This window comes from Cellulomonas sp. P2_B4 (assembly GCF_056404795.1).
On record NZ_JBFUDI010000001.1, the window covers coordinates 337,455 to 393,405 of the forward strand.

The 55,951-nt window shown below is 72.7% G+C and carries 51 protein-coding genes and 2 tRNA genes (2 of these 53 only partly in view); 33 read left to right on the forward strand and 20 right to left on the reverse strand.

The annotated features are described in order from the left end of the window. Positions 1–768 carry the 5' portion of an NmrA family NAD(P)-binding protein gene (locus AC1DZC_RS01650; protein WP_477042001.1) on the reverse strand. 87 nt of this gene lie to the left of the window's left edge, so only the first 768 of its 855 coding nucleotides appear in the window; the start codon lies at positions 766–768; its stop codon lies beyond the left edge, outside the window. Positions 769–856: 88 nt separating this feature from the next. Between AC1DZC_RS01650 and AC1DZC_RS01655 the strand changes: the two genes are divergently transcribed. Further along, complete coding sequence (locus AC1DZC_RS01655; RefSeq protein ID WP_477042002.1) at positions 857–1,588, forward strand: TetR/AcrR family transcriptional regulator; 732 nt, start codon at positions 857–859, stop codon at positions 1,586–1,588. A gap of 14 nt (positions 1,589–1,602) precedes the next feature. Here AC1DZC_RS01655 and AC1DZC_RS01660 read toward each other — a convergent pair whose 3' ends face one another. Next, positions 1,603–2,556, reverse strand: a complete 954-nt coding sequence (locus AC1DZC_RS01660; RefSeq protein WP_477042003.1) for a phosphotransferase — start codon at positions 2,554–2,556, stop codon at positions 1,603–1,605. Positions 2,557–2,683: 127 nt separating this feature from the next. Between AC1DZC_RS01660 and nudC the strand changes: the two genes are divergently transcribed. After that, complete coding sequence (nudC, locus tag AC1DZC_RS01665) at positions 2,684–3,646, forward strand: NAD(+) diphosphatase (protein ID WP_477042004.1); 963 nt, start codon at positions 2,684–2,686, stop codon at positions 3,644–3,646. On the opposite strand, the gene AC1DZC_RS01670 is transcribed toward nudC, so the two are convergent. Beyond that, on the reverse strand, positions 3,643–3,903 hold the full coding sequence (locus tag AC1DZC_RS01670) for a mycoredoxin (protein ID WP_477038172.1): 261 nt from the start codon (positions 3,901–3,903) through the stop codon (positions 3,643–3,645). The two genes, nudC and AC1DZC_RS01670, sit on opposite strands and share 4 nt — an antisense overlap. A 125-nt stretch (positions 3,904–4,028) precedes the next feature. Between AC1DZC_RS01670 and AC1DZC_RS01675 the strand changes: the two genes are divergently transcribed. Both AC1DZC_RS01675 and AC1DZC_RS01680 read left to right on the forward strand, forming a co-directional pair. Next, positions 4,029–5,996, forward strand: a complete 1,968-nt coding sequence (locus tag AC1DZC_RS01675; RefSeq protein ID WP_477038173.1) for an ATP-dependent helicase — start codon at positions 4,029–4,031, stop codon at positions 5,994–5,996. A gap of 480 nt (positions 5,997–6,476) precedes the next feature. Continuing rightward, a complete protein-coding gene (locus tag AC1DZC_RS01680; RefSeq protein ID WP_477042005.1) occupies positions 6,477–6,824 on the forward strand; it encodes a WhiB family transcriptional regulator in 348 nt (115 codons plus the stop codon). A gap of 3 nt (positions 6,825–6,827) precedes the next feature. On the opposite strand, the gene AC1DZC_RS01685 is transcribed toward AC1DZC_RS01680, so the two are convergent. Further along, the gene (locus tag AC1DZC_RS01685) at positions 6,828–7,757 is read right to left on the reverse strand and encodes a ThiF family adenylyltransferase (protein ID WP_477042006.1); all 930 of its coding nucleotides are present in this window, start codon (positions 7,755–7,757) and stop codon (positions 6,828–6,830) included. A gap of 114 nt (positions 7,758–7,871) precedes the next feature. Beyond that, positions 7,872–8,030, reverse strand: coding sequence for a DUF5679 domain-containing protein (locus tag AC1DZC_RS01690; RefSeq protein WP_175348182.1), 159 nt, complete (start codon positions 8,028–8,030; stop codon positions 7,872–7,874). A 193-nt stretch (positions 8,031–8,223) separates the two neighbouring features. Here AC1DZC_RS01690 and AC1DZC_RS01695 point away from each other — a divergent pair, with 193 nt between their 5' ends. Continuing rightward, complete coding sequence (locus AC1DZC_RS01695) at positions 8,224–8,844, forward strand: YgjP-like metallopeptidase domain-containing protein (protein WP_477038176.1); 621 nt, start codon at positions 8,224–8,226, stop codon at positions 8,842–8,844. A 6-nt stretch (positions 8,845–8,850) separates the two neighbouring features. On the opposite strand, the gene AC1DZC_RS01700 is transcribed toward AC1DZC_RS01695, so the two are convergent. After that, positions 8,851–10,233: a zinc-dependent metalloprotease gene (locus AC1DZC_RS01700; protein ID WP_477038177.1), complete on the reverse strand. Its 1,383-nt coding sequence runs from the start codon at positions 10,231–10,233 to the stop codon at positions 8,851–8,853. 83 nt (positions 10,234–10,316) lie between these two features. On the opposite strand from AC1DZC_RS01700, the gene AC1DZC_RS01705 reads away from it, so the two are divergent. Together AC1DZC_RS01705 and AC1DZC_RS01710 are read left to right on the forward strand one after the other, a co-directional pair. Next, entirely contained in the window at positions 10,317–11,396 is a 1,080-nt protein-coding gene (locus AC1DZC_RS01705; RefSeq protein ID WP_477042007.1) for an NAD-dependent epimerase/dehydratase family protein, read from the forward strand. Positions 11,397–11,425: 29 nt separating this feature from the next. After that, entirely contained in the window at positions 11,426–12,547 is a 1,122-nt protein-coding gene (locus tag AC1DZC_RS01710) for a YlbL family protein (RefSeq protein WP_477042008.1), read from the forward strand. 19 nt (positions 12,548–12,566) lie between these two features. Here the strand turns inward: AC1DZC_RS01710 and AC1DZC_RS01715 are convergent, their stop codons facing one another. Then, positions 12,567–13,118, reverse strand: a complete 552-nt coding sequence (locus AC1DZC_RS01715) for a PPA1309 family protein (RefSeq protein WP_477042009.1) — start codon at positions 13,116–13,118, stop codon at positions 12,567–12,569. 172 nt (positions 13,119–13,290) lie between these two features. On the opposite strand from AC1DZC_RS01715, the gene AC1DZC_RS01720 reads away from it, so the two are divergent. Both AC1DZC_RS01720 and AC1DZC_RS01725 read left to right on the forward strand, forming a co-directional pair. Beyond that, positions 13,291–16,269, forward strand: coding sequence for a UPF0182 family membrane protein (locus AC1DZC_RS01720; RefSeq protein ID WP_477042010.1), 2,979 nt, complete (start codon positions 13,291–13,293; stop codon positions 16,267–16,269). Positions 16,270–16,363: 94 nt separating this feature from the next. Further along, positions 16,364–16,437 (forward strand) — tRNA-Met (locus AC1DZC_RS01725). A gap of 61 nt (positions 16,438–16,498) precedes the next feature. On the opposite strand, the gene AC1DZC_RS01730 is transcribed toward AC1DZC_RS01725, so the two are convergent. Then, positions 16,499–19,753: an ATP-binding protein gene (locus AC1DZC_RS01730; RefSeq protein WP_477042011.1), complete on the reverse strand. Its 3,255-nt coding sequence runs from the start codon at positions 19,751–19,753 to the stop codon at positions 16,499–16,501. A 195-nt stretch (positions 19,754–19,948) separates the two neighbouring features. Between AC1DZC_RS01730 and AC1DZC_RS01735 the strand changes: the two genes are divergently transcribed. The 3 genes from AC1DZC_RS01735 (at position 19,949) to AC1DZC_RS01745 (ending at position 21,887) form a co-directional block, all read left to right on the forward strand. Continuing rightward, positions 19,949–20,518 carry a TetR/AcrR family transcriptional regulator gene (locus AC1DZC_RS01735; RefSeq protein WP_477038183.1) on the forward strand — a complete coding sequence of 190 codons (570 nt, stop codon included), beginning with the start codon at positions 19,949–19,951 and terminating at the stop codon, positions 20,516–20,518. A 151-nt stretch (positions 20,519–20,669) separates the two neighbouring features. Next, a complete protein-coding gene (locus AC1DZC_RS01740; RefSeq protein WP_477042012.1) occupies positions 20,670–21,389 on the forward strand; it encodes an alpha/beta fold hydrolase in 720 nt (239 codons plus the stop codon). Positions 21,390–21,813: 424 nt separating this feature from the next. Beyond that, a tRNA-Thr gene (locus AC1DZC_RS01745) sits at positions 21,814–21,887 on the forward strand. 59 nt (positions 21,888–21,946) lie between these two features. Here AC1DZC_RS01745 and ligD read toward each other — a convergent pair. Then, positions 21,947–22,912: a non-homologous end-joining DNA ligase gene (gene ligD / locus AC1DZC_RS01750; protein WP_477042013.1), complete on the reverse strand. Its 966-nt coding sequence runs from the start codon at positions 22,910–22,912 to the stop codon at positions 21,947–21,949. A gap of 367 nt (positions 22,913–23,279) precedes the next feature. On the opposite strand from ligD, the gene AC1DZC_RS01755 reads away from it, so the two are divergent. The 4 genes from AC1DZC_RS01755 (at position 23,280) to AC1DZC_RS01770 (ending at position 27,410) form a co-directional block, all read left to right on the forward strand. Next, on the forward strand, positions 23,280–24,635 hold the full coding sequence (locus AC1DZC_RS01755) for an ABC transporter substrate-binding protein (RefSeq protein ID WP_477042014.1): 1,356 nt from the start codon (positions 23,280–23,282) through the stop codon (positions 24,633–24,635). 84 nt (positions 24,636–24,719) lie between these two features. After that, entirely contained in the window at positions 24,720–26,636 is a 1,917-nt protein-coding gene (locus tag AC1DZC_RS01760) for an alpha-amylase family protein (protein ID WP_477042015.1), read from the forward strand. Positions 26,637–26,773: 137 nt separating this feature from the next. Next, on the forward strand, positions 26,774–26,971 hold the full coding sequence (locus tag AC1DZC_RS01765; protein WP_477038187.1) for a hypothetical protein: 198 nt from the start codon (positions 26,774–26,776) through the stop codon (positions 26,969–26,971). 127 nt (positions 26,972–27,098) lie between these two features. Continuing rightward, positions 27,099–27,410: a hypothetical protein gene (locus tag AC1DZC_RS01770; protein WP_477038188.1), complete on the forward strand. Its 312-nt coding sequence runs from the start codon at positions 27,099–27,101 to the stop codon at positions 27,408–27,410. A 4-nt stretch (positions 27,411–27,414) separates the two neighbouring features. Here the strand turns inward: AC1DZC_RS01770 and AC1DZC_RS01775 are convergent, their stop codons facing one another. After that, positions 27,415–28,032 (reverse strand): class I SAM-dependent methyltransferase, encoded by a 618-nt coding sequence (locus AC1DZC_RS01775; protein WP_477038189.1) that lies wholly within the window; start codon positions 28,030–28,032, stop codon positions 27,415–27,417. 59 nt (positions 28,033–28,091) lie between these two features. Between AC1DZC_RS01775 and AC1DZC_RS01780 the strand changes: the two genes are divergently transcribed. The 3 genes from AC1DZC_RS01780 to AC1DZC_RS01790 all read left to right on the forward strand — a co-directional run bounded on the left by AC1DZC_RS01780 (position 28,092) and on the right by AC1DZC_RS01790 (position 30,839). Then, positions 28,092–29,072, forward strand: coding sequence for a helix-turn-helix transcriptional regulator (locus AC1DZC_RS01780; RefSeq protein ID WP_477042016.1), 981 nt, complete (start codon positions 28,092–28,094; stop codon positions 29,070–29,072). 231 nt (positions 29,073–29,303) lie between these two features. Further along, positions 29,304–30,338 (forward strand): hypothetical protein, encoded by a 1,035-nt coding sequence (locus AC1DZC_RS01785; RefSeq protein WP_477042017.1) that lies wholly within the window; start codon positions 29,304–29,306, stop codon positions 30,336–30,338. Between the two features lie 18 nt (positions 30,339–30,356). Further along, complete coding sequence (locus AC1DZC_RS01790; RefSeq protein WP_477042018.1) at positions 30,357–30,839, forward strand: hypothetical protein; 483 nt, start codon at positions 30,357–30,359, stop codon at positions 30,837–30,839. Positions 30,840–30,920: 81 nt separating this feature from the next. On the opposite strand, the gene AC1DZC_RS01795 is transcribed toward AC1DZC_RS01790, so the two are convergent. Continuing rightward, the gene (locus tag AC1DZC_RS01795; protein ID WP_477042019.1) at positions 30,921–32,387 is read right to left on the reverse strand and encodes an MFS transporter; all 1,467 of its coding nucleotides are present in this window, start codon (positions 32,385–32,387) and stop codon (positions 30,921–30,923) included. A 122-nt stretch (positions 32,388–32,509) separates the two neighbouring features. Here AC1DZC_RS01795 and AC1DZC_RS01800 point away from each other — a divergent pair, with 122 nt between their 5' ends. Both AC1DZC_RS01800 and AC1DZC_RS01805 read left to right on the forward strand, forming a co-directional pair. Then, positions 32,510–33,127, forward strand: coding sequence for a TetR/AcrR family transcriptional regulator (locus AC1DZC_RS01800; protein WP_477042020.1), 618 nt, complete (start codon positions 32,510–32,512; stop codon positions 33,125–33,127). 150 nt (positions 33,128–33,277) lie between these two features. Further along, complete coding sequence (locus AC1DZC_RS01805) at positions 33,278–33,733, forward strand: DUF5658 family protein (protein ID WP_477042021.1); 456 nt, start codon at positions 33,278–33,280, stop codon at positions 33,731–33,733. A 6-nt stretch (positions 33,734–33,739) separates the two neighbouring features. On the opposite strand, the gene AC1DZC_RS01810 is transcribed toward AC1DZC_RS01805, so the two are convergent. Continuing rightward, the gene (locus AC1DZC_RS01810) at positions 33,740–35,257 is read right to left on the reverse strand and encodes a glycosyltransferase 87 family protein (protein WP_477042022.1); all 1,518 of its coding nucleotides are present in this window, start codon (positions 35,255–35,257) and stop codon (positions 33,740–33,742) included. Positions 35,258–35,383: 126 nt separating this feature from the next. On the opposite strand from AC1DZC_RS01810, the gene AC1DZC_RS01815 reads away from it, so the two are divergent. Further along, a complete protein-coding gene (locus AC1DZC_RS01815) occupies positions 35,384–37,522 on the forward strand; it encodes a glycoside hydrolase family 3 N-terminal domain-containing protein (protein ID WP_477042023.1) in 2,139 nt (712 codons plus the stop codon). A 4-nt stretch (positions 37,523–37,526) separates the two neighbouring features. Here the strand turns inward: AC1DZC_RS01815 and AC1DZC_RS01820 are convergent, their stop codons facing one another. Continuing rightward, positions 37,527–38,543, reverse strand: coding sequence for a hypothetical protein (locus tag AC1DZC_RS01820; RefSeq protein WP_477042024.1), 1,017 nt, complete (start codon positions 38,541–38,543; stop codon positions 37,527–37,529). Between the two features lie 179 nt (positions 38,544–38,722). Here AC1DZC_RS01820 and AC1DZC_RS01825 point away from each other — a divergent pair, with 179 nt between their 5' ends. Beyond that, the gene (locus AC1DZC_RS01825; RefSeq protein WP_477042025.1) at positions 38,723–40,093 is read left to right on the forward strand and encodes a pyridoxal phosphate-dependent decarboxylase family protein; all 1,371 of its coding nucleotides are present in this window, start codon (positions 38,723–38,725) and stop codon (positions 40,091–40,093) included. Between the two features lie 46 nt (positions 40,094–40,139). Here the strand turns inward: AC1DZC_RS01825 and AC1DZC_RS01830 are convergent, their stop codons facing one another. Together AC1DZC_RS01830 and AC1DZC_RS01835 are read right to left on the reverse strand one after the other, a co-directional pair. Beyond that, complete coding sequence (locus tag AC1DZC_RS01830; RefSeq protein ID WP_477038200.1) at positions 40,140–41,174, reverse strand: DUF4349 domain-containing protein; 1,035 nt, start codon at positions 41,172–41,174, stop codon at positions 40,140–40,142. A 153-nt stretch (positions 41,175–41,327) separates the two neighbouring features. Continuing rightward, positions 41,328–42,170 carry a DNA-3-methyladenine glycosylase family protein gene (locus AC1DZC_RS01835; protein WP_477038201.1) on the reverse strand — a complete coding sequence of 281 codons (843 nt, stop codon included), beginning with the start codon at positions 42,168–42,170 and terminating at the stop codon, positions 41,328–41,330. Positions 42,171–42,482: 312 nt separating this feature from the next. Between AC1DZC_RS01835 and AC1DZC_RS01840 the strand changes: the two genes are divergently transcribed. Together AC1DZC_RS01840 and AC1DZC_RS01845 are read left to right on the forward strand one after the other, a co-directional pair. Continuing rightward, positions 42,483–43,838: a mechanosensitive ion channel family protein gene (locus tag AC1DZC_RS01840; protein WP_477038202.1), complete on the forward strand. Its 1,356-nt coding sequence runs from the start codon at positions 42,483–42,485 to the stop codon at positions 43,836–43,838. Further along, entirely contained in the window at positions 43,835–44,464 is a 630-nt protein-coding gene (locus AC1DZC_RS01845; RefSeq protein ID WP_477038203.1) for a nucleoside/nucleotide kinase family protein, read from the forward strand. Before AC1DZC_RS01840 ends, AC1DZC_RS01845 begins: the two co-directional genes overlap by 4 nt. On the opposite strand, the gene AC1DZC_RS01850 is transcribed toward AC1DZC_RS01845, so the two are convergent. After that, positions 44,445–45,413 carry a helix-turn-helix transcriptional regulator gene (locus AC1DZC_RS01850; protein WP_477038204.1) on the reverse strand — a complete coding sequence of 323 codons (969 nt, stop codon included), beginning with the start codon at positions 45,411–45,413 and terminating at the stop codon, positions 44,445–44,447. The genes AC1DZC_RS01845 and AC1DZC_RS01850 overlap by 20 nt on opposite strands. An 87-nt stretch (positions 45,414–45,500) precedes the next feature. Here AC1DZC_RS01850 and AC1DZC_RS01855 point away from each other — a divergent pair, with 87 nt between their 5' ends. The 8 genes from AC1DZC_RS01855 to AC1DZC_RS01890 all read left to right on the forward strand — a co-directional run bounded on the left by AC1DZC_RS01855 (position 45,501) and on the right by AC1DZC_RS01890 (position 51,256). After that, complete coding sequence (locus AC1DZC_RS01855; protein WP_477038205.1) at positions 45,501–46,490, forward strand: ATP-binding cassette domain-containing protein; 990 nt, start codon at positions 45,501–45,503, stop codon at positions 46,488–46,490. Further along, on the forward strand, positions 46,487–47,296 hold the full coding sequence (locus tag AC1DZC_RS01860) for an ABC transporter permease (protein WP_477038206.1): 810 nt from the start codon (positions 46,487–46,489) through the stop codon (positions 47,294–47,296). Before AC1DZC_RS01855 ends, AC1DZC_RS01860 begins: the two co-directional genes overlap by 4 nt. A gap of 82 nt (positions 47,297–47,378) precedes the next feature. Then, on the forward strand, positions 47,379–47,912 hold the full coding sequence (locus AC1DZC_RS01865; RefSeq protein ID WP_477042026.1) for a methylated-DNA--[protein]-cysteine S-methyltransferase: 534 nt from the start codon (positions 47,379–47,381) through the stop codon (positions 47,910–47,912). Between the two features lie 48 nt (positions 47,913–47,960). After that, the gene (locus AC1DZC_RS01870; protein WP_477042027.1) at positions 47,961–48,962 is read left to right on the forward strand and encodes an NAD-dependent epimerase/dehydratase family protein; all 1,002 of its coding nucleotides are present in this window, start codon (positions 47,961–47,963) and stop codon (positions 48,960–48,962) included. Further along, positions 48,959–49,396, forward strand: a complete 438-nt coding sequence (locus AC1DZC_RS01875; protein ID WP_477042028.1) for a hypothetical protein — start codon at positions 48,959–48,961, stop codon at positions 49,394–49,396. The genes AC1DZC_RS01870 and AC1DZC_RS01875 overlap by 4 nt, the downstream gene beginning before the upstream one ends. A 54-nt stretch (positions 49,397–49,450) precedes the next feature. Further along, the gene (locus AC1DZC_RS01880; protein WP_477038210.1) at positions 49,451–49,957 is read left to right on the forward strand and encodes a DsbA family protein; all 507 of its coding nucleotides are present in this window, start codon (positions 49,451–49,453) and stop codon (positions 49,955–49,957) included. Further along, positions 49,954–50,751 carry an SDR family NAD(P)-dependent oxidoreductase gene (locus AC1DZC_RS01885; RefSeq protein ID WP_477038211.1) on the forward strand — a complete coding sequence of 266 codons (798 nt, stop codon included), beginning with the start codon at positions 49,954–49,956 and terminating at the stop codon, positions 50,749–50,751. Before AC1DZC_RS01880 ends, AC1DZC_RS01885 begins: the two co-directional genes overlap by 4 nt. A gap of 64 nt (positions 50,752–50,815) precedes the next feature. After that, the gene (locus AC1DZC_RS01890) at positions 50,816–51,256 is read left to right on the forward strand and encodes an SRPBCC domain-containing protein (protein WP_477042029.1); all 441 of its coding nucleotides are present in this window, start codon (positions 50,816–50,818) and stop codon (positions 51,254–51,256) included. 9 nt (positions 51,257–51,265) lie between these two features. Here AC1DZC_RS01890 and nhaA read toward each other — a convergent pair whose 3' ends face one another. The 4 genes from nhaA to AC1DZC_RS01910 all read right to left on the reverse strand — a co-directional run. Then, the gene (gene nhaA, locus AC1DZC_RS01895; RefSeq protein ID WP_477038213.1) at positions 51,266–52,645 is read right to left on the reverse strand and encodes a Na+/H+ antiporter NhaA; all 1,380 of its coding nucleotides are present in this window, start codon (positions 52,643–52,645) and stop codon (positions 51,266–51,268) included. Between the two features lie 54 nt (positions 52,646–52,699). Next, complete coding sequence (gene ppk2 / locus AC1DZC_RS01900; RefSeq protein ID WP_477038214.1) at positions 52,700–53,545, reverse strand: polyphosphate kinase 2; 846 nt, start codon at positions 53,543–53,545, stop codon at positions 52,700–52,702. Between the two features lie 111 nt (positions 53,546–53,656). Next, complete coding sequence (locus AC1DZC_RS01905) at positions 53,657–55,180, reverse strand: high affinity choline transporter 1 (RefSeq protein WP_477038215.1); 1,524 nt, start codon at positions 55,178–55,180, stop codon at positions 53,657–53,659. 224 nt (positions 55,181–55,404) lie between these two features. Beyond that, positions 55,405–55,951 carry the 3' portion of a TetR/AcrR family transcriptional regulator gene (locus tag AC1DZC_RS01910; protein ID WP_477038216.1) on the reverse strand. Its footprint extends 107 nt past the window's final position, so only the last 547 of its 654 coding nucleotides appear in the window; the start codon falls outside the window, past its right edge — the gene reads right to left on this strand; it ends in the stop codon at positions 55,405–55,407.

Consider the following 55,951-nt stretch of genomic DNA (forward strand, 5'->3'; position numbering starts at 1 on the left):
GTAGCCGGCCTCGGCGGCCTGGTACATGCCGAGGACGAAGCGCACGGCGACCTCGGGCCGGCCCGCGGCCACCTGCGTCGCGACCCAGTCGTCCTCGTCCATGACGACCCGCTCGATCGTGCGCCCGGTGAGCTCGGACGCCATGACGGCCAGGTCCTCGAACGTCGGAGCGGCGGTCGCGGTCAGGGTGGTCGGCCCGTTGAACGCGCCGTCCGAGGCGAGGATCAGTGCTGCGGCCTCGGCGGCGTCCTCGCGAGCCGTCCACGAGACCGGCCCGTCGGCGGGCACGGTCATCACACCGGTCTCGCGCCAGGCGCCGGTGAGCCAGCTCAGGCTGTGGGCGTAGAAGCCGTTGCGCAGCGACGTCCAGGCGATGCCCGAGTCGTCGAGCAGCTGCTCGGTCACGGCGTGGTCGTGCCCCGGGCCGAACGGGCTGCCGACCGCCGCTCCCTGGTGGCTGGTGTAGAGGATGCGACCGACCCCCGCGCTCACGGCCGCCTCGATCGCGTTCCGGTGGAGCGCGACGGCGTCGGCGGCCGGGTCGCTCGACGAGACGAGGAGCAGCTGGTCCGCGCCGCGGAACGCTGCGCGCAGCGTGCTCGGGTCGGCGTAGTCGCCGTGTCGGACCTCGACGCCGCGGTCGGCGAAGCGCTGGGCCTTGCCGGCGTCGCGGGCCACGACCGCGAGGTCGCTCGCGGGCATCCGCTCGAGCAGGTGGTCGACGGTGGCGCCGTTCAGGGCGCCGGTCGCGCCGGTGACGATGATCATGGTGGGACCCTTCGTGCTAACGATGATATCGACTGAACGATATCACGGGTAACGCATAGCGCTATCAGGTCTGCGTTATCGTTGCTACGTGATCGATGCCACGAGCAGCCGGGACGCCACGAGGGCGCGGATCGTCGACGTCGCGGCGCGTCTGCTGCGCGAGCAGGGCGCCCCGGCCGTGACCACGCGCGCGGTCGCCGAGGGCGCCGGGGTGCAGGCGCCGACGATCTACCGGCTCTTCGGCGACAAGGACGGCCTGCTCGAGGCGGTGGCCGAGCGCACCATGGCGACGTTCGTCTCGGCCAAGGCGGAGGTGGTCGAGGCCGCGTCGACGACCGGCGTCGACCCGCTGGCCGACCTGCGCGACGGCTGGCGGTCGCAGATCGACTTCGGCCTCGCCAACCCGGACCTGTTCCGCCTCCTGACCGACCCGACCCGCGCCGAGCGATCGGCGGCGACGGTCTCAGGTCTGCGCGTCCTGGAGTCCCGCGTCCGACGTGTGGCCGAGACCGGACGGCTGCGGGTGAGCGAGCGACGCGCGGTGAACCTCATCGCGGCCGCCGGGACGGGCGCGATCCTGACGCTCCTGACGGCACCGCCGGACGAGCGAGACGACGGCCTCGCGGACGACATCTACGAAGCCGTCCTGCGCCAGATCCTCACGGACGGGGACGATCGCCCCGCCGGCGGGGTCCTGGCGGCGACCGTCGCGATGCGGGCGATCGCCCCGCGGCTCGACATGCTGAGCGCTCCCGAGCGGGACCTGCTGACCGAGTGGCTCGGCCGTGCGGTCGACGCCCTCTCGGAGCAGCAGGCCTGACGACCCCGAGGGCGTCACGCCATCTGGCGCTCGGCCTCGGCCTCCGCGTCGTCGAGGACGCGCGTGTGGTCGTCGAGGTCCACGAGCATGGCGACCGCGTCGTCGATGATCTCGGCGTCGTCGGTCCGCACCCCGTAGAGCAGCCACCGTGCCAGCGCCAGCTCGCCGGCGAGCAGTGCCCGGTCCACCAGGTGCGGGTCGATGAGCTCGGTGCGGCGCAGCTGGTACGCCTCCATGATCGAGTCCCCGGCGTCCGACGGTGCGGCGACGAGCAGCCAGGCGAGGTCGTCGGCGGGGTCGGCCACGCAGGCGTCGCCCCAGTGCAGGATTCCCGTCACGGTCTCGCCGGCGACGAGCACGCGGTCGGCGCTCAGGTCGCCGTGCACGACGGTGGGCCGGAACCGCCAGAGGGCGACGTCCTCGAGACGGGCCTCCCAGCGGCGCAGGAGCGCGGGCGGGACCTTGCCGGTGCGCGCGGCCTCGTCGACCTCGGCCTGCCGACGCTGGCGGTACGCCGAGGCGTCATACACGGGCAGGCCGGCGTTCTCGACGATGCTCGTCGGGAGCTCGTGCAGCGCGGCGAGCGCTCGACCGAGCGACGCCGCGAGGCCGGGACCCGGCTGCAGGTGCTCGAGGTCGAGGGACTGACCGGGGATCTCCTGGTGCACGGTGGCGCGCCCGCCCTCGGGCAGGTGCGCGAATCCGGCGGGCACGGGGACGTCGAACGGCAGGCGACCGGCGGCGGCCTCGGGGCCCAGCAGCCCGAGCAGGACCACCTCGGCCTCGAGCGCGGCACCGGCCGCGGCGTGCTGCGGCGCGCGGACCACCCAACGCTGCCGGGTCGAGTCGATGACGACGGCCGTGTCGTAGTCGGTCCCCGGTCGGGGAGGACGACGGACGTCGAACGCGTCGAGGCCCGGCACGGCAACGGTTGCCAGTGCGGCCAGGGCGAGGGGTGAGCGGACCACGCGCTCAGGATAGGAGCGACCCACCGTCCATCCTGGGGAGCCGCCCGGCGTGTCCGCGCCCGAATCGTCCGGTTGGCACGGCCTTGTCCGAATCGTCGGACCGCGATCTCCGCGTAGCGTGGCGCGAGTGATCGTTTCCGAGGACCTGCCGTTGTCCCGTGCCGACATCGACCGAGCCGCGCACCGGCGGAGCGATCCGGACGTCGTCGCGACGGCGCTGGCGACTCCCTCGACGCGCATCCTGCTGGTCCGGGGCGGGTCGGTGAGCACCACCCCCGAGCGCTCGCTGGCGTTTCGGTCGGCGGCCGACGCGGCCGACCTCCCGCACGCGGACGGTGACGAGCCCGGCGCCGACTGGCTGCTGCTCGGCGAGGACCACGACGGGGTCACCTACCTCGCCCGCCGGGTGCCCGAGCCGGACCCGCTGCCGCTGGCCGGTGAGCCGTCGGACGTGCTCGTGCACCGCCGGGCCACCGTGGAGCCGACAGGCTGGACGTCGCTGCGCGAGCTGGGCGCGACGCTCGACGGAGCCGAGGCCGGGCTGGCGACCACGGCGGTCGCGCTGGACGCGTGGCACGACCGGCACGTCCGCTGCCCGCGCTGCGGCGCCGCGACGCGCGTCGAGCAGGCGGGCTGGATCCGCGTCTGCGTGGTCGACGGCTCGGAGCACTACCCACGCACCGACCCCGCGGTGATCATGGCGGTCGTCGACGACGCCGACCGGATCCTGCTGGGCCACGCCGCGCAGTGGGCGCCGGGACGCTGGTCGACGCTGGCCGGGTTCGTCGAGTCCGGGGAGTCGCTCGAGCACGCGGTCCGGCGCGAGGTGCTCGAGGAGACGGGGGTCGTCGTCGGCGACGTGTCCTACCGCGGCAGCCAGCCGTGGCCGTTCCCGGCCTCGCTCATGCTGGGCTTCCGGGCCGTGGCCCTGAGCACCGACGTCGTCGTCGACGGGGTCGAGCTCGCGGACGCGCGCTGGTTCACCCGCGACGAGCTCGCCGCCGCGGTGGCCAGCAAGGAGGTCGTCGCGCCGGGGCGGACCTCGATCGCGCGCGCCCTCGTCGAGGAGTGGTTCGGCGGACCCCTCTAGGAGAGGCGCGCCTTGACCTCGACCAGCGACGGGTTCGTCGCCGCGGTGCCGTCGGGGAAGATCACGGTCGGGACGGTCTGGTTCCCGCCGTTCAGCGACGCGACGAGCTCGGCGGCGTCCGGGACGTCCTCGATGTCGATCTCCGTGTACCCGATGCCCGCCGAGTCCAGCTGGGTCTTCAGTCGACGGCAGTAGCCGCACCAGGTCGTGGAGTACATCGTCACGGTGCCGGTCGCGGGCAGGGTCTGCGTGGTCATCGGTCCTCGGTCGTTCGTCGGGTGGTCGCCGAAGGCGTCAACATACTGGACGGCCGTTCGATTCCCGACGCCTGCCGTCCACAACCCGTTCGGCCCTGTCGGTGCGGGCTGCGAGACTGGGCGCGATGTCCTCCGAACCCCTCCTCGACGCGCTCGATCCCGAGCAGCGGACCGTCGCGACGACGCTGCGCGGGCCCGTCCGCGTGCTGGCGGGCGCCGGGACGGGCAAGACGCGGGCGATCACCCACCGGATCGCCTACGGGATCCAGGTCGGCGCGTACCGGCCGGGCAACGTCCTGGCCGTGACGTTCACGGCGCGCGCCGCCGGGGAGATGCGCACGCGCCTGCGCCTGCTGGGCGCCTCGGGCGTCCAGGCGCGCACGTTCCACGCGGCCGCACTGCGCCAGCTCGGCTTCTTCTGGCCCAAGGTGGTCGGCGGTGCGCCGCCGCGGATCCTCGAGAAGAAGCTGCAGGTCGTCGCCCACGCCGCGCAGCTCGTCGGGGTCGAGACCGACCGGGAGAGCGTGCGGGACCTGGCCTCGGAGATCGAGTGGGCCAAGGTCTCGCTCGTCACGGCGGACGACTACGAGAAGGCCGCCGCCGCGACGGACCGGCCCGCGCCGGGCGGCGTCGACCCACAGTCCGTCGCCCGCCTCATGACCGCGTACGAGACGGCCAAGGACCAGCAGGGCGTCATCGACTTCGAGGACGTGCTGCTGCTGCTGGCGGCGATGCTGGGTGAGCGCCGCGACGTCGCCGACTCGGTGCGCGAGCAGTACAAGTACTTCGTCGTCGACGAGTACCAGGACGTCAGCCCGCTGCAGCAGTACCTCCTGGACCAGTGGCTCGGGGGGCGCGACGAGCTGTGCGTGGTCGGCGACCCGAGCCAGACCATCTACTCGTTCGCGGGTGCCACGGCGCACCACCTCACGGCGTTCACGGCGTCGTTCCCCCGAGCGACCACCATCGAGCTGGTCCGCGACTACCGCTCGACGCCGCAGGTGGTGGGCCTCGCCAACCACCTGATGCGGCGGGCGGACGGTCCGGCCGCCCTCGCCCTGCGCGCCCAGCGCCCGGACGGCCCCGACGTCTCGTTCGTCACCTACGCCGACGACGACGCGGAGGCGGTCGGCGTGACCACCCAGATCGCGGGCCTGATCCGCAGCGGGGTGCCGGCCGCCGAGATCGCGGTCCTGTTCCGGACGAACGTGCAGTCGGAGGCGTTCGAGGCCGCGCTCGCGGACCGGGGGATCGGCTACCAGGTCCGGGGCAACGCCCGCTTCTTCGACCGCGCCGACGTGCGCAAGGCGCTGGTCCTGCTGCGCGGCGGCGCCCGCAGCGCGGACCCCGAGGTGCCGATGCCGGAGGCGGTGCGCGACATCCTGCGCTCGGCCGGCTGGACCGAGAAGGCACCCGAGGGTCGCGGTGCGAGCCGCGAGCGCTGGGACGCGCTCCAGGCGCTGGTCTCGCTCGCCGACACGCTGGCGGCCGCCCCGCCGACGGCAGCCGCGCCGACGGTCTCGGACCTCGTCGCGGAGCTGGACGAGCGCGCCGCGGCCCAGCACGCGCCGACCGTCGAGGGGGTCACGCTCGCGTCGCTGCACGCCGCCAAGGGCCTCGAGTGGGAGGCCGTGTTCCTCGTGGGCCTCTCGGACGGGCTCCTGCCCACCGTGCAGGCCCAGACCGATGCGGCCGTCGCCGAGGAGCGCCGGCTGCTCTACGTCGGGATCACGCGTGCGCGCGAGCATCTCGAGCTGTCGTACTCCCGGGCGCGGCACCCGCGGGCGCGGGCGTCGCGCAACGTGTCGCGGTTCCTCACCGACCTGTGGCCGGGCGAGCGTCGCTCCGTCAAGGTGTCGACCGCCGAGCCCGACGAGCAGCTCGTCGGGTCGCTCACGCGGTGGCGTGACGCCCGGGCGGCGGAGCTGAACCGGCAGCCGGGCTCGGTGCTGACCACGGCGACGATCCGCGCGATCGCGGAGCGCCGACCGGCCACCCTGGAGGAGCTCGGTCAGGTGCGCGGCGTCGGGCCGAGGATGCTCGCGGACGTCGGGGAACAGGTCCTCGAGGCGCTCCGGAGCCCGGTTCGTTGAGCCGAACGGGCGATGGCAAAAACTCGTCGAAGATTTGTCGCTAATTAGGTTGTCGACCCTCGGAACCCCGCCCTAGGGTGACGATGTCCCTGTTGATGGGCCGCGCGGAAGACGCGAGGGCCCGAGTGCGAAGGAGGTGGGTGCCCCGATGAACATCACGATGATCGAGACGACGAACGCCGTTTGCGCGTTCCTTCCGCGATCTCTCGCACCCGTCGCCTTCGGCTACCAGGGGAGCGCTCTGCCTATCGGCGGTGCCGCTCTCGAGCCGATCGGTCGTGCCGTGTCGAAGCGCACGTGGACCGATCGTCACCCCCGTATCTGGACTCCCATGATCTAGGCCCTCCACGAGGGCACAGGCCGCGGAGTCCGAACTCGGACCCGCGGCCTTTCTGTTTCTCCCGATGACTCGGGTGGGCGAAGGCGGACGGTCCGGCACCGACGCAAGACGCTCACCAGCAAGGACATCAGGAGGACATCGTGCGGCTCACGACGCTGCTCGACACGGTGAACCAGGGCGGATCCGGCCCCTGGCCCCTTACCGACAGCACGACCGACGACCGTCAGCAGTTCGACCAGATGGTCGCCGACTTCATCCCTTGCCGGTCCAACGACCCCGAGCTCTGGTTCGCGGAGCGCACCGCCCAGGTGGAGCAGGCCAAGGCCCTCTGCCGGGAGTGCCCGCTGATCGAGGGCTGCCTGGCCGGCGCCCTCGAGCGTGCCGAGCCGTGGGGCGTCTGGGGTGGCGAGGTGTTCATCGGCGGTGTGGTGGTCGCGACCAAGCGTGGTCGTGGACGTCCCCGCAAGGACGCGGCTCCCGCGGCATGACCGCTACGGGACGGCCGGGAGGGCGGTGCACCCGCAGTCAGGGTGCACCGCCCAGGCGCGTTCCCGGGGGACCGCGTCCGGAGCGCTGACCTCGAAGACCGTGCCCGGTGGACGACCACCGGCACCGTCGAGGTGGGCGAGCACCGCGGCCGTTCCGAGTCCCGAGGCGACGACAGCGGTCGCGGCGGCCTCGACGGCCGGGTCGGAGCGACCGAGCTGGTCGAGCAGGCTCGGCCAGGCCGGGTCGGCATCCGTGCGGCGCAGGTCGAGGCACCGCAGGCACGGGCCGCGCCCGGGCACCACCAGGGGGCCGACGACGACGTCCGCCTCCCGGACCACGACCGACAGGTGCACGGTCCCCGCGGCGACGAGGGCGGGTCCGCGGAGCGGGTCGGCGACGTCGGTCTCGACGAGCACGACGACGTCCGGTGAGCGCACCGGTTCCGTCGACACCCGCGGCGCGACGTCCCGCAGCCGGCGCGCGGCGACCGAGGTGCGCGAGGCCCCGACGTCCGTCCAGGAGTATCCCGTCGGCCCGACGTCGACCGGGCGGACCGCCGCTTCGTCGTCCAGGAGGACCGTGCCGACGCCGGCCGCGGCGAGACCGACGGCGATGCCCAGGCCGGTCGGACCGAGCCCGAGGACCGCGACCACCCGCTCCTCGCGCGCTGCCACCACCGACGGACCGTCCGCGGCAGGGCGCAGCAGCGACCAGACCTGCGCATCCACCGCCGACGGCCCTCGCAGCACAGGCTCGTCGTCGTCCTGGGTCAGGTGGGCCTGGGACAGCAGGCCCGCGACCACGGGGTCGACCAGCAGTTCCGTGTCCGACGGGGGGAGGTCGGTGAGCCGGACCGCCCAGCGCGGATCTGTTCCGACCTGCACCTCGGTCGCGCTCCGGCGCAGCACACGAAGCCCTCCACGCAGTCGCATCCGTGGACTCTGGCACCTCGTCGGAGCGGGCGTCGGGGGTCGTCCACAGGCCCCGGACATGCCGAAGGGCACCGTCCGTCCGGACGATGCCCCGTGGCGCGGTGCTGGGTGTGGTCAGGCCTTGCCGAGGATCCGGTTCAGCTTGGTGCCGCAGACCGGACAGACGGCCTTGGCCATGCGCCGACCCGATTCCGAGATGACGACGTCGCCCTCGGCCTCGCGCTTCTCCTTGCACTTCACGCAGTAGAACTCGCCCGCATACGTCTCAGCCATGGTGGCCTCCCTCGGTGTCGTGCACCGGACCGGGGATCCGCCGGCCGGCGGCCGGGCGTGGTGAAGCACCGACGCCCGCGCGACGATCACAGTAGTGGGCTCGCGCGCCCAGATCGGCGAGATTCCGCGGGACGCGCCGTGCGCAGACGGGGGAATTCCCGTGGGTGTCGGACGGCCGCGCTAGCGTTCAGGGGTGCCGTCCACGCAGGACCTGTCACAGGTCGAGATCCGCCGGTCGCGCAAACGCGTGCGCACGGTCTCGGCCTGGCGCGAGGGTGAGCGCACGATCGTCGCCGTCCCCGCGCGGTTCACGCGCGCCCAGGAGAACGAGTGGGTCGAGCGGATGCTCGCCCGGCTGGACGCCCAGGAACGTCGTCGCAAGCCGTCGGACGTCGAGCTCGCGGCCCGGGCGCTGGACCTCTCCGCCCGGTACCTGGGCAGCCGCGCGATCCCCACGAGCGTGCGCTGGGCCACCAACCAGGGGCGCCGCTGGGGCTCCTGCACACCGTCGGACGGCACCATCCGGATCTCCGACCGCGTCCGCGGGATGCCGCGGTGGGTCCTCGACTACGTGCTGCTGCACGAGCTGGCGCACCTGCTGCACGCGGGCCACGGCCCGGACTTCTGGGCCGAGCTCGACTCCTACCCGCGCACCACCCGGGCGCGGGGCTTCCTCGAGGGCTACGCCTACGGGGCGGACCGTCCGGCCGGGGAACCAGCGGACGAGGAGGACGACGAGACGCCGGACGCCGTCGACCACGTGGACGACAGCCTGGACGACGACTTCAGCACCACGTTGTTCGACGAGGTCTAGGACCCCTCAGGCCTTGTCGTCCGGGTCCTCGCCGAGGATCTCGGCCAGCGCGCGGTCGATCTCGGCGGCGTCGTCGACCGCGGTCGCGCGGCGGGCCGCGTAGCCGGAGGGGTCGTCGAGGTCCTCGGTGCCGGGCAGCAGGTCGGGGTGGTCCCAGACGGCGTCGCGCGCGGCCGGGCCGTTGTCGCGGGCGATCTGGGCCCACAGCGCGGCGGCGTCGCGCAGCCGGCGGGGTCGCAGCTCGAGGCCGACGAGGTTGGCGAACGTCTGCTCGGCCGGACCGCCGGCGGCCCGGCGGCGGCGGATCATCTCGCGCAGCGCCATGGTGTGCGGCAGGTGGGGGAGCGCCGCGTTCGACGCGACCTCGTCCACCCAGCCCTCGACGAGCGCCAGGGCCGTCTCGAGCCGTTCGAGGGCCGCGACCTGGTCGGGCGTCGTGTGCGGGGCGAAGACGCCGCCCGACAGCGCCTGCTGCAGGGCAGCCGTGTCGGTGGGGTCGATGGACGAGACCGCGTCCTCGAGCTGGTCGACGTCGATCGTGATCCCGCGGGCGTAGGCCTCGACCGTCGCCAGCAGGTGCGAGCGCAGCCACGGCACGTGCGTGAAGAGCCGGGTTGCGGCTGCCTCCCTCAGCGCGAGGAAGAGGCGCACCTCGTCGGCCGGCGCGTCGAGGCCCTCGGCGAACTCGTCGACGTTCGCGGCCACGAGCGCGGGAGCCGGCCTGTCGAGCAGCGGCAGCCCGATGTCCGTCGTGCCGAACACGTCGCGCGCGAGGGTCCCGGCGGCCTGGCCGACCTGCATGCCGAACACCGCCGACCCCAGCTGGCGCAGCAGGTGGCTCGGGTCGAGGCCGGGCAGCTCGGGCGCGTCCAGGCCCCCCGGCAGCGAGCCGCCGAGCGCCTCGACCAGCGCCGAGGACAGGGAGGAGGCCACGGGCTCGGTCAGGGTCCGCCAGGTCGGCAGGGTCGCCTCGACCCACTCGGCGCGGCTCCATGCGTGTGGGGTGCCGGTCGAGGGCGGCAGGTCGGTGGCTGCGTCGAGCCAGAGCTCCGCGACGGCGAGCGCGTCGAGCACCTGCTTGGACTGGTGGGCCGTGAGCGACGGGTCGCCGCCGGCGGCGGCCTGCTGGCGGGCGAGGTCGTGCGCCATCTGCCAGTTGACGGGCTCGTCTCCCGACGCCGACAGGAGCGCCTGGACCTGGGCGACCACCTGCTGGAGCGCGGCGGGGTCGTCGGGGAGTCCCGAGGCAGCGGCCATCGCGGCGGGGTCGAAGCCGCGCGACTGGAGCTCGCGGATCGCCTCGTCGGCGCCCTCGCCGAGCATGGCGCGCATCATCTGCTCCCAGGCAGGGACGCTGTCGCCCGGCACGGCGGAGTTGTCGGGACTCACTGTGTCCTCCTCGAAGAACCACCTGAGACGATTGGGTCGGCTGCGTTTCCAAAGTAACCATGCAGCCCGGGGATCGGGGAACGGTGGGGGAGCAGGTTCGCTCAGGGCGCAGCCCGCGGCGGGGGGTCGCGACGACGGCCGACGACGACGCAGCCGTCGTCGTCGTGGTGGGGCGCGGCCCGGTCGCGCGCGGCCTCGCGACCGGGTGGCAGGGCCCCCGGAGCACCGTCCGAACAGTCGACGAGCTGCCGCCCCAGGGCGCGCGGGACCTGCTCGCCGGCGCGACTGTCGTGGTGCTCGTCGGGCACCCCGGCGACATGGTCGGCGCCGGCTCGCGTGGTGCCAGCGAACGGCAGAAGGCCGTGGTGGCGCACACCCAGCGCACCCTGGCCGCGGCGCGGGCCGTCGGTGCGCGGCACCTCGTCGCGATCTCGTCGGCGGCCGTGCACGGGGCGTGGCCCGACCGGCCCGAGATCCGGGACGCAGATGCCGCGGCCACGTTCGACGAGGCGTCCCGCGACGGGCTCGTCGGCGACCTGCTCGCCATGGAGGCGGTGCTGGAGCGCGGTGCGCGACGCGGGAGCCCGCTCATCACCGTCCTGCGGCCGGCCGCGCTCGCGGGTGCGGGCGTCGACACGTTCGTCACGCGGCACTTCGAGGCGCCCAGGTTGCTGACGGTGCGCGGCGCCAGGCGGCAGTGGCAGTTCGTGCACGTCGACGACGTGGCGTCGGCCGCGCGGTTCGCGGTGGAGCACGGGCTCGTCGGACCGCTGACGGTCGGGGCGACGGACGCGCTCGAGCCGGACCAGGTGCTGCGGGCCGCCGGCATGCGCGGGATCGAGCTCGCCGCGACCACCGCCTTCGGCACCGCCGAGCGCCTGCACAGGGTCGGGGTCCTGCCCTCGCCGGCCGGCGAGCTGGCGTTCGTCGTCTACCCGTGGACCGTGGCGTCGGACGGGCTGCGCGCCGCGGGCTGGGAGCCCGCGTGGTCGAGCGCGCAGTGCCTCGACGTGCTGCTCGAGGGGGTCCAGGGCCGGGTGGCCGTGGCCGGTCGGCGGCTGGGCACGCGGGACGCCGCGGCCATCGGTGCGGCCGGTGCGGCGGTGGCGTTCGTCGGGACCGCGGCCGTATGGCGGCAGGCCCGTGCGCGGCGAGGGCGCTGACGCACCCCTGCGTAGGGGATGATCGGCAGGTGCTCGAGCAGCCCCCGGTCGCGCCGGAACCGCAGACGCCGTACGACTTCGACGAGCCGGCGCCCCGCGCCACCCCGCGCTCGATCATGCTCTCGGTCGCGATGCTCGCGTCGGCCGTGCTCCTCGCGGTGCTGATCGTGCTGCCGACGCCGTACGCGGTGAACAGCCCCGGTCCCACGCGCAACGTGCTCGGCGAGCACGACGGCACCCCGCTCATCACGATCAGCGGCGCCGACACCTTCCCGACGACCGGCGAGCTGCGGCTCACGACGGTCTCCGGGACCGGCGGGCCGGGGTTCCCGTCGACCATCCGCGACGTCATCTCGGGCTGGGTGTCGCCGTCGTCGGTGGTGCTCCCCGTCGAGCTGCTCTACCCGCCGGACGCGTCGCAGGACGAGATCAACGAGTCCAACAACGCCGAGATGGTCTCGTCGCAGGAGAACGCGACCGTGGCCGCGCTGACGGAGCTGGGCTACGAGGTCCCCGCCACGCTCGTCGTCGCGGGAACGGTCGAGGACTCCGACGCCGACGGCAAGGTCGAGAAGGGCGACGTCATCGTCGCCATCGACGGCATCCCGGTGCCGGACTACACCACGCTGCTGGACCACCTGGGCGAGGTCGACCCGGGGTCGACGATCACCCTGACCGTCACGCGGCAGGGCCAGACGGTCGACGTGCCGGTCGTCACGGGCACCAAGGACGACGGCACCGCGCAGATCGGCATCTACATCGACCCGTCGTTCGACTTCCCGGTCGACGTGACGATCAGCATCGACGACATCGGCGGCCCGAGCGCCGGGACCAWGTTCGCGCTCGGGATCATCGACAAGATGACGGCGCAGGACGAGACCGGCGGCAAGGACATCGCCGGGACCGGGACGATCGACGTGAACGGCGACGTCGGCCCGATCGGGGGCATCCGCCAGAAGATGCCCGGAGCGCTGCGCGACGGAGCGTCGTGGTTCCTGGCGCCGTCGTCGAACTGCGACGAGGTGGTCGGGCACGTGCCCGACGGGCTCCGCGTGGTCAAGATCGCGACGCTGCACGAGGCCCGCCTCGCGGTCGAGGCGATCGGTGCGGGCAAGACGAGCGACCTGCCGACCTGCACGCCTGCTCCGTAGGCGGGCCCGGCTCGCTCGCTCAGTCGAAGGTCGAGCGCACCGCGGCGACGAGCCCGGGGACGAGGTCGGGTCCCTGACCGACCTGCTGGGGGTCGTCGTCCGCGCGCATCCGCACGGCGCACCACGACGGTCCGCCGCGCAGCGCCCCGACCGCCAGCCGCACGTCCTGCCGCTCGGGATGGGCCAGCAGGTACTCCAGGGCCGCACCGGCGTCGTCGGGCATGGCCTCCTCGGCCGCGGGCGGCAGCACGACGCGCTCGACCGTGACGGCCATCCCGTCGACGGTGGCCGGCCACGAGAGCCCGGCCAGGAGCGTCTCCAGGTCCGGCGCCGAGGGCAGCTCCTCCTGCTCGATCGAGGTGAGGTGCCAGGGCTGCGCGGTCGCGGCCGCCAGCACCGACGGATCGAGCTGTGCGGCGAGGCCCGGCTCGGTCAGCAGGGCCTCCTGCGTCCGGACCAGAGCGAACACGCGCACCGGTCCGTCCCAGCCCGCCTCGGCGACGTGCCGCTCGATCTCGAGGACGGATTCGGCGAGCGCGCTCAGCGCGGGGTCCGGAGCAGTTTCGGTCACCCCTCATGGTCGCATCCGGACGCCTCGGGACTCGAACTGGTAACGGTGGGAACTGGCGCCGTGAACGAGGCGTTCTGGGATCGAGCGGTTCGCCCGGTGCGGCCGTTCAGGCAGGTCCGGTACCGTGCCAGACCAGCCAGGACGCTTTGCCGACGACGAGGACCGCAGCACCGTGACATCTGCCAATCCGCCCCGCCCAGCCCCGGCACGCCAGCGCCGGCGGGGTGCGCTCGTACCGACGCTGATCACGCTCGGTGTGCTCGTGATCGTCGTGCTGATCCTCGCGCAGGTGTGGACCGAGGTGCTCTGGTACCGCCAGCTCGGCTTCGGCCAGGTCCTGGCCACCGAGTGGGGCACGCGCCTGATCCTGTTCGTGCTCGGGTTCGCCATCATGGCCGGCGCCGTCGGCTGGAGCCTCAGCTTCGGCTACCGCTCCCGGCCCGTGTACGCGCCCTCCACGCAGGAGCAGGCGAACCTCGACCAGTATCGCGAGGCGATCGAGCCGCTGCGTCGGCTCGTGATGATCGTCGGCCCCGCGGTGCTCGGCCTGTTCGCCGGCGCCGCCGCGTCCCAGCAGTGGGCGACCATCCAGCTCTGGATCCACGGCGGCACCGTCGGCCAGGTGGACCCGCAGTACCACATCGACCTCGGCTTCTACATGTTCACGCTGCCGGGCCTGCGGTTCGTCGCGTCGTTCCTCATGGCTGTCGCGGTGCTCGCGGGAATCGGCGCCGTCGCCACCCAGTACCTCTACGGCGGCCTGCGGATCGGTGGCCAGCGCGGCGGGGCGCCGCGCACCACCCGCGCGGCCCGCGTGCACCTGTCGGTCATCGCCGCGGTGATCATGCTGCTCATCGCCGCGAACTACTGGCTCGACCGGTACTCGATCCTCACCAAGAGCCAGAGCAACAAGTTCGCGGGCGCCTCGTTCACCGACGTGCACGCCGTCATCCCGTCCAAGCTGATCCTGGCCCTCATCGCGATCTTCGTGGCCGTGCTGTTCATCGTCACCGCGATCCGTGGCAACTGGCGCCTGCCGGCCATCGGCGTCGGGCTCATGATCGTGGCGGCGATCGCCGTCGGCGGCATCTACCCGGCCGTCGTGCAGAAGTTCCAGGTGCAGCCGAACCAGCAGGACGCCGAGTCGGAGTACATCTCCCGCAACATCGACGCGACGCTCGACGCCTACGGGCTCAAGGACGTCGAGACCACCGACTACACCGCCAAGGTCACGGCCGAGGCCGGCGCCCTGCGCCAGGACGCCGAGACGACGGCGTCGATCCGGCTCCTCGACCCGCAGGTGGTCAGCCCGTCGTTCAAGCAGCTCGAGCAGATCCGCGGCTTCTACGACTTCCCGGACTCGCTGGCGGTCGACCGCTACGAGGTCAACGGCGAGAGCCGCGACACCGTGATCGCGGTGCGCGAGCTCGACCTGGCCGGCCTGGACGCGCAGCAGCGCAACTGGACCAACGACGCGACCGTCTACACGCACGGCTTCGGCGTCGTCGCCGCGTTCGGCAACACGACCGCCGCGCGCGGTGCCCCCGACTTCTGGGAGGGCGGCATCCCGTCGACGGGCGACATGGGCCCCTACGAGCCGCGCATCTACTTCAGCCCGAAGTCGCCCGAGTACTCGATCGTCGGCGGCCCCGGGGGCACGACCGGCTGGGAGCTCGACTACCCGGACGACGCGTCCTCCGGCGCCGTCAACACACGCTTCCCGACGCAGACCGTCAGCGCCGGCCCGAGCATCGGCAGCCCGCTGAACAAGCTGCTCTACGCGCTGAAGTTCGGGCAGGGCAACATCCTGTTCTCCGACCGCGTCACGCCCGACTCGCAGATCCTGTACGACCGCGACCCGCGCGAGCGCGTCCAGAAGGTCGCCCCGTACCTCACGCTCGACGGCCGCGTGTACCCGGCGGTCGTCGACGGACGCGTCAAGTGGATCATCGACGGCTACACCACGACCGACCAGTACCCGTACTCCGCGTCCCGGTCGCTCGACGCCGCCACGACCGACTCCCTCACGGAGACGTCGGACACGATCCAGGCGCTCCAGCCGAAGAACGTGAACTACATCCGCAACTCGGTGAAGGCCACGGTCGACGCCTACGACGGCTCGGTCACGCTCTACGCCTGGGACGCCAAGGACCCGATCCTCAAGGCGTGGTCCAAGACGTTCCCGACGTCGCTCAAGCCGATCTCGGACATCGACGGCGCGACGATGAGCCACCTGCGCTACCCCGAGGACCTGTTCAAGGTGCAGCGCAACCTGCTCACCCAGTACCACGTGACCGACTCGGTGCAGTTCTTCTCGGGCAACGACTTCTGGAACAACCCGGACGACCCGACGAGCACCGTCAAGGTCCCGCAGCCGCCGTACTACCTGACGCTGAAGATGCCCGACCAGGACAAGGCGAAGTTCTCGCTGATGTCCACGTTCATCCCGCGGGGCGCCAACGCGCGCAACGTGATGACGGGCTACCTCGCCGTCGACGCGGACGCCGGCAGCGAGGCGGGCAAACCGTCGGCCGACTACGGCAAGATGCGGCTGCTCGAGCTGCCGCGCGACTCGACGGTGCCCGGACCCGGGCAGATGAACAACAACTTCACGTCCGACCCGACGGTCTCCAACGAGCTCAACATCCTGAGCCGCGGCGACTCCAAGGTCCGGCGCGGCAACCTGCTCACGCTGCCCGTCGGTGGGGGACTGCTGTACGTCCAGCCGGTCTACGTCCAGGCCGCCAGCGGCACCACGTACCCGACCCTGCAGCGCGTGCTCGTCGGCTTCGGCGACAACATCGGGTTCGCGGACACCCTCGACGGTGCCCTCGACCAGGTGTTCGGCGGCGACTCAGGTGCGGACGCCGGCGACGCCGGGACCGATCCGGCTGCCGGGGAACCGACGACGCCACCCGACGCAGGCACGGGCGACACCGGTGGCGACACCGGCACCGCTCCGCCCGACTCGGACACGCAGGCCCAGGTGCGAGCCGACCTGACCAAGGCTCTCCAGCAGGCGAACAAGGCGATCCAGGACGGCCAGGCCGCCCTCGCGATCGGCGACTTCGCGGCCTACGGCGAGGCGCAGAAGAGCCTCGACGCGGCCATCGACGCCGCGCTCGCGGCCGAGGAGAAGCTCAGCCCGTGACGGCGTCCGACCGGCGGTTGTGACGTACGCAACCGCCGGTCGGGGCCCTGCGATTTGGGTGCCCCTGCGGTCTGAGGTAGGTTGTACTCACCGACGCGGGGTGGAGCAGCTCGGTAGCTCGCTGGGCTCATAACCCAGAGGTCGCAGGTTCAAATCCTGCCCCCGCTACAAGAAGACGAAGGCCCGGACCTGATGGTCCGGGCCTTCGTCGTTCACGCGATCTCCCTGCTCAGCGATGCACCGCTGAGACCGCTCGGGGAACCGGCGAGACCTGGAGCGAGCTCAGCAGCAGCTCGGCCCGACTCGCGAACAGGTGCGCGCCCCGGCCGAGCGCGACCGCCCGGGCACGCTCGGCCAGGCGGACGGCGCCGAGATGGTCGCCGGCGGCCGCAGCCAGCTGCGCCCTCACCAGGACCACGAGCCCTTCTGCCGAGCGTTGGCCGTAGCGTTCCAGGCAGTCGTCGGCACGATCGAGGGCCGCGGACGCGGCGGACAGCGACCCCGCGGCGATGCGCATCTCGGCGAGCAGCGCGTACCAGGTCGAGACGCACGAGCGAACCGGGTTCGACAGGTTCACCAGGATCAGTCGTTCCGCCTCGTCCGACGCCGGACCCGGGTCGCGCCCGCTCATCGCCATCGCCCAGCACCGGGCCAGCCGTAGGTAGGTCCCGAGGAAGACGAAGGAGAAGTGCGGGTCGACCGCGATCCCACGCTCGCTGCGGCCGAGTGCCCACTCGGGATCACCGACGACCGCGGCGGTCCGTGCCGCCATGGTGGTGGCGACGGTGACCGCGTAGGGGTCGTCACCGGCCGCTGTCTCGAGCCGGTCGTGGAGCACTCGCGCCTGTGCGGCGTCCCCGTGGTACGCGGAGATCTCGGCGAACGTGCCGGCGGTGAGGAGCTGCAGACCGTCCCGGACCGGGTCGGGGTCTGCCGCGCGTTCCTCGGACCGGCCGTCGGAGTGCATCGCGCTGAGGGTACGGAACGACTCTCCGACGTTGCCCAGGTGCCACTGGTGGATCCCCCAGGCGGCCTGCCCGTAGATGCGGACGACCAGGTCGTCGGACGCCGTGCCCTGCGTGAGCAGCCGACGAGCGAGGGGGCCGCTGGTCTCCAGCTCGAGGCCCTGGCCGTGCGCGGTCCAGCGTGAGAAGAGGAACCCGGCGGCATCCCGCTCGCGATCGAGGCCCCGGGCCACCTGCTCCGCCCGCTCCAGCAGGCTCACCGACGTCCGGCCGTACATCGAGCGCATGCCGACGACGGCGATCAGCTGCGAGAGCGCCTCGAGCTCCAGCTCGAGCAGGGACGATCGGCGCGCGAGCTCCACGGCAGATCTGAGCTGACGCTCTGCCGCGCCCAGCGCGGTCTTCTCCTTGGCCCGGGCTCCGGCGCGGATCAGGGCGTCGACCGTCCGGGCCGCATCGCCCAGGGGACCTGCCGCCCACAGGTGGTGGGCGACCCTCTCGGCGACGGACTCCCCGCCGAGCCCGGCGCCCTCGAGGGCATCGGCGATCCGTCCGTGGAGCGCGGCGGCGCGGCCCGGTGGGATCGCCTCGGACACGGCCTGCCGCACGAGGTCGTGGACGAAGCGGTAGCTGTACGGATCTCCCGGGCTCGGGCCGATCAGTCCGAGGGCGCGCACGGGCTCGAGGCGTCCGAGGCTGGCTGACACGTCCAGAGATGCTGCCCGGGCGAGCACGGCGATCTCGACGTCCCGGCCGACCAGCGCTGCGACCTCCAGGAGCTCCTGCGCATCGTGGTCGAGTGCGCCGAGGCGGTCGCGGACGACGTCGCGGACCGTCAGGGGCACACCGGTGCTCAGCACCGCCGGCCTGGACGCCGCCTCGCCGGCCGTCCACAGCCGGCCCAGCTCCTGCACGAAGAAGGGGTTGCCCCCCGTGCGGCTGTGCACCAGCGTGGCGATCTCCGTGGTCGGGACGACGCCGGTCTCGAGCTGGACCAGCTCGGCGACCTCGGGCGGACTCAGAGGCCCCACCCTGACGCGGCGGTGTCCGGGCGCGCGGCTGGCTGCGGCGAGCATGTGGGACAGGTCGGGGCTGGGCGAGGGGCAGGAGTCGCGAGATGCACCGACGGCGGCGCTGCTGGAAGGAAGTCGGGCGATGACGTGCTCGAGCACCTGCAGAGAGCTGGGGTCGGCCCACTGGAGGTCGTCGATCACCATCACCACGGGTCGTTCCCGGGCCGACTCCGCGATGACGTCGACCAGCTGCTCCTGCAGGCGGAACCGTGCGCTGCTGTCAGGGATCGGGAGCGTCGGCCACGAGGCGGCGTCGGTGCCGACGAGGTGGCCGAGATCGCGCGAGAGCCATCGTTCGCGCCGGTCCGGCGCCATGGCGTCGACGAGGCCGGTCACCACCTCGATCCACGGCCACATCGTGGGGGTCCCCTCGCCCTCCAGACAGTGGCCCCGCACGACGAGAGCGCCACGTGCCCCAGCGTGGCAGGCGAGCTCCTCCAGGAGGCGGCTCTTCCCGGCCCCGGGCTCACCCTCGAGGAGCACGACTGCTGTTCTCGCGGCGAAGGTCGGTTCGAGCGCGTGGCGCAACGTGGCGATCTCGTCCGAGCGGCCGACAAGTCGTCCCGGGACGCCCGTGTCCCCAGCCGCAGTGCCCGAGGGCGGGGCAGGCTGCGTGGCGGAGGTCGACGATCGTGTCTGCGCGAGCACCCGGTGGTGCGCGGCCGCGAGCGAAGCTCCAGGATCGATGCCGAGGTCGTTCACGAGGCGGCTGCGCACCGTGTCGAACACGGTGAGCGCCTCGGCCTGGAGGCCCGCAGCGCCCAGCAGGTCCATCAGGCACGACTGCACCGGCTCGTGCAGAGGCGCCATCGTGGCGGCGAGGTGCAGTGCGGGCAGGACCCGTTCGGGGCAACCGTGGGACAGCGCGACCCCTGTGGCGTCGACACAGGCCCGGAAGAACTCGTCGTCGAGGCCGGCGAAGATCGACGCGGCCGCAGGCCCGTGCGCCCACCCGTCGCCCGCCGGGCCGCTCCACAGACCGAGCGCCTCGACGAACAGGTCGAGTGCCGTCGTCCCGTCGGCTGCGGCGAGGGCTGATCGTGCAGCGCCGGTGAGATGGCGGAACGCCGCGAGGTCGAGGACGTCCGCTCCTGCCGCGCACAGGTAGCCGGCGCCCCGGCGCACCAGGTAGGTGCCCGCGTCGCGGGACGGGAGGTCGGGTTCCAGGAGACGCCGCAGCGAACCGATGTGCTTGTGGATCACGTTCAACGCGCTCGCGGGCGCGCCCTCGCCCCAGATCAGGTCGATCAGCTCCGCGGCGCCGGTGGGGCGGCCGCCCCGAGCGAGGAGCAGCGCCAGCAGATAGCTCTGCTGGCGCGGTCCGGCGTCGAGCTCGGTGGTGCCTCGCCACAGCCGGAGCGGACCGAGCACCTGCAGGCGCAACGGCTGCGTGAGCGCCGGTGGCCCGACCCGGTCGGGGCCCTCGTGCACGAGCGTCACGCTCATGTCCGTCTCCTGTCCGCCGGCTCCGCCTCTGGTCGTCTGAGTGGCGTGGTGCGAGTTGGAGCGCTCGTGCGGTTGCTCGACAGATAATCTAGGCGCTGGAGTACCTCTCTAGCCAGATCTCACGACCGAGGGACGGGACCACCGACGGTGCCAGGCGAGTCACGACCACCCAGCCGGCGCGACGAGTACGCCGAGATGACCCGGCAGAGCGTCGTGGAGGCGGCCCGCAAGCTCTTCGCCGCGAACGGCTACGAGCAGACAACGGTCCCGTCGATCGCCCGCGAGGCGCGGGTCTCCGCCGCCACCGTGTACGCCCAGTGCGGCGGCAAGGAGGGTCTGCTCCGGACGCTGATGGACATGTGGACCCGGAGCGACCTGGTGACCCGCATCATCGCCGACTGCGCGGCGGCCACCACCGGACATGCCAAGCTGACGACGCTTGCCGACGGCTACGTCGAGCTCTACGCCGCGGACGACGACATCATCCGCATCGTCACCCGGGCGGCCGCGAGCGCTCCGCCGGCAGCGGACTTCGTCGGCATCGCCGATCAGCGTCATCACGAGGCGTTGGCCGTGATCGTCCAGGGGATCGAGGACGTCGGTGACCTGGCCGATGGTCTGTCGGTGGACGATGCGGCGCGCATCATCTTCTTCCACTTCCGGCACGCCCAGTTCGTCCTCGCCGTCGAGACCTTCGGGTGGGGAGTGGACCGCACGAGACGGTGGATCCTCGAACGGGTCGAGGCCGCGGTGCTGAAGGACTGACGTCCGCCGGTCCCGCGGACGGTGGTCCACTCGTTCGTCACTTCTTCTCCACACCGGCTCTCTAGCGTCGGCGGCACAGGGAGCGATCCGAACAGCCGTCTACCGCCGCGAGCAGACCCGTCCCGTCGGCGGTGCGATCCGAGGAGAAGCCATGTCAGTCACACCCACCGTGGTCCTGGTCCACGGAGCCTTCGCCGATGCCTCCAGCTACGCCCGCGTCGTCGCCGAGCTGCTCGACGACGGCACGAAGGTCGTGGTCCCGGCCGGTCCGAACCGCGGCCTGGTCGGTGACGCCGCGTACATCGCCTCCGTCGTGCGCCAGATCGACGGCCCCGTCGTCCTCGTCGGGCACTCCTACGGGGGCGCGGTGATCACGGTGGCCGGTGTCGAGGACAACGTCGTCGGACTGGTCTACCTCGCCGGCTACGCGCTGGACGAGGGGGAGAGCCTCGGTGAGCTGCAGGGACGCTTCCCGGAGTCACCGCTCGCGGGGGCCCTCGCCTACGCCACGTTCCCCGTCGACGGCTCCGACGAGCCCGGCACCGACGTCTTCGTCGACGTCGCCAGGTTCCCGGAGATCTTCGCGCCCGACGTCGACCCCGACCTCGCCCGCGTGCTGGCCGTCTCGCAGCGCCCGCTGGCTGCGGTCGCGTTCGCGCAGCCGGCCAGCGTCGCCGCCTGGAAGACCAAGCCCGCCTGGGGCGTGGTGGCCTCCTCGGACACCGTCATCAACCCCGAGGTCGAGCGGTTCGGCTACGAGCGTGCGGGGATGAAGGTCTCCGAGATCGACTCGTCCCACCTGCTGATGCTCTCCCACCCCAAGGAGGTCGTCGAGGTCATCCGCGAGGCTCTCGCCTCCGTGACCGCCTGACCTCCTCTCGGCAGCCGTCGCGGCGGGAGCGCGGACGCCCGCACGACCCGGACGACAGGGAGCCGACGTGAGAAGGCAGTACGGGTGCATCGCCTTCACTGATGACGTCCGCGAGGACCAGCAGCACTACGGCAGCGCCGAGTTCTACGACCGGGTGCGGCCAAGGGCGACGGGTGCCTGCGGGCGCCGACCCGTTGGGTCAACGAGAGGCTGCTCTCCTGGCCCGGATGGACGGCTTGTACCTCGCGACGGTCAGCCAGACCGGATGGCCCTACGTCCCATTCCGCGAGGGCCCGCCGGGCTTCGTCTCGGTGCGGGACGCGCACACGATCGGCTGGGCGGACTTCCGTGGCAACCTCCAGCACGGCTCCACCGGGAACCTGAGGGGGACCGGCGTGTGGCGATCATCGCGGTGGATTACCGACGCCGGGTGGAGCAGCTCGGTAGCTCGCTGGGCTCGTCACCCAGAGGTCGCAGGTTCACCCCCTGCCCCCGCTACACGATGACGAAGGCCCGGACCTGATGGTCCGGGCCATCGTCGTTCGACGGATTTCGGCTCACGCATCGTCTTCCGGAGGTTCCGGGACACCGTCGCGCTCGTCGCGCTCGGCCCACTGCAGCAGGGGCGCCAGGTCGAACACCGCATCGTCGATGCCGGCATGGAGGTCGCCGAGCTCGGCAAAACGTGCGGGGACCGTGCGCAGGGTGCAGTCGTGGGGATCGACGTCGTCGATCTCGTCCCAGCGCAGGGGCGTCGACACGGTGGCGTCGGGGGTGCCGCGCACCGAGTAGGCCGAGGCGATGGTGTGGTCGCGCGCGTTCTGGTTGTAGTCGACGAACACGAGCGACGGATCCCGGTCGCGCCGCCACCACGTGGTCGTGACGTCGTCCGGTGCACGGCGTTCGACCTCCCGCGCGAAGGCGAGCGCTGCTCGTCGTACGTCCGCGAACCCGTGCTCCGGCGCGATCCGGACGTAGACGTGCAGGCCGGAGCCCCCGGAGGTCTTCGGCCAGCCGACTGCGCCCAGCTCGTCCAGGACCTCGTGCGCCACGTGCGCCACCCGTCGTACCCGGTCGAAGGGGCAGTCCGGCATCGGGTCCAGGTCGATGCGCCACTCGTCGGGGCGTTCGGTGTCGGCCCGACGGCTGTTCCACGGGTGGAACTCGACGGTCGACATCTGCACCGCCCAGATCACGTGGGCCAGCTCGGTCACGCACAGCTCGTCGGCGGTGCGGCCGTAGCGCGGGAAGTAGACCTCCACCGTCTCCATCCACGGTGGAGCGCCTCGCGGCAGCCGCTTCTGGTGCACCTTCTCCCCGGCGACGCCCGTCGGGTAGCGATGCAGCATGCAGGGGCGATCCCGCAGCGCACGCACGATCCCGTCACCGACGGCGAGGTAGTAGTTCGCGAGGTCGAGCTTGGTGGCGCCGCTGGCGGGGAAGTAGACGCGATCGGGGTTGGAGAGCCGCACGGTGCGGGACCCGACCTCGAGCTCGACGGCGGGTGAGTGTTCCGGGGCCATGGCTCATTCAAGCGCGCCGCGTGCCTGCACGTCGGCAGCGCGAAGCACGAACAGAGGAGGGGCTGGCCGTCCGGTCGGTCCCGAGATCGGACCGGGTGGAAAATCCTGCCGGGCAAATCGGCACATCCCTCGCCAACACTCGCGTTTCGCCGTCGATTCGTGTCGGAACCTGACCTCTCCTGTTCCCCCGTGGTGATTCGCTTACTGCGCTGTAAGTGAATGTCTTGTGCTCACGATTCCGGCGTCCTAATCTCACCTCGTTCTCATTGCCGGACGACGAGGTCCGGTCGACCATCGACGGTCGACCGTCGCTGATCCGGAACCTGTCTCTCCGCGCGCGGGCGGAGCCCCCTCACAAGGAGTTCTGATGCGCGCGAGTCGACGGTGGAACGGGCATGTCCGTGGGCGGTCCCGGCAGCGGGCTGCGGGCGTCGCCGTCGCGTCGCTCGTCGCACTCTCGCTCGCCGGTTGCGGCGGTGCGGGCGGCGTCCCCGAGCGTGACCACGAGTTCCACATCGCGGTCCTGAACGACGGCTCGGTCGCGGCGGAGGAGGCGGCCGTCGCACGGTTCAACGAGACGTCCGACGTCAAGGCCGTCCTCGACAAGGTGGCCGACAACAGCTCGCAGTACCAGGCGTACGTCCGGTCGCGGCTGGGCAGCACGGCGGCGCCCGACGTCTTCATGAGCGGGGGTGCCCGCGACATCCAGGCGCTGGTCGAGCAGGGTCTGGTCCTGCCGCTGGACCAGCTCGTCACCGAGAACCCCGCGCTCAAGGACTCGTTCCTCGCGACGGTCTTCGAGAAGGAGGTCATCCTCGGCAGCGCCTACGGGATCCCCGTGCGGGGCGTGGAGCCAGCGTTCCTCTTCTACAACAAGGCGGTCCTGGCCGACGCCGGCGTCGAGCCCGCCACCACCTGGGAGGACCTCCTGGCGCAGGTCCAGCCGCTGACGGACTCGGGGCACCTGCCGATCGCGCTGGCGGGCCGCGACCTGTGGCCGACGCAGCTGTGGTTCCAGTACCTGTACGCCCGGCACGCCGGCAGCGCCGCCGTCGCGGCGGGGCTGAGCGGCGACGCGAGCGTCTGGAGCAGCGACGCCAGCCGCGCGGCACTGAGCGACCTCGCCGACCTGCGGGACTCGGGTGCATTCGGGCCGGTGTTCGACACGGAGGGCGCGGGTGCCGCCGGCACGGCCCGGCTGATGGTCCAGGGGACGTCCGCGTACGAGCTCATGGGCAGCCGGAACTACGAGTGGCTGAAGTCGGCGGACCCGGAGTTCGTCGCGACGAACCTGGGCTGGACCGCGTTCCCCGACCTCGCGGACGCCGGTGGGGAGCCCGGTGCGATCACGGGCGGCACCGGGGGCTTCTACAACGTGAGTGCGCAGACCACGTACTCGGCGGCGATCGCGCAGTTCCTGGCGCAGCTCTACAGCGACGAGTTCGTCACCGACCAGCTGGCGCTCGGCAACCTGCCCGCCACCACCAACGCGCTCGCCGTGATCCAGGCGGACCCGCAGATCGACGACGCCGAGAAGGGTTACCTGGGGTTCGTGGTCGACCTGATGAGCAAGGCACCGGTGTTCCAGAGCTCGTGGGACGGCGTCGTCTCGTCGGACCGCACGTCCCGTCTGCAGCGCCCGATGGAGGACTTCGTCGTCGACGAGACGGACGCCGACGGGTGGATCGCGTCGATGACCACGGTGACCGCGCCGGAGGACTGAGGCGTTCGCCGCGCTGAACGTCGTCGGGTCTGGTGACAATGGACCTGTCGCGGCCAGTCACCTCCTGGCCGGCAAGGAGCTGACATGGTTCCGCCCGCGGATGTCAGGGCCGCCGCCGCTGCTGCGCTCGCTGACCTCGATGCGGCCCGCGCGGAGCTGTTCGAGCTGCGGCTCGAACGCTGGTGGCCCGATCTGCGGGACGGCGTCGAGACGGTCTACCCGGGCGAGGCCGGCCGGGCGCTCCTGGTCGATCTCGTCGGGTCGGCGGCCCGCGCCTACGCCGAGCGCGACCCCGAGCTGCACCGCCTCGACCAGCAGCGCACCCTGGCGCCCGACTGGTTCCAGCAGCCGCAGATGCTGGGCTACGCCACCTACGCCGAGCGTTTCGCGGACGACCTGGACGGGGTGCGTGGCTCGGTGGACTACCTGCGCGAGCTCGGCGTGACGTACCTGCACCTCATGCCTCTGCTGCTGCCGCGCGACGGCGACAACGACGGCGGCTACGCGGTCGCCGACTACCGGACGGTGCGCCCGGACCTGGGCACGATGGACGACCTGCGGGCCCTGGCCACCGACCTGCGACGCGCCGGCATCAGCCTGGTGCTCGACCTCGTGCTCAACCACGTGGCGCGCGAGCACGAGTGGGCGCGCCGGGCACGAGCGGGGGAGCAGCGCTACCGCGAGTACTTCCACGTCTACCCCGATCGCGCCGTCCCGGACGCGTTCGAGCGGACCCTGCCGGAGGTGTTCCCGGACTTCGCACCGGGGAGCTTCACGTGGGACGACGACGTCGCGGGCTGGGTCTGGACCACCTTCAACGCGTGGCAGTGGGACCTCGACTGGTCGAACCCGCGGGTGTTCGCAGAGCTCGTGGACGTCGTGCTGTTCCTGGCTAACCAGGGCGTCGAGGTGTTCCGGCTGGACGCGATCGCGTTCCTGTGGAAGCGGATGGGCACGACGTGCCAGAACGAGCCCGAGGTGCACGCGATCACGCAGGCGATGCGGGCGGTGGCGCGGATCGCGTGCCCCGCGGTGGTGTTCAAGGCCGAGGCGATCGTCGGGCCCGGGGACCTGGTGCGCTACCTGGGCACGGGCGTCCACCACGGCAAGGTCAGCGACCTGGCGTACCACAACGCCCTCATGGTCCACGTGTGGTCGATGCTCGCCTCCAAGGACACCCGTCTCGCCTCCCGCGCCCTGCGCGCGCTCCCGCCGACCCCGACCACGACCGCGTGGGTCACGTACCTGCGGTGCCACGACGACATCGGCTGGGCGATCGACGACGCCGACGCGTGGGCGGTCGGCCTGGACGGCTACCTGCACCGCCAGTTCCTCTCGGACTGGTACGCCGGGTCGTTCCCCGGCTCCGACGCCCGCGGGCTGGTGTTCCAGCACAACGCCGCCACGGGCGACCGCCGGATCAGCGGCACCGCGGCGAGCCTCGTCGGCCTCGAGACCGCCCGGGAGACCGGCCACGGGACCGACGCCGCCATCGCCCGCCTGCTCCTGGCGCACGCCGTGGTGATGGGCTGGGGCGGCGTCCCGGTGCTGTGGTCCGGCGACGAGCTGGGCCTGCCGAACGACCCGCACTGGGCGTCGGAGGCCGGGCACGCCGACGACAACCGCTGGGCGCACCGACCGCGGCTCGACCCGGCGGTCGTCGCGCGGCTGGACGACCCCGGCACCGTCGAGGCGCGGGTGTACGGCGGCCTGCGGCACCTCGCCCGCGTGCGGTCGTCGCTGCCGCACCTGCACGCCTCGGTCGCGAGCGAGGTCCTCGAGCCCGACGACCCCGGGGTGCTGACGATCGTGCGTCGGCACCCGCTCGGGCCGATGCTCGCCGCCTACAACGTCACGGGCGACTGGCGGCCGGTGCTCGGTTCCCGGCTGCGCGAGCACGGGCTCGTGAACGCCCGCGACGCGCTGACCGGCACGAACGTGGAGCTCGGCGACGACGGCGCGCTGTGGCTGGCGCCCTGGCGGGCGGTCTGGCTGACCTGAGCCAGACACACCCGCCGGTGACCGTGGTCAGGGGTGTTCGGCCGCTCGCGCTGACTCCAGACACCAACGGTGGAACCTCCGGGTGAGGCTGCTCCGGGACGATGGTCACAGCGCCTGCGGTGGGCGATGCTCGGGTCATGGACCTGCGCGTGGAAGTGTCGAACGCCGACATCGCTGCGGCCAAACGGCTCTGGAAGGGGGCGTCCGAGGCGGGCGCCCGGCCGGAGCTCGTCGAGACGCTGCTCTCCGACTACGTCCAGCTGATCAGCGCCCAGGCGCAGCAGATCGCCGACGACTTCCGGCGCAGCCGCACGGTCGAGCGCGGCGAGGCGTAGGCACCTGACGCGTCCGGGTCAGCGAGCTCGTTGCGGCGAGCTCCCGGCCGGGGCCGTGCGCTGGACCTTCCACCAGCGTTCCGACGACGTCCGTCTGGTGTTCGCCGCAGGCGGCGAGACTCGGTTCATGAGCACAACGGCACCCGCGGGTATCAGGCTCGGGGACCCGGTCGTGGGGTCGATCGTCTGGGCCGTCGTGCACCCCATCGGACCCGTGCCGCTCGACGGCTCGGCCGACGAACGCTTCGTGTCCGTCATGGGCGAGGTCAACGGTGCGCGGCTGGACGCACCCGGGTGGGGCTACGCGCAGGTGTGGTCGTCCGAGGAGCTGTGCCGCGAGCACGCCTGGTCCATGCAGTGCGTGGGCCGACGGTTCTACGAAGGCCTCGAGGTGCGTCGCGTGCGCGTGGTCGGCCCCGCGCTGTTCCGGCTCGCCTGAGCAGTCACGGCCGACGGGCGGCCAGCTGCTCGACCATGCCGAGAGCCCGCCGCTCGTGCGCCTCGAGCGTGAACCCGAGGGACTCCACCTGGCGCAGCGGCCGGTGGCAGAAGCGCTCGCCCTGGAGCGGCACCGACACCACGTCGACGAGCCTCTGCAACGACCGCACGGCCCAGCTCGACGACTCCACGTGGTCCGCGAGGAGCAGCAGCCCGCCCGGCCGGAGCACGCGGGCCAGCTCGTCGACCGCACGACGTTCGTCGGGGATGCTGCACAGCGAGAACGTCATGAGGACCGTGTCGAACGAGGCCTCCGCGAAGGGAAGGTCGCGCGCGTCTGCCTGCCGCAGGTCCGCGGTGATGCCGAGGTCGGCGGCCCGCCGCACCGCGACCGCGAGCATCGACGGGCTCCACTCGATCCCCGTGAGGTCCAGACCGGCGGGGTAGTGGGGCAGGTTCAGCCCGGTGCCGACCGCGACCTCCAGCGTGCGGCCGGTGGCTCGTCGGCACAGCCACGGACGGGCGGCGCCGAACCACTTCCGCTCGGCCGTGCTCATGCGTCTGTCGTACGCGCTGGCGCGGCGGTCCCAGGAGCCGCGCAGCCGGTCGTCGCGGCTCGTCACGTCGACAACCCTACGTTCTAGGGTGGTTCCGGACGGGAAGCGTCCGGAAGGCAGGGATGGTGAGCGAGGACCAGAACCCCACGGCGCGAGCGTTGACCGCGCTCGAGCTCATCCAGGCGAGCCCCGGCATCAGCGCCGATCGGATCGCGGACCGGCTCGGCGTCTCGCCGCGGGCGGCCCGGCGCTACGTCGCGACCCTGCGGGATGCCGACATCCCGATCGTCTCGACGCGCGGGCCGTACGGCGGCTACCGGGTGGGACGCGGCCAGCGACCGCCGCCTCTCGTCTTCACCGCCTCGGAGGCCCTGGCTCTGGTGATGGCCGTTCTCGACGGGCACCACGAGGCCGACGACCCGACGCAGCCGGTGGGGACCGCGCTCGGCAAGATCGTTCGGTCGCTGCCCGAGTCCGTCGCGGCCCCCGTGCGGGCCGTGCGCGAGGTCGCGGCACCCGCGCCCGACCGTGCGGCGGCGCGTCCGGACCCGACGATCGCGACCGCGCTGGTGCAGGCGTGCTCGGCGCGGACCAGGGTCCGGCTGACGTACCGCTCGGAGGGCGGGAACGCCTGGCAGCCCGAGGTCGAGCCGTGGGCGGTCGTCGTCCGGCACGGCCGCTGGTACCTGCTGTGCCACTCGCCGGCCGCGGATGCGCGGCGCGCGTACCGGGTGGACCGGGTCGCCGGTGTCGAGGTGCTCGCCGAGACGTTCGAGCCGCCTGCAGAGCTCGACCCCGTCGCGGAGCTCGAGGAGCACCTGGCGGTCGGCTGGGAGTACGCGGTCGACGTGGTCGTCGAGGCCCCGGCGCACCGAGCGGCCCGCTGGCTGCCGCGAGATCTCGGCCGGATCGAACCGGTCGACGGCTCGTCGTGCCGTCTCGTGGGCAGCACGAGCGACCCACCCTGGTACGCGGGCCGGCTCGCGGGCATCCCGGTCCCCTTCCAGGTGAGGGGTGGCCCGGAGCTGCGTGCGGTGGTGCGGTCCGTCGGGGAGCGCCTGATCGCGGCGACGGACGCGGAGGCCGTTGACAAAGCCTATGACTGAGAGCACGGTCATCAGGGGGACAGTCAGGTCGGTCAACAGCGGCCGGTCCTGGCCTTGCGCGGCACTGAGCAGGCACGATAGGCATCGCCCAAGAACCTCATCCGTATGGATGAGGTTCTACCACCCAGACGAGTGATCTCCACAACATTTGTTGGTCATAGGTGCCTATGACCTTCATCGGAAGCCCCGACCTGCCGAAGGAAAGCGTGTTCCCCCGGAGAGGCGCTTCCCTTGTCGACACTCGATCTGCCCCGTGTCCCGCGCATCACCCTGGCCGATCTCCGTCGCGTCAACGGCCACGTCGTCCTCGTCGCGCTGGTCGTCGTCCTCGTCGCGTGGACCACCGGGCTCGTCGCCAGCGCGGGCGTCCAGGCGCGTCAGCATGCCGAGCTGGTCGAGCACCAGCGGCAGGTCGCGCACCGGGTGCACGCCCTGTCCGCCGACTGGCGCACCGAGCTGGCCTTCCTCGACACGGCCCGTGACGGCGCGGTCCGCACGCGGCTGGAGTCGATCGAGGCCGAGCGCGCCGCCGTCGTCGGGAATCGGGACGTCGCGCTCGCCGACGCGGCCGCCGCTCTGGCCAGCTCGGCCGGAAAGGTCGACGACGCGCACCGCGCCGAGCTCGAGTCGGCGGTCGGCGCACTCGCCGCGCCCGAGACCGTCTACTCGCGGGTGGTCGTCGCGACCGGCGAGGTGTCGCGGCTGACCGGGGAGGTCGCCGCCGCCGAGGCGGCGTGGAACGCCGAGCAGGCACGGCGCGCTGCTGAGGCCGCCACGCGCAACTCCGTCACTCCCGTGAGCCACCAGAGCAGGAGCCGGGTTCCCGCGCCGCCGCCTGCTCAGGGTGGCGGGACCGTGCAGGAGGTGGGGGAGGCCGCGCTGCGCGCGCTGCCGGGCAACGCCGGGGTCTCGATCCACTGGGACGACCCCGACCTCTCCGGCCACCTGGGCGCGGTGTGGTCCGGCAACACCTCGTACATCATGGTCAACGGCTCCGCGCTCGCCGGGAACCCCGGCAAGACGCGGGACGTCGTCCGGCACGAGATCGCCCACATCTACCAGGGGCGGCTCGCCGCGGCGTATGGCCTGTCGTGGGGCGAGCTGGGCGACCGCATGGCCCCCGCGTTCGGGGACCGCCCGCAGGAGAAGGCCGCCGACTGCGTGGCCCAGCGGTTCGGTGCCTCGTGGACGCACTACACGTCGGACTGCTCGAGCGCCGACAAGCAGGCGTGGGTGGACGCAATGATCGGCGGCTACCTGCCCTGAGGGTGTAGATACGAGACCGTGACCCAGACCTTCCGAGACGGTGAGCCGCTCTGGCGGGAGCGGATGTCGGCGAGCACCCTGGTGGCCGGCTGGCTCGGCGTCGCGCTCGGGCTGCTCATGATCGGGGTCGGGGCGTCGCGCGGGTCGGCGGTCTACGTCGTGCTCGGCGTGATCCTGGCGGCGTTCAGCGTCCTCGGGTCCCTGCTGCCGGTCGTCGAGGCCCGCACGACCGGCATCTATGTCCGCAACGTGCTGCACGAGACCTGGGTGCCCTGGGCGGCCGTCGTCACGATCGTGCCGAGCACCCGCGTGAACGTGATCCTCGACGCCGGGCGGTTCGTGGGCGCGTGGGCCGTGCAGCCCGGCGCCGCGCGTCGTCTGGGTGGTCGTTCGCGCGTCGAGGTCGTCGCCGAGAGGCTGACCGAGGCGTGGAACGCGCACGGCACGGCCCGCGGTCCGAGCACGGTGGTGCGTCGGCTGGCCGTGCCCGGGCGCCGCTGACGACCCTGGACGACGAGAGCGGCAGCCCGCCACGCGAAGGTGGCGAGCTGCCGCTCTCGTCGAGCAGCCGGACCGGCGGGGTCAGTCCAGAGCGAGCTCGAGGTCGCGCTCGAGCTGCGTCTCGACGGCCGGAGCCTTGGGCGTCCGCACCATGACGGCGAGGAGCACCATGGTCGCCGCGATGAACATCGCCGCGACGAAGAACGCCCGGTCGGCGCCGACGACGAACGCGTGCTGCGCGATCTGGGTCGCGGTGCTGCCCGTGGGGGTCGCGCCCCGTGCGGCCGACGAGGCGACCGTCACCAGGATCGCCAGCCCGAGCGAGCCACCCACCTGCTGGCTGACGTTGACGAGCCCGGAGGCCGCACCGGCGTCCTTCGGCGCGACGCCGGCCAGCCCGAGCGACGTCAGCGGGACGAACGCGAGCCCGTTGCCGGCACCGAACAGGACGAGCGGCACGAGGACGGCCCAGTAGGAGCTGTCCGCCGAGATCTGGGACAGGATCAGCAGGCCCGTGGTGGACAGCGCGAGGCCGCCCACCATCAGCGGCCGGACGCCGAGCCGGGACACCAGCGACGCGCTGACGCGGGACGCGACGAAGAGCACGACGGTCAGCGGCAGGAACGCGAAGCCCGTCGCGAGCGGCGAGTAGCCGAGGATCTCCTGCAGGAACTGGGTCAGGAAGAAGAACATGCCCATCATCCCGGCGACGAGCAGCAGGCGGGCGACGTAGGACGAGGACCGCGTGCGGTCCGCGAACAGCCGCAGGGGCGTGATCGGGGCCGGCGCGCGCAGCTCGACCATGATGAACGCCGCCAGCAGCAGGACTCCGGCCGTGAACGCGAGGATCGTGCCGGGGTCGCTCCAGCCCGAGCTCGCGGCGCGGACGAACCCGTAGACCAGCGACGTCATGCCGAGGGTCGAGGTCGCGGCGCCGACGAGGTCGAAGCGGCCGGGGTGCCGGGGCGTCTCGGGCAGGACGACGCGGGCGAGCACGATCAGGGCGATGCCGATCGGCACGTTGACGAAGAAAACCCAGCGCCACGACACCCACTGGGTGAGCATGCCGCCGGCGATCAGGCCGAGGGCCGATCCGCCGATCGAGACGGCCGAGTAGTAGCCGATGGCGCGCGTGCGCTCGCGCCCCTCGGGGAAGCGGGCCATGAGCAGCGCGAGCCCGGACGGAGCGGCGAACGCCGCGCCGGCTCCCTGGACCGCGCGGGCGACGAGCAGCTCGGTGGGGGACTGGGCGAACCCGCCGACGAGCGAGGCGAGCGTGAACAGTGCGACACCGCCGATGAGGACGCGGCGCCGGCCGAGGATGTCGCCGGCGCGGGCGCCGAGCAGCAGCAGGCCGCCGAACGCGAGCGTGTAGGCGTTCATGACCCAGGACAGGCCGGTCGGCGTGAACCCGAGGTCGGTGCGGATGTCGGGCAGGGCGACGTTCACGATCGTGGCGTCGAGGACGAGCATCAGCTGGGTGGTGAGGATGGCGGCGAGCACGAGTCGCGACGAGGCGACTCGGGCAACGGGGGATGGGGCAGACACGCGGACCTCCGCGACGTACGATGGGATAAGTGGAAGGAGCCTCCACTTAGAGGAACTATACGGAGGCTGCCTCCGTTTAGGCAACAGCTGACGACGACGAACATGCGAACAGGGGTGGAACCGTGGGGCAGTCCGGTACGGCGACCGAGCCGACGGCCCAGCCGGACGCCGCGGTGCGGCCCCTGCGCGTGGACGCCGCGCGCAACCGCGACAAGATCCTGGAGGCGGCCGCCGAGCTGTTCGGCGACGAGGGCACCGACGCCTCGCTCGAGGAGGTCGCCCGCCGCGCGGGCGTCGGGGTCGGCACCCTCTACCGGCACTTCCCCAACCGGACGGTGCTCATCGAGCAGGTCTACCGGCGCAGCGTCGACGAGCTGTGCTCCGAGGCGCCACGCCTCGCCGCCACGCTCCCGCCCGGTGAGGCGCTGGAAGCCTGGATCCTCGGCTTCGTGACATATGTCGGCCGGAAGAAGGGCCTCGCGACAGCGCTTCGCGGCGCGCTCGGCGACGACGCCTCGGCGATCTTCGCCGACGTCCATGCGCGGCTCAAGGCGGCGGGCGACGTGCTCCTCGTCACCGCCCAGGACGCCGGTGTCGTCCGCACCGACGTCGAGACGATGGACGTGCTGCGCGCGGTGAGCGGGGTCTGCTCGGCGACCGCGGATGCCCAGGACCCCGAGAGGACGCGACGGGTGCTGCGTCTCCTGCTCGACGGGCTCAGGTACGGCGCAGCCGGCTGACGAGGTTCGGTGATCATCGTGGGTCGGCGCCCCTGCACGGACGGGTGAACGGCCACGCGTTCCGCTCACAGGTGCTAACACCCAGTCGATAGTCGTCACTGTGCAGCGGGACAGAGGCAGGTTGGCGACGGAGGCGCAGGTGAGCCTCCGATGAGCGTGCTGACGTCCGGCTCCGCGACGACGGCCACCGCCGACCGGTCCCAGCAGCCCGCACCGGCCACGATCTCCGACCAGCTCGCGGACTCCGTGGACTGGTTCGAGGGCACCCTGCCGGCGTGGCGTCGGAGCAGCTGGTGCCGCGCGGTCGCGGTCCTGGCCATGCTGGGGGCGATCGGCGACGCCCTGACGACCTCGACGCTCCCGCACATCGAGGGCATCCACGAGGGGAACCCCGTGTCGGCAGCCGGTCAGGCGTTCGTCGGCTCGGTCCCCGTGTTCATGCTGGTCGTGACCATCCCGCTGGTGCTCGTCTTCCTCGTCCTGGCCAACCGGCCGACGTCCCGCTACACGTGGTTCATCTGGCTCGCGGTGGCGAGCGTCGGCGCCGTGAAGCTCGTCGTGACGTTCTCGAACCTCGTGGTCCTGGGAACGGTCTTCACGACCTGACCGGCCTCAGCCCGGGGGCAGCCGCAGCTGGATCCCGCGCGAGTCGACCACCGTGGGCCACCGGTCCAGGGCGTCGAGCGTCTCGGTGTCGAAGTAGTTCCCGCGTGTGCGCGCCAGGACCATCGCCTGCCCGGACATGAGGTACTCGCGGGCGTCGCGCTGCCACTGCGCGTTGTCGATCCGCTCCACGGGTGAGCCGGTCTCGTCGGTGTGGCCCGCGTCGAACGTCTGGCCCGACAGGTCGACGGCGACGTCGCAGCCCTGGTCGAGGTTGCGCGAGAGCACGTCGAGGAGCGCGAGCGCCGTGGGCGCGTCCGCCTGCACGCAGCCCGCGGGCAGCTGGGCGGACATCTGCGCGGCCGGAAAGTCGACGAGCGGCGACTCCCGGAAGGCGCCCATCGTCAGACCGAGCGAGACACAGCCCAGCACGGCGATGGGGACGCGCGTGCGGTCGGGGAGCGCGGCGACACCCGCCGCGACGACGAGCACGAGCGCCGGCGCCGTGTAGGCGGCGTAGTGCGGCAGGTACGACGGCGACAGCAGCAGCACGGCGCCCTGGGCGGCGAGCATGACGACCCACAGGCGACCGCGGCGGCCGCGCCAGGCGAGGACCGCCGCCGCGACGACGGCCGTGCAGGCGAAGACCAGGAGCAGGTGGCGGTGCGACTCGTCGAGCGTCAGGTTGGTGACGTTCACGCCCGTCATGCCCAGCAGCCGGTCGGTGGTCGGCCGCCCGTCCCGCGGGCGACCCAGCTGGTCGAGCACGACGTAGCGGAACATCTGCGAGCCGCCCGTCAGCACGAAGGGCAGGATCGCGACGACGACGGCGGCGCCGGCCGCGAGCGTCGCGCGCAGGGCTGGTCGCCAGCCGCGCACCACGAGCTGCCAGAGCAGCACGACGAGCACGGGCACGACGTCCCAGATCTTCACGACCACGCCCAGCCCCAGCACCGCGCCGCCGGCCCACGTCCACCAGGTGCGCGCGCCGACGTCGGCCGAGCGCAGGAGCAGCAGCACGCCGCCGAGCAGGGTGACGGTGCCCAGAGGCTCGAGCAGCGTGAGCCGGTCGGCGTAGGCGGCCGGGGCGGCGACGGCGTAGAGCAGCCCGCCGACGACCGCGGCGGCGGTGCCCCACCGCCAGGCGATCCGGGTGACCAGGACCGCGCTCACGGCGCCGACCATCATGAAGCCGACCCGTGCCGCGACCAGGGCGTCCGAGTCGCTCACCAGGTGCGTCAGCGCGGCGAACGGGGTCAGCGCGAGCGTGATGCCGGGTGGGTGCAGGAAGAGGAAGTCGCGGTAGGGCAGCTCGCCGTGCACGAGCGCGACCGCGGACGCGAAGTACACGCCGTCGTCGTACCCGTGGTACCCGCGGACCCCAGGACCGCCGCCGCACACGATCCAGCGGACGACGAACGCGACGATGCCGGCGCCGGCGGCGACCAGCCAGCCGAGCGTGCGCCGGGGGAGCACGAAGCGCACCGCGGGTGTCGCGGCGGGGCGGGTGCTCAGGTCGACGGCCAACGCAAGGCTCCAGGGTTCGGGTCGAGGGGCGCGTCGTTGCACCCTGATTCTCGCACCCCGCCTGCGTCGGCCGGGTATCGCGGCCGAATAGGGTGATGCCCTCGCCGACGAGAGGGAACGCTTCCGATGGACAAGGCCTGGCTGGACGCCACCCGCACCGCTGCGGAACGCGCCGAGCTGCTGCTCGCCCGGATGACCCTCGCAGAGAAGGTGGGGCAGCTGCACCAGCCCGCCAACATCAGCGCGGTGGACGACGCCGACGACCTGCGCGCCGGGCGGATCGGAACGTCGCTGTCGGCCAGCGGCGCGACCGCGGGCAACATCCGCGACGAGGGCGTCGCGGTGCGCGCGGTCAACGACGTGCAGCGCCTCGCGGTCGAGGAGTCCCGGCTGGGCATCCCGCTGCTCCTGGCCCGCGACGTGATCCACGGGCACCGGACCGTGTTCCCCATCCCGCTCGGGCAGGCCGCGACCTGGGACGCCGGGCTGGTCCAGCACGGCGCCCGGCTGGCCGCCGTGGAGGCGAGCGCGGTCGGGATCGGCTGGACCTTCACGCCCATGATGGACATCACCGGCGACCACCGCTGGGGCCGGGTCGCGGAGAGCCTGGGGGAGGACCCGGTCCTCGCGGGCCGGCTCGCGGCGGCGATGGTGCGTGGCCTGCAGACGGACGACCTGTCGGCGCCCGACGCGATCGCGGCCTGCGCGAAGCACTTCGTCGGCTACGGCCTGGCCGAGGGCGGGCGCGACTACGGCTCGGTGACCGCGGGGGAGACCAGCCTGCGCAACCTCCAGCTGCGTCCGTTCCACGAGTGCGTGCGCGCCGGCGTCGCCACGGTGATGTCGAGCTTCAACGACATCGACGGAGTCCCGGTGCACGCGAACAAGCGGTACCTGCGCGAGATCCTCAAGGACGAGTGGGGGTTCGACGGCGCGGTCGTCAGCGACTGGGACGGCGTCGGCGAGATCGTGCAGCACCGGGTCGCCGCGGACGCCGCCGACGCCGCGCGCCAGGGCCTCGAGGCGGGCGTCGACATGGACATGGTGTCGGGGTCCTACGCCGCGCACCTCGAGCAGCTGGTGTCTGACGGCGTGGTCCCGACGGACCTCCTCGACGACGCCGTGCGCCGGGTGCTCACGCTGAAGTTCCGCTGCGGAGTCTTCGAGCACCCGTACACCGACGAGGGTCGCGAGGCGCAGGTCGCGGGTTCCGACGAGCACCGCGCCGCCGCGCGGCAGACCGCGGCGTCATCGCTCGTGCTGCTGAAGAACGACGGGATCCTCCCGCTGACGGCGGGCTCGGAGGAGGCCGTCCTGTTCACGGGACCGCTGCTCGACGCCACCGACGCGCTGTTCGGGACCTGGACGCTCGACGGCCGCGCGGACGAGGTGGTGACGATCGCCGCCGGGCTGGCGCCGCACACGGGGTCGGGCGCCCGGTCGGTGCCGTGGACGCACAGCGACCAGGTGCTGGCCGCCGCCCGCGAGGTCTCGACGGTCGTCGCCTTCGTCGGCGAGCACCCGGTGCGCTCGGGCGAGGCCAACTCGGTCACCACGCTCGACCTGCCGGTCGGCCAGCTGGAGACGCTGCAGGCGATCAAGGCGGTCGGCGTCCGGCTCGTCGTCGTCGTGCTCGGCGGACGCGCGCTCGCGGTGCCGTGGCTCGCCGAGCACGCCGACGCGGTCCTGTACGCGTGGCACCCGGGCTCGGAGGGCGGGAACGCGATCGCCGACGTGCTCTTCGGCGCGGCCGGTCCGCGGGGGCGCCTCCCGATCACGCTGCCGCGGTCGACCGGCCAGCAGCCGCTCGTCTACAACCACCGCTCGACGGGCCGGCCCATCGAGCCGGCGCAGGACCGGGCGACCGGTCGCTACCAGGACAGCCTCTCCTCGCCGCTGTACCCGTTCGGGTTCGGGCTCACCTACGGCCAGGTCGAGTACGCGGACGTCACCGTGTCGGCGGGGTCGTCGGTCGTCGCGTCGGTCGTCGTGACCAACACCGGCGACCGGACGTGCACCGAGGTCGTGCAGGTCTACGTGCGCGACGAGGTCGCCGCCGTCACGCGACCGGTCAAGGAGCTCGTCGACTGGGCGGTCGTCGAGCTGGCACCGGGGGCCTCGCAGACGGTCCGGTTCACGATCGACGCGGACGCGCTCGGCTACTACGGCCCCGACGGCCGCTTCCGGGTGGACCCGGGCGCGTTCGCGCTGTGGATCGCGCCGGACTCCGCGAGCGGGGAGCCCGTGTCGTTCACCCTGGGGTGAGCGCTCAGCGGGTGGTGGTCAGGTGCCGCGCGCGGCGGGGTTCCGGCACGCCGTTGTGCGTCGGGGCCGGCACGCGGCGCTCGAGCTCGTCGGCCACCGCCCGCCAGCAGCGCTCGGCCTGCCGCAGCTGGGCCGACACGTCGTCGGGCCCCACGTGGCCCACGCTGCCCAGACCGTCGGCGGCGTCGAGGGCGTCGAGACCCCGCTCGATCGCCTGCTTGGACGCCCAGTAGTTCGTGGTGTCGCGCGACGTGGCCGGCGTCATGACCTCGAGGGCGGCCGCGGCGTCGTCGAACAGGGCACGGACCAGCGCGATCGCGTGCGGCCGCTCGCTGAGCGACATCTGACCCGCCGCGACCGCGACCGCGCTGACGATCGTCGACTGGGCCAGGTGCTCGACCGTCTCCCGCAGCGCGCCGGGCCGGACCTGGATCAGCAGGAGCAGCGCGACGGTCCGGCCGAGCAGGGTCTCGTGCCGCGCGCGGTTGATCCGCTGCCGCTCGGCAGCCTCCCGGGCCTCGCTCTCGGCGCGCAGCGCGTCGGCGAGGGCCGCGCGCTCGCGCCGCTCGGCCTCCTGCCGGGCCGCGGTGGCGTGCCGCGACACGATCTCGCTGGCGGTCCGCACCTGCCGGGTGCTCTCGGCCTGGGCCTTGAGCACGAGGTCGGTGGCGCACTGGTTCATCGGGGACGCGTACCCGGAGTCGGTGTACCCGAACAGGGCGACGTGGTGCTCCTCGGCGTAGAGGATCGCGACCTTGGCGAACCCCGACCGCGAGTAGAAGACGGCGACGGTCGACCCCGCTGCGGACCGCAGGCGCTCGATCTCCGCCCGCTCGACCGGGCTGCGCCCGTGCTCGACCCGGCCCGAGAAGTCGTAGCCGATCAGGTCGATCGCGTTGTCCGGCTGGGTCTGGGGGTCGAAGTTCACGCGGACGTCGACGAACGCCAGGACCGTGCGGGCGTGACGCTCGGCGAAGTGCTCGGCGTCCCGCCACTGCGGGTTCTTGGCCACCTGGTTCACGTCCACCTCCTCGCGTCGTCGTGGGCGTCCAGTCGTCACACCGACGCTATGCGCTGTGACAGACGGGGCGCTCGGGCCGTTGGAGTGACCCGCGGGCGGACAAATCGGCACCGCAGCAGGACGCACCCGGACGAATGCGGCTGGTGGGCGTCAGTCGTTCGTGGTGGCAGGGTGGGGGCATGACGGCACGGTGGCCGCAGTTCGAGCCGGCGCTCGAGCGCGCGACGGAGCACACCCGCGAGTGGATCACCTCGCTGCACGACCGGCCCGTGCACCCCAGGGAGCGCAACCTCGCGTTCGGCGGCCCGCTCCCCGACGGTCCCACCGACCCGGCGATCGTCGTCGACGAGCTGGCCGCGCAGATCGAGCCCGGGCTGATGGGCATGCCGTCGGGGCGGTTCTTCGGGTGGGTGATCGGCGGCTCGCACCCGGCCGCGCTCGCTGCCGACTGGCTCACGAGCGCCTGGGACCAGAACACCGCGATGCGGTACGCGACGCCGGGCACCGTGGCCGTCGAGGACGCGGCGGCGACGTGGCTGCTCGACCTGCTCGGGCTGCCGGCCACCGCGGACGTGGGGTTCGTGACCGGCGCGACGATGGCGAACTTCACCGGGCTGGCCGCCGCGCGCCAGCACGTGCTCTCCGAGGCCGGCTGGGACCTGAACCGGGACGGGCTGGCGGGCGGGCCACGCGTGCGGGTGATCGTCGGCGAGGAACGGCACGGCACGCTGGACCTGGCGTTGCGCTACCTCGGACTGGGCGTGCCGCAGACCGTGGCGGCCGACGCCCAGGGGCGTCTCGTGGTCGACGCGCTCGCCGAGGCCTTGGCCGCAGGCGACGGTCCGACGATCGTGTGCCTGCAGGCGGGCAACCTGCACTCCGGGGCGTTCGACCCGATGGCCGAGGCGATCGAGGTCGCCCACGCGCACGGCGCCTGGGTGCACGTCGACGGCGCGTTCGGTCTCTGGGCGGCCGCGTCGCCGCGCCTGCGGCACCTGACCGACGGGCTCGCGGGCGCCGACTCCTGGGCCACGGACGCGCACAAGACGCTCAACGTGCCCTACGACTGCGGCGTCGCCGTCGTCGCCCGGCGTGAGCCCCTGCGGCGCGCCTTCGGCATGCAGGCCGAGTACTTCGCGGCGTTCGCGGGCGAGGGCGACCCGCACGACAAGGTGCCCGAGCTGTCGCGACGGGCGCGCGGGGTGCCGGTGTGGGCGACGCTGCGGTCGCTCGGGCGGTCGGGGGTCGAGGACCTGGTCGACCGGCTGGTCCTGCGGGCCCGGCAGATCGCCGACGGGCTGGCCACGATCGAGGGAGTCGAGATCGTCAACGACGTGGTGTTCACGCAGGTCAGCGTCGCGTTCGGTTCCGACGAGCGGACCCGACGGGTGGGGGAGGCGTTGATCGCCGACGGCGGCACCTGGATGTCCGGGTCGCACTGGCAGGGCCGCGACATCGTGCGGGTGTCGGTGAGCAACTGGTCGACCGACGAGGAGGACGTCGCCCGGTCGGTGGAGGCGGTGCGTCGAGCCGTGGCCGCGGCGGGCTGAGCGCCGTGGCGCCCCGCCCGCCGCTGCTGCTGCTGCCTGCTTCCCCCTACTCGTACGGGTTGTGCGCGGGCGGCGCCTGCGGCGGCTGACCCGCACCGACGCCGACCGGGATCCGCTCGTGCTCGATCGGGCCGGGCTCCGGCTGCGGGTGGCGCCGCTGGTAGCGCCGGTAGAGGACGACGGCGCCCCAGGTGATCAGGCCACCGGCGACGAGCCACGGCAGCAGGACCCCGAGCACGATCGCGATGCCCCCGAGGACCTCGACGAACGAGCCCCAACCGGCGGACAGGCCGTCGAGGAACGAGTCCGGTCCCGGTTCCGCGACGACCTCCTCCTCGACGGGCGGAGGCGCGACCGCGGGGCCGTGCAGCGAGATGGTCAGCGTCGAGAGGGAGACCTGCTCGGCCAGCCGCGCCCGCTGGCTCTTGAGCTGCTCGAGCTCCGTCTGCCGCTCGGTCAGCGCCGCCTCCGCCTGGACGATCTCGGCGTTGGACTGGGCCTTGCTGAGCAGGTCGGACATGCGGGCGACGGACAGCTCCAGACCGGCGATGCGCGCGTCGAGGTCCTCGGCTGCGCTCGTCACGTCCTCGGTGCCCAGCTCGATCGTGTCGACCGTGCCGAGCTTGCGCAGCTCGACGACGATCCCGTTCACCGACGTGGACGGGATCCGGATCGTGAGCTCGGCGGTGGCCACGCTGTCCTCGGTCGCCGCCTTCTCGGTGCGGCTGTCGGTGCGCCCGCCCTGCTCGTCGGTGAGCGTGACGATCGCCTGGGCGGCGTCCTGCGGCTCGTCCACGGTCATCGCGATGTCGCCGGTCTGGATGACCTGGCGTCCGTCGTCGACGTTCGTGGCCGTCGCGTCGGTGCCGGAGTCGGTGCCGACGTCGGCTGGGGGCGCCGCCTCGACCGGGCCGGCGGGGTCCCCGCCGACTGCGTCCTGCACGGAGCCGTCGGTGCTGCCGCTCGTCTCGCCGGCGCTGCAGCCGGCGAGCAGGGCGCTCAGGGACAGGACGACGCCGGTTGCGAGGACGGCGCCGCGGTGGGCGGTGGATCGGCTTCGGTGACTCGTCGTGGGCTTCATGGCGCGAACGTAGGGGAGTCGCAATCGTCATGGTTCGGTGCGGTGTCAATCGTGACCGCCGACCCCCCGAAGTGGCCTGATCGTGACCGCGCCGTGGCGCTTCAGATGCTGGACGCGCGTCCGACCTGCACGAACGGCGTACGGCAGTGAGGGTTACACCGCGTACGCACTGCTGGTCCACAGGTGGACCGCGGCGAACGCGCGCCACGGACGCCAGCGCTGCGCGGCGTCGGCGACCGCGCGTGCGTCGGCGACCCCCAGGGCGCGCCGCAGCACCAGGTCGCCGACCGGCATCGCGTCGCGGTCGCCGAGCACGCGCAGGGCGAGGTAGTCGACGGTCCACGGACCGATCCCGGGCAGGGCCAGCAGGCGCGCCCGGACATCGGCCTCGTCCTGCGCGCCCGGCTCCAGCGAGAGGCCGTCAGCGCACGCGACCGCGAGCGCGTGCAGCGTCCGGGCGCGCGAGTGGGTGATCCGGACGACCCCCTGCAGCTCGACCGGGTCGACGGCCGCGAGCTCGGGTGCCGACGGGTACGCGAGGAGCCCGGCAGGCCCCGGCGTCCCGTAGGCGGCCGCGAGCCTGCCCCCGAACGTGCGTGCGGCGCCGAGCGAGACCTGCTGCCCGAGGACCGTGGTGACCGCGGCCTCGAACCCGTCGGGATGCCCGAGGATGCGCAGCGCCGGCCGCGCGGCCACGAGCGGTCCCAGGACCGGGTCGTCGGCGAGGGCGTCCACGACGAGCCCGAGGTCGTCGGCGAGCCCGAACCACCGGCCCGCCAGGCGCTCGAGCGCGGCCGTCGAACCCGCCGAGGCGTGCAGGGTGACGCAGTCCACCGCCAGGTGGGCCTCGACGACCGAACTCTGGCCGTCGAGGACCACGAGCCGCCGGACCGTGCCGTCGGCGACCACCTCGACCCCGGGAACGGCGTGCGCGACGAGCGAAGCGAGGGCGGGCGCAGGGTCGAACGGGCGTCGGACGGTCACGGTGGTGCTCACGGACACCCACGCTACTTTGCGTTTTCGAGGAGGATTCATGGTCCGCTTGCGGCAGTTCTGTGGGAGGGTGAGAATCGTCGCAGCCGACCTCCTCACGAACCTGGGGTGATCGGCTGGTCGAAGGTCTGAACCGCGTTGCAGAGGGTCACGGCGAGAGCCGGACCGCCCTTCCAGGGTTCAGGGAGTGCGCCAAGCCTCGTGCCGGCGAGACGCCTCTCCGGTGGGCCCCGTCTCCGAAGCAGGGGACGGGGCCCCTCTACGTCCGGGACCCGAAAGATGAGGTCTGCGCCGCATCTGCCTACGCTGAGGCGCGTGCCCCTGCTCAACGTGCTCCCCGCCACCACCACCGACGACGGCGTCGCCCACGACGTCCAGGGCGTGGCCGTCCCGGTTCTCTCGATCCTCGCCGCGATCGTCGTCGCCTACGTCCTGGCGACCCTTGTCGCGGTGCTCGTGGGCCGGGTCGCGCGCAAGTCCCCGCTCGCCGCGGACCTGAGCCGCCGGTCGCGCCGGCCGCTGCGGGCCGTGCTGCTGGTGATCGCCATCTGGGTCGCGCTGCGGCTCAGCACCGATCCGGCGGACTGGACGGTGCAGGTCGAGCACGTGCTGCTCATCGCCCTGATCATCACCGTGACGTGGCTGATCGGGAGCCTCGCGTTCGTCGTCGAGGATGCCGCAGTCCAGAAGTACCGCATCGACGTCGCGGACAACCGGCACGCCCGCCGCGTCCGCACGCAGGTGCAGGTGCTGCGCCGGATCACGGTCGCGATCCTCGTGGTGTGCGCGATCGCGGGCATCCTGCTCACGTTCCCGCCGGCCCGCGCGCTCGGCGCGAGCCTGCTCGCCTCTGCGGGCCTCATCTCGATCGTCGCCGGCCTGGCCGCGCAGAGCTCACTGGCCAACGTGTTCGCCGGCGTCCAGCTGGCGTTCACGGACGCGATCCGGGTGGACGACGTGGTCGTCGTCGACGCCCAGTGGGGCCGGATCGAGGAGATCACGCTCACCTACGTCGTGGTGCACATCTGGGACGACCGTCGGTTGATCCTGCCGTCCACGTACTTCACGACGACCCCCTTCGAGAACTGGACCCGGCGGGCGGCCGACCTCCTGGGCACCGTCGAGCTCGACCTCGACTGGGAGGTGCCGGTGGAGCCGATGCGCGCCGAGCTGGTGCGCCTGCTCGAGCACACCGACCTCTGGGACCGGCGCGTCGGCGTGCTGCAGGTGACCGACGCGGTCAACGGGTACGTGCGGGTCCGCGCCCTGGCCAGCGCCGTCGACGCCCCGACCCTGTTCGACCTGCGCTGCTACGTGCGCGAGGGGCTGCTCGCCTGGCTGCAGGACGTGGCGCCGCAGGCCATGCCGCGGACGCGGTTCGAGGGCGCGGCGCCCGTCGCGAGCGAGACCCGGCGCGCTCGTCGCGAGGAGGCCGCTTCCCGGCCGACCCCGGTGCTGCCGCCGCCGGGCCGGTGGGCCGGGAACGACTCCGACAACGGCACCGCCGACGACACGATGACGATCACGACCGGCAACAACGACGCGCGCCTGTTCACCGGGAGCATCGAGGGGCTCGAGCGGTCGCGGCAGTTCTCCGGGCCGGGCAAGGACGTGATCGAGGAGCGCGAGCAGGCGGCCGAGGAGCACGGCGAGGGTCGATCGAACGCGTGAGCATCGAACCGGTCTCGCTCGACGTCCTCGTCGAACGGGTGGTCGTGGCCGTGCTCGCCGCGGGTGCCGGACGGGTCCGCGTGATCGTCGACGGCGCACCGCCCACCGAGCCGGCCGCGCTCGCCGACGCCCTGGTCGGGCCGCTGCGCGCCGCCGGACGGTCCGTGGCGCGCGTGCACGCCGACGACTTCCTGCGGCCCGCGTCCCTGCGCTGGGAGTTCGGCCGGTACGAGCCCGATGCGTACCTGGAGGACCGGCTCGACCTCAACGCACTGGGCCGCGAGGTGCTCGACCGGTTCGCCGACGAGGGCCGCTACCTGCCGACGCTCTGGGACGCCGAGGCGGACCGAGCCACCCGCGAACCGTACGCGGAGGCGCCCGACGGTGCGGTGCTGGTGCTCGACGGGAGCCTGCTGCTCGGCCGCTGGCTCGAGCACGAGCTCGCGGTGCACCTGACGCTGCGTGCGGCGTCCCTGGAACGCCGGACGCCCGCCGACGAGCGGTGGACCCTGCCGGCGTTCGCGCGCTACGACGAGGAGATGCTGCCGTCGGCCGTCGCGGACCTCGTCGTGCACGTCGACGACCCGCGCCGTCCTGCGCTGGAGGTCACGCGACCGCCGCAGTGACGCGGTCGGCGAGCCGGCGCATGGCGTCGACCAGCTCGGTCGGGCCGACGACCTGCAGCGGCGCCCCGAACATGGCCATCTGCGCGGCGAGGCCGTCCCACGACCACGACGACAGCACGACCCGGCTGCGGCCGTCGGGCAGCGCCTCGACCAGGCCGTCCCGGCCCGCCCACCGGACGATCTCGTCGGCCGGCCGGTCGATGAGGGCCTCGCCGCGGATCGACGACTCCCACGGCGAGATCGACCGGAACCGCTCCGCGACGAACGTCGCGACGTCGGCTTCCGGCAGGTCCCGCGGTGCGTACCGCGGACCCGACGGCGTCTTCGGGGTCATCCGGTCGACACGGAACGTGCGCCAGTCGTCGCGCTCCAGGTCGTAGCCGACGAGGTACCAGCGCCCGCCCCACGTGACCAGGTGGTGCGCCTCGGCCCGGCGGGGGATGCCCAGCGCGTTCGCCGTGCCGCCCGCGTAGTCGAACCGCAGCACCTCGCGCGCCCGGACCGCGCCGCCGACGACCATGAGCGTCTCGGCGTCGACCGACGGTCGCTCTCGCGCCGGCGCCCGGGTCACGGCCGTGACCTGCAGGGCCTCCGCGGCCGACCGCAGCCGGGCGGGCATCACCTGGCGCAGCGTGGCCAGGGCCCGGACGGCGGCCTCGTCGACACCGTCGACCCCCGTCGACGCGGTCTGCAGCGCGACGACGAGCGCGACGGCCTGCTCGTCGTCGAGCAGGAGGGGCGGCATGTGCGTGCCGGGCTCGAGCCGGTAGCCGCCGTCGGGGCCCTTGGCGGCGTGCACGGGGTAGCCCAGGTCGCGCAGCCGGTCGACGTCGCGGCGCACGGTGCGCGGGCTGACGCCGAGCCGGTCGGCGAGCACGTCGCCGGGCCAGTCGCGGCGCGTCTGGAGCAGCGACAGGAGCGAGAGGAGTCGCGACGACGGCGTGGACATGACCTCAGGATGGCACGCAGTAGCGGACAGGATCTGACCTCTATCTCCGAGAGAGTCGTGTCGTACCCCTCCCGAGAGGAAGAGCCCATGATCCAGACCCGAGGACTGACCAAGGATTTCGAGGTCAGCAAGTCGCAGACCGTGCACGCCGTGCGCGGGATCGACCTCGACATCGCACCCGGCGAGCTCGTCGCGGTGCTCGGCCCGAACGGTGCCGGCAAGACGACGACCATGCGGATGCTCACCACGCTGGTCCGGCCCACCTCCGGCACGGCCACCGTGGCGGGCGTCGACGTGGTGCAGGACGCCGCGACCGTCCGTCGGCACATCGGCTACGTCGGCCAGGGCAACGGCGCAGGGCACACCCAGCGCGGCGTCGACGAGCTGTACTCGCAGGGCCTGATCTACGGCCTCGACCGCGTCTCGGCCCGGCGCCGGGCGAACGAGCTGGTCGAGGCCCTGGACCTGTCCGCGCACGCGACCCGCAAGGTCAGCGAGCTGTCCGGCGGGCAGCGGCGCCGGCTCGACGTGGCGCTCGGGCTCGTGCACGCGCCCCAGCTGCTGTTCCTCGACGAGCCGAGCACGGGCCTCGACCCGCAGAACCGCGCCAACCTCTGGGACCACATCCTGCGCCTGCGTGCCGAGCACACGATGACGATCATGCTCACCACGCACTACCTCGACGAGGCCGACACGATGGCCGAGCGGGTGGTCGTGGTGGACCACGGCCAGGTCATCGCCGACGACACCGCCGACGGGCTCAAGCGCACGCTGGCCGGTGACCGGGTGGTGCTCACGACGACCGGGTCTGCGTCCGTCGTCGCGGGGCTGCTCGACCGCTTCCCCGGGGCGCGCGACGTGACCGTGGACGGGTCGCGGGTCGAGGCGCGCGTGGCCGATGCCGGGACCGCGATCCCGGAGCTGGTGATCGCCGCCTCGCAGGCCGGCGCTCCTCTGCTCGAGGCGCTGGCGGTTCGGCCGACGCTCGACGACGTGTTCCTGGCCCTGACCGGTCGCTCGTTGCGCGACGAGGGGCCCTCTACCTCCGACGAGACCGAAGGGCAGGACGCAGCATGAGCACGCTGACACTCGACACCCCGACCCTGGCCGCCCCGACCCAGGCGCGCCGTTCCTGGTTCTCGGACGTCTGGCTCGTCATGACCCGCGAGCTGCGGCCTGTGGTCCGCGAGCCGTTCTCCGTCGTCTTCGGCCTGGTCCAGCCGCTGGTGTTCCTGGCCCTGTTCGGTCCGCTGCTCGCGGGGTCGACCGACCTGCCGTCCGCCGACGTCTGGCAGTGGTTCGTGCCGGCGATCCTCGTGATGACCACCCTGTTCGGCACGTCGATCACGGGCTCCAACCTGCAGGTGGACATGCAGACCGGCGCTCACGAGCGGCTCCTGGTCACGCCGCTGTCGCGTTCGTCGCAGCTGGTCGGGCGCTCGCTCAAGGAGATGGTGCCGCTCGTGGCGCAGGCACTCATCGTCATCCTGGTGATGCTCCCGTTCGGCTTCCGCGCCGACCCGCTGGGTGCCGTCGTGGGCCTGGCGATGCTCGCGGTGCTCGGCATCGGGCTCGGGTCGCTCAGCTACGCGCTGGCCATCGCGGTGCGCAAGCAGGAGTGGATGTTCTGGGTCGTCCAGCAGACCGTGCTGTTCCCGCTGCTGATCCTGTCGGGGATGCTGCTGCCGATCGAGTCCGGGCCGCAGTGGATGAAGGTGGCCTCGGCGTTCGACCCGCTGCGCTGGGTGGTCGAGGCCGAGCGGTCCCTGTTCGCCGGTGACCTGACCGCCTCGGTGGTCGGGTGGGGCTGGATCGCGGCGGTGCTGACCGCCGTCGTCGGGCTCGTCGTCGGGGTGCGGACCCTGCTGCGCTCGACCGACTGACCTCACGTTCCGGGCTCGTCGCGCGTCTTCCACCCGAGGGCGCGCGACGGGCGTGTCGGAGGGAGGGACCAGGATGGGCACCATGCTTGTCGACGTGGAACGTCTGGTGGTTGCGGATGCGGTGGTGACGCACACGGTGGTGCCGACGCCGCTCGGCCCGACCACGCTCGTCGCGCACGACGGTCGGTTGAGCGCGCTCCTGATGCCCAGCTCCAAGTACTCCGAGGTCCAGGGGCCGTTCGGCCAGCGCGACGACGAGGGTTTCGACGAGGCCCGCACGCAGCTCGAGGAGTACTTCTCGGGTGCGCGGACGACGTTCGACCTCCCGCTGGCGCTGCTGGGCACGGACTTCCAGGTGCGGGTCTGGGAGGGGCTGCTGAAGATCCCCTACGGGCAGACCTGGTCCTACGGCGAGCTCGCCGAGTCCGTCGGCCTCGACCCGCGCACCTCGTCGCGCGCCGTCGGCGCCGCCAACGGGCGCAACCGGATCGCGATCGTCGTCCCGTGCCACCGTGTCATCGGCGCGAACGGCTCCCTGACGGGGTTCGCCGCCGGTCTGGACCGCAAGCGGTTCCTGCTGGACCTCGAGCAGGGCGTGCCCGATCTGCTGTTCTGACGGGGTGCTGACGCTGCGCGACGGCCGCTGACCTGGAAGGGTCGTCCCATGCGGGTCGTCGTCGTGGGTGCGAGCGGGAACGTCGGCACCGCCGTGCTGCGCAGGTTCGCGGCCGACGCGACCGTCACCTCGGTCGTCGCGGTCGCGCGCCGCGCCCCCTCGGACGCCCCGTACGACGTCGCCCGGTGGGTCTCGTGCGACGTCGCCGACCCGTCCTCGGTCGGCGAGCTCGCCGCCGCGTTCGCGGGCGCCGACTCGGTGATCCACCTCGCCTGGGCCGCGCAGCCGTCGCACGACCGCAAGAAGCTGCACGCGGTGAACGTCGACGGCACGCGCAACGTCGTGGCAGCTGCCCGTCGCGCGGGTGTCGGCCAGCTCGTCGTCGCCTCGTCCGTCGGTGCCTACTCGCCCGGCCCGGACGACGTGCCGCGGGCCGAGGGCTGGCCCACCGACGGCGTGCCGACCTCGTCGTACAGCGCCCACAAGGTCGAGGTGGAGCGGCTCCTCGACGAGGTCACGGACCTGCCGGTCGCCCGCCTGCGGCTCCCGCTCGTCCTCCAGCACGACGCCGGGAACCAGCTCGCGCGCTCCACCCTGGGCCCGTGGGTGCCCAAGCGCGCGCTGGCCGGCCACCTCGCCACGCTGACCTGGCCGACCGGCCTGCGGTTCCAGGTGGTGCACGCGACCGACGCTGCCACCGCGTTTCGTGAGGCCGTGGTCCGCCGCGTGCAGGGCCCCGTCAACGTGGCCGGCCCGGGCGTGCTGCGCGGGCAGGACGTCGCGGACGTCGTCGCGCGCGGGCGTCTGCGCGAGATCGCGCCCGCACAGGCCCGCCGCCGACTGGCCCTCGCCTGGCACGCCCGCACCGCTCCCGTCGGGCCGGCCTGGCTGGACCTGGCGCTCGCCGCTCCGCTGCTCGACACCTCCCGCGCCGCCCGCGAGCTCGACTTCCGACCGCAGTGGTCCGCCCTCGCCACCCTGCGCGACGCGGTCGCGGGCATCGCCGCCGGCGCCGGGACGTCGAGCGAGCCCCTGCGCCCGCGCCGGTGACGGCCGAGCGCGAGTTCGCCCGGCTCGACACCGTCGCGCCCGGGCTCGTCGACCTCATTCGTGCGGCGACGCCCGACGAGCAACGACGGATCGCCCTGGCCGCGGCCCGACGCGCCGTGGTGGATGCCGGGGTCGAGGATCCGGTGCTCGTCTCGACAGTCGGGTCGGGCGCGGCCGACGCCGCGGCGCTCGACCACGTCCGCCGCGTGGCAGGGGTCCTGGACCAGCAGTCGTTCGAGCTGCAGGACGACGTCGACGCAGGGCGTGCCGCCGGCCGTGACCACGCGATCGCGTTCGCTCGCGCGCGAGCGGCGAGCGCGGTGGCGTTCGCGCTCGACCAGGACGCGCTCGAGGCCGTCTACGAGGCTTGGCACGCGGTCGACGACACCGCAGGTCTCACGCGGGTGGTCGAGAACTCGGGAGTGGAGTGGTGAGCTCGAGCTGCTCCGAGTCAGGCCGATCCGTCGTCTGTGAGGCATCCTCGACCCATGGCTGACGAGTTCCCCGCCGAGCGGCACGTGTACGGCCGCCCCGACGCCCCGGTCACGATCCTCGAGTTCGGGGACCTCGAGTGCCCCTACTGCCGCGCGGCGGCGGGTCCGCTCAAGGAGCTCGTCGACACGTCCGACGGGCGGGTGCGGCTGGTCTGGCGGCACTTCCCGCTGTTCGAGGTGCACCCGTACGCGCTGTCGGCGGCGCTCGCGGCCGAGGCGGCCGGCAAGCACGGCAAGTTCTGGGAGATGCACGACGCGCTGCTGGTCGACCAGTCCCGGCTGGGCGAGCGGGACCTCCAGCGGGCGGCCGCTGCGCTGGGCATCGACCCCGCCGAGGTCGTCGGCGACCGGGCCCAGGCGCTCGCGCTCGCGGTGCAGCAGGACTACACCGCGGGCATCGAGCTGGGCGTGCGGGGGACGCCGGCGATCTATGTCGACGGCGTCTACTTCCGCGGCAAGGTCACGCTGGAGCGGCTGCGGGAGGCGGTGGACGCGGCATGAGCGTGCTGCGGACGGCGATGGTCACGGGGGCCGGGCGGGGGATCGGCCGGGGGATCGCGATCGGGCTCGCGTCGGCGGGCTACCGGGTCGGCCTGGTCGGGCGGACCCGATCGTCGCTCGATGCGGTGGCCGACGAGATCGGTGGTTCGGCGTTCGTGGCAGCGGCCGACCTGATCGACCCGACCGAGGTCGACGACGCGGTCGCGCGGGTCGAGGACGAGCTGGGCGGCATCGGGCTGCTGGTCAACAACGCGGGCGTGATCGAGCGCGGCGCCACCGACTTCGTCGACGACGACGTCGAGGACTCCTGGCGCGTGATCGAGGCGAACGTGCGCGGCCCGCTCCTGGTCACGCACGCCGTGCTGCCGGGGATGCTCGCGCGCGGCAGCGGGCACGTGGTGAACCTCAACTCGGGCGCCGGGCACCGCGCGATGACCGAGTACACCGGCTACGCGATCAGCAAGGGCGCGCTCGCGCGGTTCACCACCCAGCTCGACGCGCAGTACCGCGACCGCGGCCTGCGCGTGATCGACCTGGCGCCCGGCCACGTCGAGACGCAGATGACCACGGGCATGCCCATGCACGCCGGGCGGACGGACTGGACGCCGGTCGAGGCGGTCGCGGACCTGGTGCGCGCGTTCGGCGACGGCGAGCTCGACGCGTTGTCGGGCCGGTTCGTGCGGGCGGGGACGGACACGCTCGAGTCGCTCGAGGCGGCGACCGCGCAGATCCTCGCCACAGACGCGCGCACCCTGAGCCTGACGCCGTACGGGTCCGAGGACCCGATCAGCTGAGGACGCCGGTCACACTCCGCCGTTTCGTCTGGACCGGTCCGCGGACGACCGGCACCATCGACCGATGGACACCTCGCCGATCCGCCACGAGTACGTCCTGCCGGTCACCCCGCGCGAGGCCTTCGACGCCTACGTCGAGCACATCGGCGACTGGTGGGACCCCACCTACTCCCCGAGCGTCGACGACTACCGCGGGATGACGATCGAGCCGCGCGTCGGCGGTCGCGTGTACATCGCCGACGCCTCTCTGGGCGACGTCGTCTGGGGTCACGTCCTCGCGATCGCCCCCGGCGCGATCGTCGTGCACACCATCGCGATCGGTCCGGGCACGGATCACCCGAGCCGGATCACCGCGCAGTTCGTCCCGCTCGACGAGGGCGGCACCCGGTTCGAGTTCGAGCACGGCGGCTGGACCGAGGAGAACGCCTCCGATCGGGCGCGGTTCCGGGACTGGACGCACATCCTCGACCGCTACGCGTCCTTCGTCGCGACGCTTCCTACGTAGCTCCGCGGCCTACGTCACCGGGGCCGTCCACGGGAGCGGTGGGAGCGCGGGCGGGGGACCGTCGCCGGCGGGGGAGCAGAGCGGCAGCTTCTCGCCGAGCCACCGCAGCAGGATCGAGCCCAGCACCGCGGCGGTCAGCGACCCGGCCAGGATGCCGATCTTCGCGTCGTCGAGCATCGCCGGGTCGTCGAAGGCCAGCTCGGCGATGAACAGCGAGATCGTGAAGCCGATGCCGGCCAGCACCGCGCCCCCGAGCAGGTGGCCCCAGCGCACGCGACCCGGCAGCTCGCCCAGGCCGAACTTCAGCGCGATCGTCGAGGCACCGGTGATGCCGATCGCGTTGCCGAGCACGAGCGCGACGGCGACGCCGATGGCCAGCCGGGAGTGCGCGGCGGCCTCGATCGTGTCGGCGTTCAGCACGATGCCGGCGTTGGCCAGCCCGAACAGCGGCACGACGACGAACGCGGACCAGGGGTGCAGGATGCGCTGCAGCCGGTCGCTCGTCGGGACCGCCGCCCGCGCCGCGAGCTCGGCGGCGTGCTCGCGGTCGGCCGTCGGGGTGTCGATCAGGTCGCGACCGTACTCGGCGACCTCCTCGACGACCTCGCGGTCGGCGGGCCGCGCGGGCACCAGCAGCCCGATGATCACGCCGGCCAGGGTCGCGTGCACACCGGACGCCTGGACCGCGAACCACAGGGCGATGCCCGCGACGGCGTAGGGCGCGAGCTGCCACACCTTGAGCCACCGCATGACCACGATGCCGAGCACGATCGCGGCGGACAGGGCCAGCGCCATGCCGTCGATGTCGGAGGTGTAGAAGATCGACATGACGGTGATCGCGCCGATGTCGTCGACGATCGCGAGCGTGAGCAGGAAGAGCCGCAACCGATCCGGGCACTTGGGCCCGAACAGGGCGAGGATGCCGACGAGGAACGCGGTGTCGGTCGACATCACGACGCCCCAGCCGTGGGCCGCGTCGGTGCCGCCGTTGAACGCCAGGTAGATCAGGACCGGGACGAGCAGCCCGCCGAGGGCGCCGAGGGCGGGAACGGCGACGGTCCGCTTGTCGCGCAGGTCCCCCGTGGTCGCCTCGCGGCTGATCTCGAGCCCGACGACGGCGAAGAAGATCGCCATGGCCGCGTCGTTGACCCAGCCGTGCAGGTCGAGCTCGACCCCCCAGGTGCCGATGTGGAAGCCCGCCATCGTGTGCCACAGCGACTCGTAGGCGTCGGACCAGGGCGAGTTCGCCCAGACCAGCGCGACGATCGTCGCCGCCAGCAGGTAGACGGCGCTGCCGGCCTCGTTGGTGAGGAAGTCCTTGACGGTCGGCTGCAGGCCGGGTAGCGAGACCCGCAGCGACGGCCCTGGACTAGTGGAGGTCGCCGACATGCGCACCAAACTTGCAGGTCGACGACCCCTTCGCAACGGCGTTCACGCTGAGCGTCAGAAGTCCTTCTCGGGGTCGCCCCGCAGGAGTGCGGTGGCGTGGTCCGGGACGTACGACGACAGCTCCCGCGGCGGGCGGACGTAGCCGGTCGAGGCGGGCGGCCTGTCGGGCAGGACGACCTTCTCGTGGGGGACGTCGGTGTAGGGGATGGTCGAGAGCAGGTGGCTGATCATGTTGAGCCGGGCGTGCTTCTTGATGTCCGACTCGATGATGTTCCAGGGGCTGGCCGGCACGTCGGTGTGCACGAGCATCTCGTCCTTGGCGCGCGAGTACTCCTCCCAGCGGCTGATCGACTCCAGGTCCATCGGGCTCAGCTTCCACTGCCGCAAGGGGTCGCTCAGCCGCGAGCGGAACCGCCTGAGCTGCTCCGTGTCCGACACGGAGAACCAGTACTTGCGCAGCAGGATGCCGTCCTCGATGAGCATCTGCTCGAAGATCGGCGTCTGGCGCATGAACCGGCTGTACTCCTGCGGCGTGCAGAAGCCCATGACCTTCTCGACGCCCGCGCGGTTGTACCAGGAGCGGTCGAACAGGACGATCTCGCCCGCCGCGGGCAGGTGCGCCACGTAGCGCTGGTAGTACCACTGGGTCTTGTCACGCTCCGTCGGCGAGGGCAGCGCTGCGATGCGCGCGACGCGGGGGCTGAGGTACTCGGTGATCCGCTTGATGGTGCCGCCCTTGCCGGCCGCGTCTCGTCCCTCGAAGATCACGACGACCCGCGCCCCGGTGGCCTTGGCCCACTGCTGGACCTTCACGAGCTCGGCCTGAAGGCGGAAGAGCTCGGCCTCGTAGACGTCGTTGGGAATCTTCCCGGACTTCTTCTTGTGAGATTTCTTCGCCATGTCCAGACGCTATCTGCTGGACGGTTCGGGCACGTGTCCAACGGCCCTCACGGAGTCGCGCCGATGCCGTCCGCCCGGCCCCCGAGGCGGGGACCGGGCGGCTCGGGGCTGTCAGACGGCGGGCTCGGGCTCGGCGCCGACGGGCTCGGGGATCGTCTCGTCGGGCATGCCGTCGGCGATCGACCAGGCCTCCTCGCTCACGGTGCGCGGCCAGATCGCGGCGGCGGCCAGGTAGGCGAGCAGCGACGCACCGAACGCCCAGAACGTCGGCCAGCCGTCGAACGACGGGTCGATCCACGTGTTCTCGATGTACCAGACGTCGTTGGGCACGCCGTAGATCGTCGGCGTCAGGACGAACAGCACCAGGCGGACGCCGATGCCGAGCACCATGGCCGCGACGGCCGCGCGGGTGCCTCCGCGCTTCCAGAACAGCCCGAGGATGAACGGCACCAGCAGCCCGGCGAGCATGAGGTCGAACGCGAGGGTGAGCAGGATGCCGGTCTGCGCGACCTTGAGCGCGATCGCGATGCCGAGCAGCACGATCGGGATCATCGCGACCCGGGTCCACAGCAGCAGGGGGTCGCGGACGCCCTCCTCCTTGACCGACACCACGCGGCGGACTCCGAAGATGTTGCGCACCGCCACCGCCGAGGTGGCCAGGATCGCTCCGGAGGCGGTCGAGAAGGAGGCTGCGACGATGCCCGACAGGACGAGGATCGTCAGGCCGGAGGGCGCGTAGTCGTCGAGGAGCTGGAACAGGATCGGTCCGGCGTCGGTGGTCAGGCCCAGCACGGACGACGCGGACAGCGCGACCATGGCGAAGGCGATGCCGATGATCGCGGTACCGGCCGCACCGGTGAAGCAGGACTTGCGGGCCGTCTCGGGGTTGCGGGCCGCGAAGATGCGCTGCATGAAGTCGATGGCGACGATGTCGCCGATGCCGAGCGCGACGAGCGTCGCCCAGTTGATCGGGGCGCCGGCGCTGGTCTGCGTCAGCTGCTCCAGGTCGAACGGGCCCATCCCGTCGGCCACCTGGAAGCCGTACGTCGCGCCGAACCAGATGACGAGCGAGGCCGTCGCGACGATCGTGATGACGATCTGGATGGCGGCCGTGTAGGCGTCGGAGAACATGCCGCCGCCGATCGTGTAGACGAGCACGAGGGCGACCGCGATCAGCACGCCGACGGTGTAGTCGATGCCGAGGAACCGTTCGAGCAGGAACCCGCAGGCCACCAGGTTGCCGGCCATGAGGATGGCGAACGCGAAGATCATGAAGATCGACGACGCCACCTCGACGCCGCGCCCGTACCGGAGCCGGTAGAAGTCGGCCAGCGTGAACAGCTTCATGCGGTTCATCGGCTTGGCCAGGAACAGGCCGGTGAGGAAGAGGCAGATGGCCAGGCCGAGCGCGAGGGACGCGCCCGCCCAGAAGCCGAAGGACGCCGAGAGGTCGGTGTTCCCCACGGTGGCGTTCGAGTCGACGGCGGCGGCCATGAGGGAGGCCGCGACGAGCGGGACGCCCAGGCGGCGTCCGGCGACGAGGTAGTTGGCGCTGTCGCCGTCGACCTTGCGGGCGACGACGATCCCGACGATGACGACGGCCAGGACGGTGAGACCGACTCCGGTGATGATCATGAGGGCTCCGGGAGGAAGGCCGCGGACACGGGTCCGCAGGCGGGGCCAGCAGGTCGGGGCATGGACTCCGGCCGGAGTTTCTGTCGGCCGACAGGTTCATTGACCACCCGGGCTGTGTCAGATCCGCTGCGGGCACGAAACGCTTGTGTTAATTCGGCGGCTGCAGCACTCGCGTGACGCCCGCACGCGCGAGGGCGTGCGGGACGCGCGGGACGGGCGGCGGCTCAGACGTTGAGGGCGACCGGCAGCGCGCGGGCCCGCGCGACCTCGGCCGGCGTGCAGCCGACCAGCCGCAGGACGCCGTCGGCGACCGCGTCCTGCACGGCGGCGACGTCGAGGTCGGGGGTGTCCCGGCGGCGCAGGATCACCGACTCGACCAGCCCCAGCACGAGCTCCCCGCGGTCGGGTGCGTCGCCCACGGCCTGGTCCGCCGCCGCGTCTGCCAGCTCGCTGTACCGGGCCCGCAGCCGCGACCGCAGCGCGTGGAACTCCGTGAACTGGTCCCCGGCCACCTCGGGCAGGACGTAGAGGACCCCGAGGTTCACCGGGCCGGCGCTGAGCAGCCCGACGTCGGCGTGCGCCAGCGCCCAGAGCCGGGCGGGAGCGGGCTCGGTACCGGCGGCGAGGGCGTCGGCCAGGTCGAGCGACGGGCGGACGGTGCCCAGCAGGAGCTCCAGCAGGATCGCGTCCTTGCCGGCGAAGTGGTGGTAGATCGAAGCCTGCCGCACCCCGGCGGCATCGGCGATCGCCCGGGTGCTCGTCGACGTGAAT

What these genes read in the sequence shown, in the direction of transcription:
- AC1DZC_RS01690 (WP_175348182.1), bottom strand. Translation starts at nt 8,030, where the DNA reads ATGGCTGAGACGTATGCGGGCGAGTTCTACTGCGTGAAGTGCAAGGAG.
- AC1DZC_RS01805 (WP_477042021.1), top strand. Translation starts at nt 33,278, where the DNA reads ATGAGCGTGCTGACGTCCGGCTCCGCGACGACGGCCACCGCCGACCGG.
- AC1DZC_RS01675 (WP_477038173.1), top strand. Translation starts at nt 4,029, where the DNA reads ATGTCCTCCGAACCCCTCCTCGACGCGCTCGATCCCGAGCAGCGGACC.
- AC1DZC_RS01855 (WP_477038205.1), top strand. Translation starts at nt 45,501, where the DNA reads ATGATCCAGACCCGAGGACTGACCAAGGATTTCGAGGTCAGCAAGTCG.
- AC1DZC_RS01760 (WP_477042015.1), top strand. Translation starts at nt 24,720, where the DNA reads ATGGTTCCGCCCGCGGATGTCAGGGCCGCCGCCGCTGCTGCGCTCGCT.
- AC1DZC_RS01860 (WP_477038206.1), top strand. Translation starts at nt 46,487, where the DNA reads ATGAGCACGCTGACACTCGACACCCCGACCCTGGCCGCCCCGACCCAG.
- AC1DZC_RS01735 (WP_477038183.1), top strand. Translation starts at nt 19,949, where the DNA reads ATGACCCGGCAGAGCGTCGTGGAGGCGGCCCGCAAGCTCTTCGCCGCG.
- AC1DZC_RS01825 (WP_477042025.1), top strand. Translation starts at nt 38,723, where the DNA reads ATGACGGCACGGTGGCCGCAGTTCGAGCCGGCGCTCGAGCGCGCGACG.
- AC1DZC_RS01815 (WP_477042023.1), top strand. Translation starts at nt 35,384, where the DNA reads ATGGACAAGGCCTGGCTGGACGCCACCCGCACCGCTGCGGAACGCGCC.
- AC1DZC_RS01670 (WP_477038172.1), bottom strand. Translation starts at nt 3,903, where the DNA reads ATGACCACGCAGACCCTGCCCGCGACCGGCACCGTGACGATGTACTCC.
- AC1DZC_RS01755 (WP_477042014.1), top strand. Translation starts at nt 23,280, where the DNA reads ATGCGCGCGAGTCGACGGTGGAACGGGCATGTCCGTGGGCGGTCCCGG.
- AC1DZC_RS01885 (WP_477038211.1), top strand. Translation starts at nt 49,954, where the DNA reads ATGAGCGTGCTGCGGACGGCGATGGTCACGGGGGCCGGGCGGGGGATC.
- AC1DZC_RS01865 (WP_477042026.1), top strand. Translation starts at nt 47,379, where the DNA reads ATGCTTGTCGACGTGGAACGTCTGGTGGTTGCGGATGCGGTGGTGACG.
- AC1DZC_RS01830 (WP_477038200.1), bottom strand. Translation starts at nt 41,174, where the DNA reads ATGAAGCCCACGACGAGTCACCGAAGCCGATCCACCGCCCACCGCGGC.
- ligD (WP_477042013.1), bottom strand. Translation starts at nt 22,912, where the DNA reads ATGGCCCCGGAACACTCACCCGCCGTCGAGCTCGAGGTCGGGTCCCGC.
- AC1DZC_RS01850 (WP_477038204.1), bottom strand. Translation starts at nt 45,413, where the DNA reads ATGTCCACGCCGTCGTCGCGACTCCTCTCGCTCCTGTCGCTGCTCCAG.
- AC1DZC_RS01870 (WP_477042027.1), top strand. Translation starts at nt 47,961, where the DNA reads ATGCGGGTCGTCGTCGTGGGTGCGAGCGGGAACGTCGGCACCGCCGTG.
- nhaA (WP_477038213.1), bottom strand. Translation starts at nt 52,645, where the DNA reads ATGTCGGCGACCTCCACTAGTCCAGGGCCGTCGCTGCGGGTCTCGCTA.
- AC1DZC_RS01890 (WP_477042029.1), top strand. Translation starts at nt 50,816, where the DNA reads ATGGACACCTCGCCGATCCGCCACGAGTACGTCCTGCCGGTCACCCCG.
- AC1DZC_RS01685 (WP_477042006.1), bottom strand. Translation starts at nt 7,757, where the DNA reads ATGCGACTGCGTGGAGGGCTTCGTGTGCTGCGCCGGAGCGCGACCGAG.
- AC1DZC_RS01880 (WP_477038210.1), top strand. Translation starts at nt 49,451, where the DNA reads ATGGCTGACGAGTTCCCCGCCGAGCGGCACGTGTACGGCCGCCCCGAC.
- ppk2 (WP_477038214.1), bottom strand. Translation starts at nt 53,545, where the DNA reads ATGGCGAAGAAATCTCACAAGAAGAAGTCCGGGAAGATTCCCAACGAC.
- AC1DZC_RS01740 (WP_477042012.1), top strand. Translation starts at nt 20,670, where the DNA reads ATGTCAGTCACACCCACCGTGGTCCTGGTCCACGGAGCCTTCGCCGAT.
- AC1DZC_RS01905 (WP_477038215.1), bottom strand. Translation starts at nt 55,180, where the DNA reads ATGATCATCACCGGAGTCGGTCTCACCGTCCTGGCCGTCGTCATCGTC.
- AC1DZC_RS01730 (WP_477042011.1), bottom strand. Translation starts at nt 19,753, where the DNA reads ATGAGCGTGACGCTCGTGCACGAGGGCCCCGACCGGGTCGGGCCACCG.
- AC1DZC_RS01770 (WP_477038188.1), top strand. Translation starts at nt 27,099, where the DNA reads ATGAGCACAACGGCACCCGCGGGTATCAGGCTCGGGGACCCGGTCGTG.
- AC1DZC_RS01765 (WP_477038187.1), top strand. Translation starts at nt 26,774, where the DNA reads ATGGACCTGCGCGTGGAAGTGTCGAACGCCGACATCGCTGCGGCCAAA.